The sequence below is a fragment of the Streptomyces sp. CB02923 genome, from assembly GCF_001905005.1.
GTDB lineage: Bacteria > Actinomycetota > Actinomycetes > Streptomycetales > Streptomycetaceae > Streptomyces.
This window is the reverse complement of sequence record NZ_LWKZ01000010.1, coordinates 1-57,671: the sequence shown is the minus strand read 5'-3', so window position 1 is coordinate 57,671 and position 57,671 is coordinate 1. Positions and strand designations below refer to the sequence as shown.

Below are 57,671 nucleotides of genomic sequence, written 5' to 3'. Positions count from 1 at the left end.
CGACCCCGGTTCGTCCGCGCTGCGCGAGACGACGGCCCGGCTCGCCGCGAGCGGCCCGGCGGCCGGCATCCATGTGCTGTGCCTGGCCGAGACGCCCGCCGCCACCCCGGCCTTCCCGCTCGCCGCGACGTACGAGGCCGCCCGCGCGGCGTCGCCCGCGTTCGGCGAGTGCGGCGCGGTCGCCGTGCTGAGCGGCGACGTCGCCACGGCGCTGCGCGTCGTCCAGCCCGGCACCGGCCCGAACGGCACGGTCGCCGCGGTCGACGCGGTCTCCGGTGCCTGGTCCGAGCGGTTCGCGCGCGCTCTCGCGCCGCTGCGGGAGGCGGACACGGGCGACGGTCTCGGCGGGCGCCCGGCGCGCAGCGCGGCCGTGCCGCTGCCGGACACCTCCCGGCTGCTGGACGAGCTGGGCCTGGCGCGCGCCACCCCGGCCTCGCTGATGGCGCGCTGGGCCGCCGCCTCGGACCCCGGCCGGGCGGGCGCCGCCGCCGTGCTGGGCGCGGGCCCGCACGGGCCGCTCTGCGCCGACCTGGCCGCCGACAGCTGCCATCTGCTGGTGACCGGCGGTCCGGGCAGCGGCAAGACGGAGCTGCTGCGCTCGCTGGCCGCCTCGCTCGCCGCCGCCGACCGGCCCGACCTGCTCTCCCTCGTCCTGGTGGACGGCGCGGGCCCGGAGCGCGGCGAGGGCCTGCGGCTGTGCACGGACCTGCCGCACGTGACCACCCATCTGACGGCCTCCGACCCGGTGCGGATGCGGCAGTTCGCGCAGGCGCTCAGCTCCGAGCTGAAGCGGCGCGCCGAGACCCTGGCCGGTACGGACTTCGCCGAGTGGCGGGCCAAGCACCTCCCCGCGCCGCGCACCCCGGCGCCCCGGCGCCCGTCCGAGAACCTGCCCGGCTCCGCCGCCGAGCAGGACTCCTCGTCGACGGGCACCCTGCGGCTGCGGGCGCGCAGCGCTCCCGGGCCCGCCCCCGACGGGCAGGCACCGCAGGCCGCGCCGCTGTCCCGGCTGTTCGTGCTGGTCGACGACTTCGACGCGCTGGTCGCCCCGGCCCTCGGCAGCACGGGCCGCCCCGCTGCCGGTTCGGTGGTGCGCGCGCTGGAGGCGGTGGCGCGGGACGGCGCGGCGCTCGGCGTGCATCTGATAGCGGCCACCGGCCATCCGGACCGTACGGCCGAGACGGCCACGGACCGGGCGGCCGGACTGCGCGTGGAGCTGGGTCCCGCGGCGGACGCGGCCGAGCCGGTGCCGCCGGGACGCGGGCGGCTGCACCGCGCGGCGGACGCCGGTGTCACGCCGTTCCAGGCCGGCCGGGTGACCGGCCGGATACCCCGTACGTCCACGCTCCGCCCCACGGTCGTACCGCTGGAGTGGGAGCGGATGGGCGACCCGCCGGCCCGCCGCCCGCTGCGGGAGCTGGGCAACGGGCCGACCGACCTGGCGCTGCTGGCCAGCGCCCTGCAGCGGGCCGCCCAGTCGTCCGGCGCGCCCGCCGCCCCGCCGCTGCTCTGACCCCGGCGCCACCCGCCGTACGAGCGCCCCCGGCGCGCCCCGCGAAGCGCGGCCGCGAGGTGTACGCGAGGGGTAACGGGCCGGTCACGAAAGGCCAGTTGACGCGGGAGGCGGTATTGCGGGGCCGGTGATCCGGGCGTAGACCTGTCCGCGGTGGGACCGTCGCACGGCGCGGTCCGCCCCACGGCACTCGGTGCACCGCACGGGAGGGGCTTACGGGGATGGGCACTTCACGCACACGGCGCGCCGGCGCGCGCGCCACCGCAACCACCCGCGCCGCCCTGGCACTTGCCGCGGCGGGCGCCCTGACGCTGACCGCCTGCGGCGGCAGCGGCGGCGACGGCGACAAGAGCGAGGGCGGCGGCAAGGGCAGCAGCAGCGGCGGCGTCTCCGTCCAGCTGCCCAAGCTGGACGGCCAGAAGCTCCAGGTCTCGGCGGTGTGGACCGGCCCGGAGCGGGCCAGCTTCCTGAAGGTGCTGGAGGAGTTCGAAAAGCGCACCGGCGCGACCGTCGACTACATCCCCAGCGGCGACGACATGGCCGGGTTCATCGGCTCGAAGGTGGCCGGCGGCGGGCAGCCGGACGTGGCGTTCCCGCCGCAGGTCGGCGTGTTGCGGGAGTTCGCCCGCAAGGGCTGGCTCAAGCCGCTCGGCCCCGAGGCCAAGGCGCAGCTCGCCAAGAACTTCTCCCCGGGCTGGCGGCAGCTGGGCTCGTACGACGGCACCGAGTACGGCGTGTACTACAAGGCCAGCAACAAGTCGCTGGTCTGGTACAACACCAAGGTCTTCAAGGACGCGGGAGTGGCCGAGCCGAAGGACTGGGCGGAGTTTTTCAAGACCGCGCAGACCATCTCGGACTCCGGGGTGCCGCCGGTCTCGGTGGGCGGCGCGGACGGCTGGACGCTGACCGACTGGTTCGAGAACGTCTACCTCTCCCAGGCCGGTCCGACGAAGTACGACCAGCTCGCCCAGCACAAGATCAAGTGGACCGATCCGACCGTCACCCAGGCGCTGACCGTGCTCAGCCGGCTCTTCGGCACGACGGGGATGCTGGCCGGCGGCAACAGCGGCGCACTCCAGACCCAGTTCCCGGCGTCGGTCACCCAGACCTTCAGCGGCGACCAGCCGAAGGCCGCCATGGTCTCCTCCGCCGACTACGCCGCCACCAACATCGCGCAGACCAAGGCCGAGGTCGGCACGGACGCCAAGGTCTTCCCGTTCCCCGCGGTGGGCTCCAGGTCGCCCGTGGTGACCGGCGGCGACGCGGCGGTGGCCCTGAAGGACACCAAGGGCGCGCAGGCCCTGCTCACCTTCCTCGCCTCCACGGACGCCGCGAAGATCTGGGCGCAGGCCGGCGGGTTCATCTCCCCCAACAAGGAGCTGGACCAGGCCGCGTACGCCAACGACACGATGCGCAAGATCGCCGAGGCGCTGATCAAGGCGGGCGACGACTTCCGCTTCGACATGTCCGACCAGGCCCCGGCGAGCTTCGGCGGCAAGCCCGGCCAGGGCGAGTGGAAGGACCTCCAGGACTTCCTCAAGAACCCCAAGGACATCGCGGGCACCCAGAAGAAGCTGGAGCAGGACGCCGCCAAGGCGTACGGCAGCTGACCCGGAGGGTCCGTACGGCGGCGGGCCCGCACGGGTCCGCCGCAGCAGCAGCGCACCCACGGTGCGCACCGCCGCTGACCGCATCGACCGGGGGACACCACCATGAACGCTGCGACCGCGGGCGGGCCGGCCGGCCCGGTCCGCCCGCGTACCGGCGGGCCGCGCCGGGGCAGGAGTGTGGCGGGCACCCGCCTGTGGGTCGCCGTCGTCTTCCTGCTGCCCGCCTTCGTCCTGCTCGGGGCGCTGGTCGTCTACCCCATCGGCTTCTCGGTCTACCGGAGCCTGTTCGACGCGTCCGGCGACGGTTTCGTGGGCCTGGGCAACTACGGCGAGCTGTTCACCGACGAGCGGATCCGCATCGCGCTGAAGAACAACGTCATCTGGGTCGTGGTGGCCCCCACCGTCACCACCGCCCTCGGCCTGATCTTCGCGGTGCTCACCGAGCGGGTCCGCTGGGGCACCGCCTTCAAGCTGGTCGTCTTCATGCCGATGGCGATCTCGATGCTGGCCGCGGGCATCATCTTCCGGCTGGTGTACGACCAGGACCCGGAGCGCGGCGTCGCCAACGCCGTGTGGGTCGGCGTGCACGACACCTTCGCGGAGCCCTCGCCGTACCCGGGTGCCAAGCCCCGGCCGAACGCCGGTCTGACCGCGTCCGGCGGCGCGTACACCACGGACAAGCCGGTGCGCGCGGGCGACCCGGCGCATCTGCCGCTGGTCGCCGTACAGCCCGGCGACCTGGGCGAGGCGCGCCCGGCGACGGCCGCGCGGCCGGAGCCGGGCCGGGTCACCGGCACCGTCTGGCTGGACTTCACCCGCGGTGGCGGCGGCACCCCGGACATCGTCGACCGCTCCGAGAAGGGGCTGCCCGGCCTGACGGTGGAGGCGGTCAAGGACGGCCGGACGGTGGCGAGCACGACGACGGGCCCGGACGGCCGGTTCTCGCTGCCCGCCGCGCAGGCGGACGGCGCGCTGCTGCGGCTTCCCGCGGCGAACTTCGCCGCCGCGTACAACGGCGTGAACTGGCTCGGCCCGGCCCTGGTCACCCCGGCCATCATCGGCGCGTACATCTGGATGTGGGCCGGGTTCGCGATGGTGCTGATCGCGGCGGGCCTGGCGGGGATGCCGCGGGAACTGCTGGAGGCGGCGCGGGTGGACGGCGCCAACGAGTGGCAGGTCTTCCGCCGGGTGACGGTGCCGCTGCTGGCGCCCGTCCTGATCGTCGTGCTGGTCACCCTCATGATCAACGTGCTGAAGATCTTCGACCTGGTCTACATCATCGCGCCGGGCTCCAGCCTCAAGGACGCCAACGTGCTCGCGCTCCAGCTCTTCCAGTCGTCCTTCGGCACGGATGTGGACCAGGGCATCGGCAGCGCCATCGCGGTGTTCCTGCTGCTGCTCGTGCTGCCGGTGATGTACGTCAATCTCCGGCGCCTACGGAAGGAGCGCGGGCGATGACGACCGCCGACGGCATCGTACGGGCCAAGCAGTCGCTGCCCGCGCGGATCGCGGCCCGCACGGGCGGCGGGGTCCTGCGGGTCGTGCTGATCCTGGTCGGGCTGTTCTGGCTGATGCCGACCGTCGGCCTGCTGGTGTCCTCGCTGCGCTCGCCGCAGGACCTCGCGGAGTCCGGCTGGTGGCAGGTCTTCGCCGAGCCCGCCCAGCTCACCTGGTCCAGCTACGGCCATCTGCTGGACAACGCCAAGGTGATGGACTCGCTGCTGACCACCGCACTGATCACGGTGCCGGCGACGCTGCTGGTGGTCGTCGTCGGGGCGCTGGCCGGGTACGCCTTCGCCTGGATGGACTTCCCCGGCCGCGACGCGTGGTTCATGGTCGTCGTCGGCCTGCTGGTCGTTCCCGTGCAGGTCGCGCTCATCCCCGTCGCCAAGCTGTTCGGCGCGGTCGGGCTCTTCGAGACGACGCCCGGCGTGATCCTCTTCCACACCGCCTTCGGCCTGCCCTTCGCGGTGTTCCTGCTGCGCAACTTCTTCGCCGAGATCCCGCGCGAGCTGCTGGAGGCGGCCCGGCTGGACGGCGCGAACGAACTGCGCCTGTTCACCCGGGTGGTGCTGCCGCTGGGCGGCCCCGCCATCGCCTCGCTGGGCATCTTCCAATTCCTGTGGGTGTGGAACGACCTGCTGGTGGCGCTGATCTTCGCGGACAGCGGCAGCCCGCCGATCACGGTCGCGCTCCAGCAGGAGGTGCGGCAGTTCGGCAACAACATCGACGTGCTGGCACCCGGCGCGTTCCTGTCGATGGTCGTTCCGCTGGTCGTCTTCTTCGCCTTCCAGCGGCAGTTCGTCTCCGGGGTGATGGCGGGCGCGGTGAAGTGACCGCCGCGGGTTCCGGGCGGGGTACGGCAACGGCGCGACGGCGTAAGGGAACGCTGTGCCGTACGCCACTTTCCGTTCACGTTGCTGCCCCACGATGACGGGCACGCCGCCGACGGACACGGCCGCCGCGGCGCAGGCCGCCGCGCGCGCCGCACGAGCCCCGCCCGGCCCGCGGCCGGGCCCGATCCCCTCGACCGTCTGGAGACGGACCGCACATGACTGCCCGCACCGCAGACCTCAGTGACGGACACCTCCCGCGCCCCGGGCGGCTGTCCGACGTCAAGGGCTGGTTCTTCACCGCCGACCAGCTGCTCTTCGACTGGTTCCTGGCCCGCCAGGAGGACCGGGCCGAGCCGGGCGACCTGCTCGAACTCGGCGCGTACATGGGCAAGAGCGCCATCTTCATGGGCGCGCGGCTGCGCCCCGGGGACCGCTTCACGGTCTGCGACCTGTTCGACTCGCCCGCCGAGGACGCCTCCAACTCCAAGGAGATGGCGAAGTCCTACGCCACGCTGACGCGCCGCGCCTTCGAGGCGAACTACCTCTCCTTCCACGACGAGCTGCCCGAGATCGTGCAGGGGCTCAGCTCCGTGGTCGGCGACCACGTCGAGCCGGGCAGCTGCCGCTTCGCGCACATCGACGCCTCGCACCTGTACGAGCACGTGCACGGCGACATCGTCGCGGTGCGCGACCTGCTCACGCCCCAGGGCATCGTCGTCCTCGACGACTTCCGCGCCGAGCACTGCCCCGGGGTGGCCGCCGCCACCTGGCAGGCGGTCACCGGCGAGGCGCTGCGCCCGATCTGCATCACGCCGACCAAGTTCTACGGCACGTGGGGCGACCCCGCGCCCGTACAGGCGGCGCTGCTGGCCTGGCTGACCGGCCGGGAAGGGGTGTGGCACGAGGTGCAGGAGGTCAACGGGGCGCCGCTGGTACGGCTGAGCGCCAAGAGCGCCAAGGAGCCCGCGCACCCGGTGTCCCGCCACCGTACGGCGGCCCCGCGCAAGGACACCCCGAAGTCCTCCACGGGCTCCACGGCCCCCGCGGCGCCCTCCGGCGCGCAGGCGCCCGCGCGCACCGCCGCGTCCCGTCCGGCCGCCCGCACGGCCGCCCGCACGCGCCGCAGCCCCGCCCGCCGCCTCGCGGTGAACGTCCTGCCGCCGTTCATCACCAAGGCCGTCGTCGCCGCCCGCCGCCGCTCGGCGGCCCGCTGAGCGGCCGCCGCACCGGCCGTCATCCGACGACGGCGCCGGGGCCCGTGAGAGTGCGCCGGGCGCCGTCCTGCCGGTCCACGGCCCGTTCGGCGGCCCGGGGCGACGGGGCGACCCGGCGTTCGCCGGGCGGCAGCAGAGGCAGCAGGTCGTCCTCGCCGAGGAGGACCCGGCGCACCACCCGCTCCGCGGCCAGCCCGTCGTCGTACTGGCAGAAGCGGTCCCGGAAGGCGGCCCGCAGCGACGCCGCCGCCGGGCCGTCCCAGCGCCCCGAGTGGAAGGCCCCGGCGATGGCCGCCTCGTCCTGCGCGAGGACGCCCGGGGTGTCGCCGGGCCGCCCGGACAGCAGGTCGACGTAGACGCCGCGGGTGAGCCGGAAGGCGTCCCAGTCGGCGGTGTGCACGACAATCGGCCGGTCCAGGTTGGCGTAGTCGAACAGCACGGAGGAGAAGTCGCACAGCAGCGCGTCGGCGGCCAGGCACAGGTCCTCGATGTGCGGATGGCCGGACACGTCCAGCACCGCGCCCGCCTCCTGGAGGGTGGCCGTCCGCGGGTCCGGCACGCCCCGGTGCGGGCGGGCGGTGTACGGGTGGGCGCGCACCAGGAGCTGGAAGCGCGGGCCGAGCGCCGCCGCGAGGCGGGCCACGTCCAGCGGCGGGACGGCGCCGCCCCGGTGGTCGCGGTGGGTGGGCGCGTACAGGACGGCGGTGGCGCCGGTCCGGACGCCGAGCGCGGCCCGCACGGCGCGCACGTCGGCGGCGGTGGCGGTGGCGTACCGGTCGTTGCGGGGGAAGCCGGTGGCCAGCGTCTCGTACGAACTGGGGTGGGCCCGCTCCCAGATCTCGCTGGAGTGCTGGTTGGCGGAGAGGCAGTAGTCCCACTGGTCGGCGTGTTCCAGGACGCGGCCGGGGCCCGGACCTGCCGGGTTGCCCGGGTAGCGGTGCGAGTCCAGGCCCGTCGCCTTGATCGGGGTGCCCTGGTGGGTCTGGAGGCAGATCTGCCCCGGGCGCCCGGCCGCGCCGGGGAAGTCGCCGTCGGTGACCAGGTAGGTGGCGCGGGCCAGCAGTTCCCAGTAGCGGCGGGAGCCGACCGTGACGTGGTCCGCGCCCGCCGGGACGGCGTCCACCGCGTCCGCGTGGACCGCCCAGACGCCGTGCAGCTGGGGTGCGATCTCGCGGGCCTTGCGGTCGACGGCGTACGGGTTGCCGGTCACCGCGCGGTTGCCGCGGGCCCCGTAGAGCACGAGGTCGGCGTCGAGGGGGGCGTGCAGCCGCAGGCCGTAGTAGTTGCGGAAGGCCGTGCGCGCGGCGGCCTCGCCGCGGTCGCGCAGTTCCCTGGCCACCTCGCGCCGCAGTACCTGGGCGCCGTGCAGCGACCGGTAGGCACGGTACGAGCGCAGCGCGGCGGGCAGCGGCGCGCCGTCCGGGCGGTGCCTGCGGATGCAGCGGCTCGCGGCGCGGAAGAACGCGGCGCGGTCGGCGGGCACGATGCGGTCGGGGTCGTCGAGGATCGCCAGCAGCCGTGTGGTCATCCCGGTGTGCAGCACGGTCAGCAGCGGCAGCCCGCCGTCGTCCGGGGCCTGCTCCCCCGGCCCGTGCGCGCCGCCCGGCAGCAGGCCCTCCAGCCGGGCGAACAGCTCCTCGTACCGCTCGACGGCGACGAAGTGGTGCCGCCCGGGAGTGGTGGCGGCGCTGCCCCGCCGCCGCTCGCGCCAGGTGACGCACACCCGGTCCAGCGCCGCGACACGCGCGGCGGTCAGCAGACTCGCGTACGCGTACGGGACGTCCTCGTACGGGCCGTCGGCGAAGGTGAGTCCCCGGCCGGTCCAGTGGTCGCGGCGCACCGCGCGGTTCCAGGCGGCGGGCTCGACGCCGAGCACGCCGGGGCGCCGTGCGGCGTCGAAGACCGTGTCGCCCGCCTCCGCCAGGAAGGCGCCGTCGCCGCTGGGCCGCCGCCGCTCCCAGACGTCCATCCGTTCGTGGTCCCACACCAGGACGTCCGGCTCGCCGCACGCCCGCAGCCGTGCGTCCGCGGCGGCCAGCGCGCCGGGGGCCAGCGTGTCGTCGCCGTCCAGGAAGAGCAGGTAGTCGCCGGCGGCCAGCGCGGCACCGGCGTTGCGGGACGGGCCCGCGCCGCTGGGGCGCCGCAGGTGCAGGGCGGTCAGACGCGGGTCGCGGCGCGCGTACTCGTCGATGATGGCGCCGGTGGCGTCCGCCGAGCAGTCGTCGACGGCGATCAGCTCCACGTCCCGGTGGGACTGTTCCAGTACCGAGTCCAGGCAGGCGCGCAGGAAGCCCTGGACGCCGCGGGCGGGGACGATGACGCTGAACCGGGGCATAACCATCCCGAGGTCGGGGCGCACGGACCGAGCGCACGGAGGAATGAACGCCGAGCGTAATCAGTCAACTACGCACTGTCGATTGCGCCTGTCACCCGTTCGGCCCACCGCCGGTGACCCGCAGGCCAGGGGTGAGTTGAAACCACATGTCACGGAAGGGCGGGAATTAAGGGCTCGTCCTCGCCGGTGCGGGGCGAGTTGGGCCGCCGTCGAGGAGGGGGCCCGCGCCCGGCCGCGGGGCGCGGGACGGCAAGATGGCCCGCAGCAGGGGCGCGCCTGCAACCGTGAGCCGCCTTCCGGACCTCCTTGCTGGAGGGGGCGGAACACGGGAGCCCTCCGGCGCCGACACCACACCGACACGAAATGTAGATGTAGTGACTGTGAATGAAGCCCCAGAGCCGCGGCCGGGGCCTGCCGTCACACCGTCCGCTCAGGTCAGCATCGTCGTGATTGCCTACAACGACGCCGCGCTGGTCGGCGAGGCGGTGCGCTCCGCACTGGCGCAGGGAGACGCGGTCACCGAGGTGATCGCGGTCGACGACGCCTCCACCGACCGCACGGGCCGGGTCCTGGACGACCTCGCGCGCGAGCACCGGCGGCTGCGGGTGATCCACCGCGAGGACAACAGCGGTGGCTGCGGTACGCCCCGCAACGACGGGATACGGGCGGCCACCGGGCGCTTCGTGATGTTCCTGGACAGCGACGACGTGCTGCCCGGCGGCGCCGTCGACGCCCTCCTGGACGCCGCGCTGCGCCACGGCACCCCGGTGACGGCCGGCCTGTGCGTACGCCGCGAGCTGCCGGGACCGCGCGAGGTTCCCTGGCAGCCGGACCTCTACCGCGAGCCCGCCCTGTACGAGCCCGTCGCCGGCCACCCCGAACTGGTCGGCGACACCCTGTGCGTCAACAAGCTGTACGACCGGGCCTTCCTGCTCGACCACGAGGTCTTCTTCCCCGACGGCCGCTTCACCTACGAGGATTTCGTCTTCACCTCCCGGGTGCTGGCCGCCGCGCCGCGCATCGCGGTCGTCCCCGACCAGGTCTACATCTGGCACGTACGGCGCAGCGCCGCCAAGCAGTCCATCTCGCTGGACCGCAAGGACGTCGCCAACTGGGAGTCCCGCATCGAGGCGCACCGCACCAGCGTGCGCATCCTGGCCGACGCCGGGCACAAGGGCCTCGCGCACGCGGCGCGCACCAAGTTCCTCGACCACGACCTGCGGATGTACGTCCGGGAGCTGCACACGCGCGGTGTGGAGCACCGGCGTGAGTGGTGGCGGCTGACCCGCGCGTACCTGGCCGGTTTCGAGGAGAGCGAGCTGCTCGCCGCCAGGGCGCCGGCCCGCTGGCTCGCCCGCGTGCTGCTCGCTTCCGAGGCGCCGGTGGACTCCGAACGGATCACCCAGCTCGCCGCCCGCCCCGGCCGGCTGCTGCCGCCGTACGTGCGGAGCGGCGAGCGGCCCGTGTGGTCGCCCGCCCTGCCCGCGGCCGAGCTGGACGGCCTGGACACGCTGCCCGCCGGGCAGCTGCCGGTGGCCATCGACGCCGAGCCGGTCCTCGGCACCCGCTCCCTGCTGCGGCTGCGCCTGCACGAGCTGTACGGGCGGGTGGGCGCGGCCGGGCCGGTCGGCATCGACGTGGAGCTGTGCCGCCGGGCGGACGGCCGCCGCGGGCCCGTGCACACCGCCGCGCTCACCGCGGACCCGGCCGGGGACGGCTGGACGGCCGAGACGTCGCTCGACCTCGGCGCCCTGGTCACCCTCGGCAAGCGCGGCTCCGGCACCCTCGATCCGTGGGACCTGACCGCCCGGGTGCACTGCGAGGACGGCTCCGTCCTGCACGGTGCGCTGCGGGCCACCGGCCCGGGGCTGCGGCGGCACGCGCTGCCCAGCGCCCGGCACGGCCTGCTGCTGGCGCAGCCGTACGCGACCACCGGGGGCGCGCTGGCGCTGCGCATGGCGTCCGGTCTGCGTACCGCGTGGAAGATCGCGGCCCGCAAGCTCCGCCGCGTGGGTACGCGCGGTCGTTAGTCACATCACAGCGGCCCGGCCGGTGACGGCCGGACCCGGCGCGGCGGAGGTCCCGCGACGGCCCCGGTCAGCGCGCCGGACGCGGTCGCGCGCCCCCCGGGGCACCGACCGCCGGCGTCCGCACCTGCACCACCCGACGAGCAACGACCACTTTAGGATGGCGAGATGTCTTATCTGATCACGGGCGGCGCCGGCTACATCGGCGCCCACGTCGTACGGGCCATGACACAGGCGGGCGAGCGGGTCGTGGTACTCGACGACCTCTCCACGGGCGTGGCCGCCCGGGTCCCCGAGGGCGTCCCGCTGGTGGAGGGCTCCACCCTGGACCGCGCGGTGCTGGACCGCACGATCGCCGAGCACGGCGTCACCGGTGTCGTGCACCTCGCCGCGAAGAAGCAGGTCGGCGAGTCCGTCGAGATGCCGCTGCACTACTACCGCGAGAACGTGCACGGCCTGCAGACGCTGCTGGAGGCCATGGCGGCGGGCGGCGTCGGCCAGTTCGTCTTCTCCTCCTCGGCCGCCGTGTACGGCATGCCGGACGTGGACCTGGTCACCGAGGACACGCCCTGCGTGCCGATCAACCCGTACGGCGAGACCAAGCTGGTCGGCGAGTGGATGGCGCGCGCGGCGGGCAAGGCGCACGGCATCAACACCGCGTGCCTGCGCTACTTCAACGTGGCCGGCACCGCCACCCCCGAGCTGGCCGACACGGGCGTCTTCAACATCGTCCCGATGGTCTTCGAGAAGCTCACCGACGGCGAGTCGCCGCGGATCTTCGGCGACGACTACCCGACCCCGGACGGCACCTGCATCCGCGACTACATCCACGTCGCGGACCTCGCGGACGCCCACCTGGCCGCCGCCCGCAAGCTGGCCGAGCCCGGCCCGGTGCGCGACCTGACCCTGAACATCGGCCGTGGTGAGGGCGTCTCCGTCAAGGAGATGGTCGACCTGATCAACGAGATCACCGGTCACACCGACGCGGTCGCCGAGGTCACCCCGCGCCGCCCCGGCGACCCGGCCCGGGTCGTCGCCGCCGCCGACCGGATCGCCGACGAGCTGGGCTGGAAGGCCCGCCACGACGTGCGCGACATGATCACCTCCGCCTGGCAGGGCTGGCAGCACCACCGCGCCGGCGCCTGATCCGAGCACCCTTCGTACGCCCCCGGTCCCGCCGGGGGCGTACGTCTTTCCGGGACCGCCGGGGCGTACGCCGTTCAGATCCGCCGGGCGTACGCCGTTCCGGTCCGCCGGGGCGTACGCCGTTTCAGGCCGCGTCCCCGGGCGCCGTCGGCCTCAGTGCGTAGCAGGCGTCCGGAATGCCGTGCTCCGGGTCGCGGAAGTACGGGTACGCCGCGTACTCCCGGCCGTCGTCCCCGGTCACCGGCGGCCCCGGCTCCCGCCCGGTGTCCGCCCGTACGATCTCGTCCAGTTCCTCCGCCGTCCCCCTGCGGAGGCAGTGCGCGCGCAGCCGCAGCCGGGGCGGGAGGGCGGCCAGCACCCGGTCGGTGAGGTAGGCGTCGACCAGCGGGCGGGCGGCCTCCGCCATGGCGCGGCGGCCCGCGGCGTCGCGGGCGAGGTACGGCGCGGCGAACTGGGCGAGGACCTCGCCGTGGAAGTGCCGGACCATGAGCGTGTCGCGTTCGGGGCCCGGCGGCACCAGGTCCGCGACCTGGCCGAGCACGGTGGCGATGTAGCCGAGGTGGGCGGGCCAGTCGAGGTCCTGGCGGCTGGCGTTGCTGTCGTCGTCGCGGCCCCGGAGGTAGTAGCAGTCGTAGTCGCCCAGGACGGAGACCGTGCCGGCGCCGAGCAGGGCACGGATGCCGAAGGGCAGGTCCTCGGCCAGCAGGCGCCCTTCGACGAAGCGCAGTCCGCGCTCCTGGACGTAGGCGCGGCGGAAGAGCTTGTAGGCGGCGAGCGTCCAGTAGACGGGCGAGTCGAAGGGGGTGACGCGGGGGCTGGTGGTGCTCAGGTCGACGGGCGCCGGGCGGCCGCCGACGCCGACTATGCGCCCGTAGACGATGTCCGAGCCGTACGTGTCGGCCATCGCGGTGAGCCGTTCCAGGGCCTCGGTGCCGAGGTGGTCGTCGGAGTCGAGGAAGAAGAGGTACCGGCCGCTGGCGCGGTCCATGCCGACGTTGCGCGGCCGGCCGGCGCCGCCCGACGGCGGCTGGTGGACCACCGTCAGATTGCGGTGCTTCGCCGCCTGTTCGTCGAGCCAGGCGCCGCTGCCGTCGTCGGACCCGTCGTCCACGGCGATCAGTTCGACGGCGTCCGGTCCGAGGCTCTGGGCGAAGACGGAGCCCAGGCACTGTTCGAGGTAGCGCCGGGTGTTGTGCACCGGCACGACGACCGAGACGGCCGGGTCACGGGGACCGCGGCCGTCGGCGGCGGGCGGACGGTCTGCTGCCACGGTGTGCCTCTTCCGTCGTCCGGGTACGGACCGGCCCCGCGGCGCGCGGCGGGGCCGGTCCGGGGCCTCAGCGCTCCAGCAGGGCGAAGAGGTGCTCCCAGCGCTCGGTGATCCGGTCGGTCGAGTAGCGCTGGACGTTCTCCCGCGCCGCCGTGCCGAACCGGTCGCGCAGCTCCTTGTCGGAGATCAGCGTGCCGATGTGGCGGGCCAGTTCGGTGGTGTTGCCGACCACGGCCAGCAGGCCGTCCTCACCGTCCCGCACGATCTCGTGGACGCCGGGCGCGCAGTCGAAGGCCGCGCACGGCACGCCGCTGGCCATCGCCTCCATGAGGGAGAGCGGGAAGCCCTCGGCCCGGGAGGACTGGGCGAAGACGGACGCGCCGCGCAGTGCCTCCGCCACGTCGTCGGTACGGCCCATGAAGGCGACGGAGCCGTCCAGTCCGAGTGTGGCGGCCTGCTTCTTGAGGGTCTCCTCGTCGTCCCCGGAGCCGTAGATGCGCAGCGTCCAGTCCGGGTGGTCCGGCGCGACCATGGCCCAGGTGTCCAGGAGCAGGTCGACGCCCTTCTCGTCGGAGAGCCGGCCGATGCTGGCGACGACCTTGGCGGTGCGGTCCGAGGGCACCTCCGGCGTCACCGGCAGCGGGTTGGGCATGAAGTCCGCGTTGTCCATGCCCTGGCGGATCCACAGGTCGGCGTCCTCGCGGGTGAGGGCGAGCAGCCGGTCCACGTCCTTGTAGTGCTTCTTGACCCGCCCGAAGCGCGAGGACTTGCGGCAGGCGTCGAAGGATTCGTGGGTCATGCCGACGACCGGCAGGCCCGCGGTGTCGGCGAGCCCGACCCACTCCATGGCCCACACCTGCGTCACGATGACCACGCCGCCCGGCCGGGCGGCGCCGAACAGCGCGCTGAGCTTGTCCGCCTGTTCCTGCATGCCCGCCTGGCGTGCGGCGCGGCGCCGCTGTTCGGCGATGTTCAGGCGCCCCTTGATGCCGCGGGCGGCCGGTACGGCCTTGGGCGGATGCGCGTCGTAGAGGGTCGTGGTCGCGTACGGCAGGTCGTCGCCGAGGTCGGCGCGCAGCTCCTCGGGGGCCGGTACGACGCCGATGACGTGCACGCGGTGGCCGCTGTCGGTGAAGAGCCGGGCCATCTGGTGGGACCAGGTGGTCACACCGCCCATCTCGTCGACGTTGTTGGAGACGATGAAGATGTCACGCCCGGTCATGGGCTTCCCCCTTCACGGGAGCGCCGCTGTGCGCGGAGCCGCTGATGACGGTGGTGCCGGGCAGCGCGCCGCCGCGCGCCGGGCCGCTGTCCGCGGCGGGTGGCGTGCCGCCGCCGAAGAACCGGTCGACGACCGTGCGGGCCGCGTCGCCCTGGTCGTACTCGCCGAACTCGTCGGTGAAGCGGCGCCGCGCCGCGCGGTGCCCGTCGTCCGCCGCCTTGAGTCCCTCGATCGCGTCGAAGAGTTCCCCGGCCGTGCCCAGGACCGGGCCCGGCGCCTTCTCCTTGAGGTCGAAGTAGGTGCCGCGGGCCTCGTTGGCGTACTCGTCGTAGTCGTACGCGAAGAACAGCATCGGCCGGTCGAGCAGGGCGTAGTCGAACATCACGGAGGAGTAGTCCGTGATCATGCCGTCGGCCAGCTGGAGCACCGGGGTGATGTCGTGGTGCCCGGTGACGTCGATGACCTTGCCGCGGACGGACGGCGGCAGCACCACGTTGTTCAGGTAGTGCGAGCGCATCAGCAGCACGAAGCGGTCACCGAAGCGCTCGGCGAACTCGTCCACGTCGAAGGGCGGTTCGAAGCCGCGGACCGCGCCGTTGGGGTTGGCGCGGAAGGTCGGCGCGTACAGCAGCACGGTCTTGTCCGCGGGGATGCCCAGCTCCTCGGCGAGCGGGCCGCGTTCGCGCACGCCGCTCGCCTCCTCGGCGCGGCGCGTCGCGACCAGCGCGTCGTTGCGCGGGTAGCCGCTGCGCAGCAGCACCTCGTCGCGCAGCCGGAAGGCGTTGGCCAGGGTCCGTACGTCGTGCTCGGAGCGGACCAGGAAGTGGTCGAAGCGGTCCAGGACCTTCTGGTACTCCTCCTTGGCGCCCCGCGTCTTGAGCTTCAGGCTCGGCTCGTCGAAGCCCATGCGCTTGAGGGCGGAGCCGTGCCAGGTCTGGATGTAGGTGGTCTCCGGGCGCTTGGCCAGGCGCAGCGGGAAGCCCTGGTTGTCGATCCAGAACTCGGCCTGGGCGAGGGCGCGCAGGTACGGCCAGCTCCAGCGCTGGACGAGGGTGGCGTCCTTGGGGAAGCCCTCCGGCTTCTTGCCGTCGTAGGCCCATACGGCTTCGAAGTCGACGCCCTGGCGGCGCATCTCCTCGTAGATGGCGCGGGGGCTGTCGCTGTACTGCTTGCCGAGGTGGCTCTCGAAGACGACCAGGCCCTTGTGGACGGGCAGCTTGCTGAACACCTCGTGGTAGACGCGCAGCTTGGTCTCGCCGGAGTTCAGGTCGCTGCGGGCCTTGCGGGCCTTGCGCACGCCGCTCTTGGCGAGGTCGGCGGCGGGGCTGCGCAGCGCCTGGCGCAGCATCTCGTTGGTGCGCCGGGCCGCCTTGCCCTGGGCGTCCAGGACGAAGGTGAGGTGGCCGCGCTTGGAGGTGGCGGGCTCGACGCGGTCGGAGACCAGCCGGGTGAGCCGGGGGCGGACCCGCAGCGCGTGGGCGCTGTCCAGGTCGACGCCGCCGACGGTCAGGCGGGTGCGGGTGGTGACGCCGTCGACGTCCAGGATCAGCCGGACGTCCCAGACGGCGTCGATGACGCCGAGGGGGCGCAGCCGGCGGGCGAGGTCCAGTTCGGCGTCCCAGTGCAGGCCGTCGCCGGCGATGCGCAGCGAGGTCAGCGGGAAGGAGAACGCCTGGAGGCTCTTGCGGCGGGCCTTGAGTTCGAGCCGGCCGCGCAGCGGGGTGCCGGGGGTGACCTTGCCGAGCGGGTTGACGACCGTGCCGGCCAGCCGGACGGTGCCGAGCCCGTCGTCCTCGTAGGTGGTCAGCTGGTTGCGCAGGAACAGCTTGCCGACGGAGCGGGTGTGGTAGCCGGCGTCGGTGACGTCCAGGACCCGGCGGCCCTCGGGGTCGTCGAGGTGCTCGGCGCACCAGTAGACGCGGCCGTCGCGCTCGGCGAGCGGCGAGGAGAGCTTGTCGCGGTTGATGAGGCTGTCCACCGCGGGCATCAGGTTGTGCCAGTCCTCCTGGGCCAGGAGGTAGGCGCAGATCGCCTGGATGGGCTGGACCCGCTCGTACGCCTCGGGGGCGATGCCGGCGAGGTAGCCGTTGGCCATCCGGGCGAACTCGCGGCGGTACTCCTCGTCCAGCAGCGGAAGATCACGCAGATGCAGCACGAGGTCGTGCTTGAGGAACTTGACGTCCTTGTGGAACTTCAGCTCGTCGAGTCCGCCGCGCTCCAGCAGTTCGTCCACCCGGCGGTGGATCTCCATGCGGTGCGCGAAGTTGGCGATCTCGTGGCGCCGGTTGCTGATCGACTTCGTGGCGGCCTTCTCGAAGACGTTCCAGAAGTAGACGTGGTTGGGGATCAGCGTGATCCGCCGGGCCGCCACGTACGCCTGGGCCGAGAAGAGCAGGTCCTCGTAGTGGATGCCGACGGGGAAGACGAGCCCGGCCTCCAGGAGGAACGCACGCCGGTAGCACTTGTTGGTCGACAGCGTGTCGAAGACCAGCAGGTCGGGCAGTTCGGAGACGGACTCGATGGTGCGGGTCCTGGAGTACAGCCAGGGGTACCACTCGGTCTGCTTGCGGTTGCGGGAGTCGACGTTGACCCGTACGCACATGCCGGACACCAGGTCGGCGCCGGTGCGCTCGGCGGCCTCCAGCATGTTGCGGCAGGCGTTGTGCTCCAGGACGTCGTCGCTGTCCAGGAACATCACGTACGAGCCGGTGGCGTGCTGGACGCCGTGGTTGCGGGGCGCCCCGCAGCCACCGCTGTTCTCCGGCAGCTGCAGCGCCCGCACCCGGTCGGGGTGGGCGGCGGCGAGCTGCCGGGCCACGTCGAAGGATCTGTCCGTGCTGCAGTCGTCGACGATCAGAACTTCGACTCCGTGGAGCGTCTGGTCCAGTACGGACCGGACGGCCGTCGGTAGCCGGTCGGCGTCGTTGTAGACGATCACGACTACGGAGACGTCAGGCACGGGCACCCCAATCCTCTTTTCATAGCGCTGCGGGACCCCAAAGCTACCTTGGCCCGCGACCGGCCCGGCACGCCGTCGACCGGTGCACGAGCGCACGTTCGCCGCCGCACCTTGCTCTTGTCAAACCGCATTATTGCGGACATTTGGCTTACCGTAGGACTCTCGCCCCGGGGACGATCACCCGCATCGGGAACCGGGTCGGGACATGCCGTACATGAAAAGCGGATCACCCGAAAGCGGTATCTACTCGTTCAAGACGCAGGTGAGCAGGGAAGCGCGGCGCCTCGTGAATGTGACCTTCGAAATGCTGACCGCGCCGGTGAAGCGACTGGCCACACCACGTTTCGCGCCGCCTTTCGCGGCTTTGCTGGCCATGGGCGCCTATTGCCTCGGTATGACGATGCTGGGCAGCTATCCGTTCGGTACCCGCTCCCGTGCCGTGAATGACCTCGGAAATCAGTTCGTACCGTTCCACGCCCATCTGTGGGACCTGCTGCACGGCAGCACCACCGGCGACCTGGCCTTCAACTGGAACAGCGGCTACGGCGCGCCCTTCCTCGCCGACTTCTTCACCTATCTGATGAATCCGTTCTCCTGGCTGGTCGGCCTGTTCCCCCGCGAGCTGGCCGAACTGCCGGTGTTCCTCGTCACGCTGGGCTGCATCGGCCTGGGCACCGCACTGATGACCGCCTTCCTCGGACGGGTGCACCCCGGCTCGCCCTGGCTGCGCGCGCTCCTCGCGGTGGGCTACGGCACCTGCGCCTGGGTCGTGAGCGACGGCACCGCCGACCCCATGTGGATGTGGGGCCTGGTCTCGCTGCCCCTGACCGGCATCGCCGCCGACTGGTGCCTGCACCGGCGCCACTGGGCGGCCGGCACCCTGCTCGTCGGCGTGTCCTGGGCCGGGAACTTCTACACCGCGGCGATGGCCACCCTCGCCATGGCCCTGGTGCTCGCCCTGCGCCTGCTCCTCGCCACGGACCTCTCCGTACGGCACCGGCTGCGCGCGCTCGCCCGCGCCGCCGCCATGGCACCGGCCGGCATCCTGCTGGCGGCCCCCGTGATCATCGTCACCCTCAAGGCCAGCAAGGCGTCCCGGCCCGCCCCGGAGGCCGTCTACCGCGGCCGGCCGCCGACGCTGGACTTCGTCGCGGAGCTGCTGCCCGGCGGGCGCGGCTCGGTGCCCGCGCCGCACCTGTTCATCGGGATGCTGGGACTGCTGCTGGTGGCGGCGTTCCCGTTCGTCCGCGCCGTCCCGCCGCGCACCCGTATCGCCTGGTACGGGCTGGCCGCCGGTGTCGCGGTCTCCTTCGTGTGGAAGCCGACGCTGCTGGTCTGGCACGGTCTGGCGATCCCCAACGGCAGCCCGTACCGCGCCTCCTTCGTGCTCAGCGCGCTGCTGGTGATCATCGCCTGGCTGGCGCTGGCGCACCGGCCGCGGCCCCGCGAGCTGGCGGCCGGCGCCGCGCTGGTCGCCCTGCTCGCCGCGCTGTGCCACGGCCGCAGCGTGGTCGGCCCGGCCACCTGGATCCTGGTGCCGGTGTGCGGCGCGGTGGCGCTCGGATCGCTGGTGGCACTGGCCCGGCACGGCGCGCACCGAACCGTACGCATCACCGTCGCCACCGCTCTGACCTGCACGGTCTTCCTCGGCTCGGCCTACGCGGCGTTCTCCGTGACGGCCGCTCGGGACAAGCTCGCATGGTGGGGGCCGAAGATCACACTCAATGACCGGGCACTCGCCGCCCACCGGGGCATCAAGGAACGCGAGGACTGGCCGCGCTCCCGCACCGACCCCGGCCCGCACGAGTTCGCCAACAACGACCCGCTGCTGCTGGGCGGCGAGGGCGGCTCGTACTACAGCAGCTACCTGCCGCAACGGACCGCGCGCACGCTGCGCGAGATGGGCGGCGGCTGGTACATCCACGGCCGTCACACCCGCAGCCTCGAAGACCCCGTCAGCCGCGCGGTCATGGGCGTGAGCAGCTTCCAGACCGGGCCGCAGGCCGGCCCGGTCGACGTGGGGCGGTCCGCCGCGGCACCCCTGCTGACCGTACGGCCCGGCCTGTCGGCGGACGCCCTCGACCAGCGGCGGCGCGGGGCCGCCGCGCGGGGCATCGACGTACGCGCCGATCCGCGGGTCGGCGGCGGCTCGGTCTTCGCCCGGCAGGAGCGACTGCTGGGCGCACGGGTGTACGAGGTGCCCGCGCTGCGGCCGGCGGGTGACGGCAGCGGGGGCGCCGGGGGCGGTCCGGCCGCGGGGAGCCATTCGGTGGCGGGGCCTCCGGGGGCCGGGGCCACCGGGGGCGGACCTGCCGCGCCCGGACCTCCGGGCGCGGCCGTGCGTCCGGTGCCGCGCCTGGTCGACGGCGAGTGGCGGCTGCCGGCCACCCGCCGGGGCGGCGCGACCGTCTTCACGGCCCGGTGCGCGCCGGGCTCCGCCGCCTTCTGGTACGCGCCCTGGTACCACGGCAAGGTGCGGGCCCTCGGCCACACCTCCCCGGGGTTCGGCGCCCGGGAGACGACGGCGAACCCGGTCAGGGCCCTGGGCACGGTCCCGGCCGCCGGACGGCTGACGGTGTCCTTCAGCAGCCTGAAGGCCCAGCGCGTCCCCGGCCACCCGCTCGGCTGTCTGGCGCCGAAGAAGCTCGCCGCCGCCGTCGCCCGGCTGCGCGAGCGGGCTGCGGTACGGCTCTCGTCGAGCGGGCACGGGCTGTCCGCCGGGCTGCCCGCGCGCAGCACCGGCACGGCCGTCCTCGCGGTTCCGGCCGTCACCGGCTGGAGCTGCCGGGTGGACGGGGGTGCCGCCCGCGCCCCGCACTCGTTCGGCGGTCTGATCGCCGTACCGCTGGGGGCGGGCGCCGCGCGGCTGGACTGCTCGTACCGGCCCCCCGGGCTGGTGCCGGGTCTGGCGGCGAGCGGCGCCGCGCTGGCGGTGCCGATCGCGGTGGCCGTCACCTGCGGTGTGCGGCGGCGCCGGGGCGGAGGAGACCGCCCGACCCCTTCACTCCCAAATCGTGACATCTCATCTCATTAGTAGAATTACTGCTTGGGACGTGGTGGCTCCTGCCGCGCTCCGCCCCGGCGAAAGGGCCCCCTCATGAAGCTCTCAGTCGTTGTCCCCTGTTACGACGAAGAGGAAGTCATCGGGCGCTTCGACGAGGAGATCCGCGAGGTGCTCGGCGAACTCGCCGTCGAATACGAGCTGTGCTACGTCGACGACGGCAGCTCCGACGGCACGCTGCACCGGATACGCACCCTCGCCCAGCAGCACCGCCCCACCACCCGCTACGTCTCCTTCAGCCGTAACTTCGGCAAGGAGTCCGCGATGCTCGCGGGCCTGAAGGAGGCCACCGGCGACGCCGTCATCCTCATGGACGCCGACCTCCAGCACCCGCCCCGGCTCATCGAGAAGATGCTCGACCTCTACCAGCTCGGCCACGACCAGGTCGTCGCCAAGCGCAGCCGGGACGGCGACAAGCCGCTGCGCAGTGTGTGCAGCCGGCTGTACTACCGCGCGGTCAACAAGTGGGTCGACGTGGAACTGACCGACGGCGTCGGTGACTTCCGGCTGCTGTCGCGCACCGCCGTGGACGCGCTGGTGTCGCTGCCCGAGTACAACCGCTTCTCCAAGGGCCTGTTCTCCTGGATAGGCTTCGACACCGTCACCTTCGACTACCGCAACGCCCGGCGGGAGGGCGGCGCGACCAAGTGGCACTTCGGCTCCCTGGTCAACTACGGCATCGACGGCATGATCTCCTTCAACAGCCGCCCGCTGCGGGTGGCCATCTACACGGGCCTGAGCCTGGCCGCGCTGGCCGGCGGGTACGCCCTGTGGATCGTCGGCGCCGCGGTCGCCGGCGGCATCACCGCGCCCGGCTATGTGACGCTGGTGGCGATCATCGTGGGCCTGGGCGGCCTCCAGATGGTGATGCTCGGCCTGATCGGCGAGTACATCGGCCGCATCTACTACGAGACCAAGCGGCGCCCGCACTTCCTGGTCAAGGAGACCAACGGGACGACACCCACGCACACCCCCACGGCCCGGATCGCCGGCCGGACGCGCCGATGACGCGCCGGCCGGACCGCCGTCGGCCGCGGGGCGGGCCGGGCCGGTTCCCGCGGGGCCGCTTCCGGCCGGCCCGGCTGCTGCGCTTCGCCGCCGTCGGCGGCGTCAACACGCTGACCTTCTACGGGTGCTACCTGGCGCTGCACCCCTGGATGCCGTACTTCGCCGCCTACACGATCGCGTTCCTGTGCAGCATGGTGGGCTCGTTCTTCCTGAACACCCGCTTCACCTACCGCACCCGGCCCACCTGGAAGAAGTTCCTGCTCTTCCCGCTCACCCAGGTCACCAACTACTCGGTGCAGAGCGCGGGCCTGGTCGCCCTGGTGAACTGGTGCGGGCTGAGCACCCGGGCCGCCCCCCTGGTCGCGGCGGTGCTCGCGATCCCGTTCACCTATCTGGTGTCCACGCGCATCCTCGTGCCGCGGCGGACCGGGCCCGTACGGGACGTGGACGCCCCTACCGGCGGGAACCACCGCCGTACGGGTGATCGCGCGAAGGGCCGTACGGGTGACGAGGCTCAGCCGGTGCGCTCCGCCGGGCCGGTCTGACCCCGCCGGGCCGGCTGCGCCGTCCACTCCTGGAAGCGGCCGTCCGCCCCCGCGTCCCGCTGCCGCACCACGTGCAGCCGCCCGTCGTTGCCGAGGACGGCCAGCACCGCGCGCCCGTCGGTGTCCTGCCCGACCGCCGCGGCACCCGAATGCGGCACCTTCCCCGTCAGCCAGCGGCCCGGCGTGTCCTGCTCCGCGTCGCTGAGCGCGTACCGCAGCAGGCCCGCGTTGTCCCGGCCCGCGAGCACCACCGTCCGCGCGGGCTTGCCGACGGCCGCAGCGGCCACCCGCCCGTACCCGCCGACCGGCTCGTACCGCGCCGTCAGCCGCCAGGAACCGGGCTTCGGCCGCCGCTCGGCGAGCAGCACACGGGCCGTGGCGCTCTGCCGGTACGCGAGACACACCCGGCCGTCGCCCAGCGGGGCCAGGCTCAGCGGGCCCGCGGGCTCGGGCAGGCCGGTGCCGCCGGTGGGTTCCGGTATCCGCCCCGGCTCCTTCGACACCCAGTGGTGCACCGCCCGGTCGCTGGGCGCCACCACGTGGACCAGCCCCTCGGAGTCCACGCACGCGTCCAGCCCGTCGACGATGCCGGGCACCCGGCCCGCCGCGCCGCCGGGAGCCTCCGGCGCCTCCAGGAGCCGCCACAGCGACCAGTCGCCGCTCCTGGCGCCGCTGCGGTAGGCGATGCCGCCCCGCCAGTCGCGGGCGAAGACGTGCACCGTGCCGTCCTGGCCGACGGCCGCCGCCGGGAAGCCCGTCTCCAGGGACCGGACCGGGGCGGCGTCCGGAGCGCCCAGCGACTCCCACGCCCCGAAGGCCGGGACGCCGTTGCGGGCGGTGCCGTTCTGCAGGGCGGTCAGCAGCTCGCGGCGGTGCGCGTGGTTGCGTGCGGGCAGGACCGTACGGGAGGCGAAGAGGCGGAGCGCGCCGCCGGGGTGGCTCACGGCGTGGATCTGGCCCTGGAGGAAGCCGCCCCCGAGCCGGTGCGGGCCGCTGAAGGTGCCGTTGCCCGGCGCGGTCTCGGCCCAGCACACGGCGGAGCCGTCCAGGACGGCGAAGGCGGCCAGCCGGCCGTCCTTCAGGGGGCGCAGCCAGCTGTTCGAGCCGGGGGCGCGCAGCCGGGTGCTCCGCGTCCAGTTGCGTGACCAGCCGTCGAACGCCGAGCCGCCGACCTTGCGGTCGCCGCAGCCCGCCCGGTCACCGCAGTCGCGGCCGTCGGCCCAGCCGTAGACGGACAGCAGCTCGCCCTTGCGCCGGGCGGTCGGCACATCGACGCTGTTCGGCAGCACGCCCGCCTCGTAGCCGAGGTAGCTCTCCACGACGGTGGGGCGGCCGTGCCCGCGGTCCCAGTAGCCCGCCAGCGCCGCCTGCGCGAAGTAGGCGGAGCTGATGTGGTCCTGGTGGTCGTGGTAGAGCAGCCCGCCGCCCGGCCCGGAATCGCCGGCGGGCGGCGGCTGGTGCGGGGCGTGCACCGCGTTCGGGTCGAGGGTGCGCACCACGGTGGGCCGCACCCGTTCCAGCAGCGCGATCAGCGACTCGACGACCTGCTCGCGGGTGTACTGGAACGTGCGCTGTACGGGGGTGCCCTCCGAACGCAGCGTGGGCAGCGCGTCGATGGCGCCGAGCCACAGGCCGCGCAGGCTTCGCGCGCGCGGCCCGGAGACGGTCCGCGCCTCCACCAGCTCCATGAAGACGAGCTGGTTCCGCGGCGCGGCGCGCAGCGTCTGGATCTCGACCTGGAAGCCGGGCAGCAGGGAGACCGCCTCCATGTCCCAGGGGCTGAGCGGGTCGCCGGTGGCCATCACCGCGTGCGCGGCCCGCAGCCCGTTGGTACGGGCCCGCGCGAACGCCGGGCGGTCGCGCGGCGGCACCCGGTCCCCGCGCCCGTGCTCGGCGGCGTTGCGGCCGTCGGACTCGCCGCCGGTCAGACACACCGTCACCGAGCGGGCGCCGCTGCGCACCGACTGCTCCAGCGCCGGGTTCATGAAGTACAGGGAGTCGTCGGCGTGCGCGATGACGTGCAGGAACGCCGGGGCCGCACCGGACGCGGCGGCCTCCCGCGCCTGAGCGGACCCGTCGGCCCGGGACAGCGGGGCGCGCGGGCCGAGCCGGGCCCACGCCGCGGCCCCGGCGGTGACCGCGGCCGCTCCGCCCCCGGCGGCCTGGAGCAGACGCCTTCGGGACACGCGGGGCGGGGGCGTCGGCACAGGGCTGGTCCTCCTTGGCGCCCGGCAGCGCCCGGGTCGCAACGGATCGGCTCACACCGGGAGGAGCCGCCTGGACCGTGTCTTTCGGATCACCCTGGGTCCGGCTGATCCACACGACACGCCCCAGCTGGATGCACCACCTCAGTATTCGGTGGTGCGGTACGCGCCGCGCGCCCGATTAGCCCATGCCCTCGGCGGAGCGCCGGGCCGCGGGACGCGGCAGGGGAGCCCCCGCCCCGGCCCTCGGCCGCTCCGCCGTCCGCCTCCGCCAGGCCCCCGTTCTCCGCCTCCGCCGCTGCCTACACCTCCAGCGCCGATGCCACCGCGAGCGCCAGTTCGTCGAGGTAGTCCTTCGGGAGGCCGTCGCGCACGACCATCAGCCGCCAGTAGAGCGGTCCGGTCATCAGGTCCAGCGCCAGGCGCACGTCGACGCCCGGCCGCAGCTCGCCGCGCTCCACCGCGCGGGCCACCACCGCCGACGCGACGCCCTGCTGGCTGTCGAGCAGAGCGGCCCGCAGCGCTTCGGCGATCTCCGGGCTGCGCGCCGCCTCGGCCAGCAGGTCCGGGACGATCTGCGACGCCATCGGGTGCCGCAGCGCCCGTGCCGCGACCTCCAGCAGCATCCGCACGTCGCCGCGCAGCGACCCGGTGTCCGGAGTCGGCAGGCCCTCGGCGGCCACCGCCGAGACCACGTCCAGCACGAGGTGCAGCTTGGAGCGCCACCGCCGGTAGACGGCGGTCTTGCCGACACCCGCCCGCCGGGCGATGCCCTCGATGGACATCCGCGCGAACCCCACCGCCGCCAGCTCCGCGAAGACCGCGGCGCGGATCGCCTCGGTCTTCTCCTCGCGGAGCACGGCGGCCCCGGCGGGCGCCCGCCGCCCGCCCGGCACGCCCGGCGCCCTGGTCATTTCACTGCCGTCCTTTGCCATGCCTTGATCGTAGCGTCGCGACGCAACGGTTGCGTTTCGACGTCGGGCGGTCGTACGCTCAGCACCGTAGCGACGATACGGGACCGTTCTGACGTAACGGGGCCGTCCGTACGGCCGTCCCCACGGACCGTGCACGCGCCGTCCGCACGTGACGGAGCCGTTCTCACGTCGCCGCCCGCCCGGCAGGGCACCCGTCGCCGTCGGCAGCGGCGGCACCCGGCCCCGCCCTCACCCACCCGGAGGCGACCGCCCTCATGACCCAGACCCTCGCCCCGCCGGCCGCCGCCGAGGCGTCACCCGCGGTCGCCGCCGTACCGCCCGACCCCGGCCTGCGCGCCCTGGCGGAGCAGTACGGCCTGACCGTCAGCGGCGCCCGCCCGCCGCTGCCGGAGTACACCCGCCGCCTATGGGCCCGCCGCCACTTCATCGCGTCCTTCGCCACCGCCCGGCTGACCGCCATGTACACCACGGCGCGCCTGGGCCAGCTCTGGCAGGTGATGACGCCGCTGCTCAACGCGGGCGTCTACTACTTGATCTTCGGCGTGCTGCTGCACACCAGCCGCGGCATCCCGAACTTCATCCCGTTCCTGTGCACCGGGATCTTCGTCTTCACCTTCACCCAGTCCACGGTCCTGGCCGGGACCCGCGCCGTCTCCGGCAGCCTCGGCCTGGTCCGCGCCCTGCACTTCCCGCGCGCCGCGCTGCCCGTCGCGTACACCCTCATCCAGCTCCAGCAGCTCATCTGTTCCATGGGTGTGCTGGCGGCCATCGTGCTGATCTGCGGCGTACCGGTGACGTGGCACTGGCTGCTGATGGTGCCCGCCCTGCTGCTCCAGTCGGTCTTCAACACCGGCCTCGCCCTGGTCATGGCCCGCGTCGGCGCGAAGACCACGGACACCGCGCAGCTGATGCCGTTCGTCCTGCGCACCTGGATGTACGTCTCCGGTGTCTTCTACAACCTCTCCGCGTTCACGAGCACCGCGCCCCACCTGGTCTCGGTGGCCCTGAACTGCAATCCCGCCCTGATCTACATCGACCTGATGCGGTACGCCCTGATCGACACGGTGCGCGCGCAGGACCTGCCGCCGCACGTGTGGCCGCTGGCCTTCGGCTGGGCCGTGCTGGCCGGCGTCGCCGGATACGTCTTCTTCTGGAAGGCGGAGGAGGAGTACGGCCGTGGCTGAGACCACCATCGAACACACCACCGTGCCGCCCGGCACCCTCGCCGACGGCCACGCTCCCACGGGTGCCATTGCCGACGGCCGCGCCCCCACCGTCATCGCCGACAACGTCCACATCGTCTACAAGGTGCACGGCGGCAGCACGGGGAAGGGCAGCGCGACCGCCGCCCTCCAGCGGCTCGTCCGCCGAGGGCCCGCAGCCGGGGTGCGGGAGGTGCACGCCGTCAAAGGCGTCACCTTCGTCGCCCACAAGGGTGAGGCGATCGGTCTGATCGGCTCCAACGGCTCGGGGAAGTCCACGCTGCTGCGTGCCGTCGCCGGACTGCTCCCGCCCGCCGCCGGCCGCGTCTACACCCGCGGCCAGCCGTCCCTGCTGGGCGTGAACGCGGCCCTGATGAACGACCTGACCGGTGAGCGCAACGTCGTCCTGGGCGGCCTCGCCATGGGCATGTCCCGCGAGGAGGTCCGCGACCGCTACCCGGGCATCGTCGACTTCTCCGGCATCAACGAGAAGGGCGACTTCATCTCGCTGCCGATGCGCACGTACTCCTCCGGCATGGCGGCCCGGCTGCGCTTCTCCATCGCCGCGGCGAAGAGCCACGACGTCCTGATGATCGACGAGGCCCTGGCCACCGGCGACCGCGCCTTCCAGAAACGCTCCGAGGCCCGCATCCGCGAACTCCGCGCGGAGGCCGGCACGGTCTTCCTGGTCAGCCACAACAACAACGCCATCCGCGACACCTGCGACCGCGTGCTGTGGCTGGAGAAGGGCGAACTGGTGATGGACGGCCCTACGGAGGACGTCGTTTCGGCGTACGAGCGAGGCACCATTCCCAGCCCGACCGGTGGCCCAAGCCCGTCCGGCATTCCCAGCCCGTCCGGGGGCGCCTCCCAGCGGTAGCCGGGGGAGATCGAGGACGAGCGAAGCGACAAAGCGGGCGGTGGGGTCCGGAACCGGACCCCGCCGCCCAGCTCGGCCTCAGCTGTGCGTACGCAGCAGCGTCCGCATGGTCCGCATCGCGACCGACAGGTTCGCCAGGTCGAAGCCCTCCGACCCGTGGATCTCCTCCAGCGTGGTCCGCGCGCGTCCGAGGATCGCCGCGTTCTTCTCCTCCCACGCCTTGAACCGCTCCTCCGGCGTCGCGGAGTCGCTGCCCACCGACAGGACGTCGCCGGTCAGCGCCGCGTGCGCGGCGAACAGGTCCTCGCGGATGGAGGCGCGGGCCATCGACTGCCACCGGTCGTTGCGCGGCAGTTCCAGGATGCGGTCCAGGAGCTGGTTGATGCGCAGCCGGTCGCCCAGGTCGTAGTAGACCTCGGCGACGTCCAGCGGTTCCTTGCCGGTGCGGTCCGCGATGGCGACGATGTCCAGCGCCGGGAAGACCGAGGAGAACCCGGCCACCCGCGTGGCCAGCGCCATCGGCACCCCGGCCTCGGTCAGCCCGTCCAGGCTGCGCTGGTGCCACTCCAGGTCGCTGCCGCACAGCAGCTTGGGCAGTTCGGCCCAGACCCCGCCCACCCGCTCCGCGAAGAAGCCGATGGTCTCGGAGAGTTCCAGCGGCTGCGGGCGGTTGTTGAGGAGCCAGCGGGTGCCGCGCTCCACCAGGCGCCGCGAGTGCAGCCGGATACGGGTCTGCACGTCGGCGGCCACGACGTTGTCGAGGGCCTCGACGTCGTCCCAGACCTTCCCCAGCCCGAAGATCGCCCGCGCCGCGGTGTGCGCCCGTACGACCTCTTCCAGCGCGGCGCCGGTCTCCTCCCGCATCCGGTGCAGGAAGCTGGTGCCGCCGGAGTTGACGGTGTCGTTGACCATCACCGTCGTGACGATCTCGCGGCGCAGCGCGTGCGCGTCGATCTGCTCGGCGAACTTCTCGCGCAGCGCGCTGGGGAAGTACGCGTGCAGCAGGTGCTGGAGGTACGGGTCGTCCGGCAGCCCGGTCTTGATGAGCGCGTCGGAGACCGTGATCTTCGTGTAGGCGAGGAGCACGGCGGTCTCGGGCTGGGTCAGCCCGCGCCCGGCGTTCAGCCGCTCCTTGATCTGCCGGTCGCTGGGCATGAACTCCAGCCCCCGGTCCAGGTGCCCGTCGCGCTCCAGCCGGCGGATGAAGCGCTGCTGGGCGGGGAGCATGCTGGCGGACTGCGCCTGGGCCAGCGAGAGCGCGGTGTTCTGCGCGTAGTTGTTGCGCAGCACCAGCGCGCCGACCTCGTCGGTCATCGCGGCCAGCAGCTTGTTGCGCTGCTTGACCGTCATGTCGCCGTCGGCGACGACCGAGTTGAGCAGGATCTTGATGTTCACCTCGTGGTCGGAGGTGTCCACACCGGCGCTGTTGTCGATCGCGTCGGTGTTGATCTTTCCGCCGTTGGTGGCGAACTCGATCCGGCCGAGCTGGGTCAGGCCCAGGTTGCCGCCCTCGCCGACGACCTTGACCCGCAGGTCCTCGCCGTTGACGCGGATCGCGTCGTTGGACTTGTCGCCCACGTCCGCGTTCGACTCGGCCGACGACTTCACGTACGTACCGATGCCGCCGTTCCACAGCAGGTCCACCGGCGCTTCGAGGATGGCCCGCATCAGGTCGGCCGGGGTCATCTTCTTGACGCCCGCCTCGATGCCGAGGGCGGCCCGCACCTGCGCGTTGATCGGGATGGACTTCGCGGTACGGGGGTGGACCCCGCCGCCCTGCGACAGCAGCCCGGTGTCGTACTCCGCCCACGAGGAGCGCGGCAGCTCGAACAGGCGGCGGCGCTCGGCGTACGAGGTGGCCGCGTCCGGCGTCGGGTCCAGGAAGATGTGCCGGTGGTCGAACGCGGCGACCAGCCGGATGTGCTCGCTGAGCAGCATGCCGTTGCCGAACACGTCACCGGACATGTCGCCGACGCCGACGACGGTGAAGTCCTCGGTCTGGGTGTTGACGCCCAGCTCGCGGAAGTGCCGTTTCACCGACTCCCAGGCGCCGCGGGCGGTGATGCCCATGCCCTTGTGGTCGTACCCGGCGCTGCCGCCGGACGCGAACGCGTCACCGAGCCAGAAGCCGTACGCCTCGGCGACCTCGTTGGCGATGTCGGAGAACGTCGCGGTGCCCTTGTCGGCGGCGACCACGAGGTACGTGTCGTCCTCGTCGTGCCGGACGACGTCCGCGGGGTGCACGACCTCGCCGCCGACGAGGTTGTCGGTGATGTCCAGCAGACCCGAGATGAACGTCTTGTAGCAGGCGATGCCCTCCGCCAGCCACGCGTCGCGGTCCACCGACGGGTCCGGCAGCCGCTTGCCGACGAAGCCGCCCTTGGCGCCCACCGGCACGATGACGGTGTTCTTGACCATCTGCGCCTTGACCAGGCCGAGCACCTCCGTACGGAAGTCCTCGCGCCGGTCCGACCAGCGCAGACCACCGCGCGCGACCTTGCCGAAGCGCAGGTGGACGCCCTCGACGCGCGGCGAGTACACCCAGATCTCGTACGCCGGGCGCGGCGCGGGGAGGTCCGGGATGGCCTGCGGGTCCAGCTTCATCGACAGGTAGGAGTGGGCCTGCCCGCCGTCGCTCTTCTGGTAGTGGTTCGTGCGCAGCGTCGCCTTGATGACGGTGAGGAAGGACCGCAGGATGCGGTCCTCGTCCAGGCTGGCGACCTGGTCCAGCGCGCCGTCCAGCTCCTCCAGCAGCCCGTCGGTCAGCTCGGTGCCGGCCCGCTGCCGCTCCGGCGACATCCGCGCCTCGAAGAGGCTGACCAGCAGCCGGGTGGTGTGGACGTTGTTGGAGAGGGTGTCCTCCATGTACGTCTGGCTGAACGTCGAACCAGCCTGCCGCAGGTACTTGGCGTACGCCCGCAGCACCATCGCCTGGCGCCAGTTCAGGCCCGCCCGCAGCACCAGCTTGTTGAAGTTGTCGCTCTCCGCACGGCCGGTCCACACCGCCGTGAAGGCGTCCTGGAACCGCTCGCGCGCGTCGTCGCCGTTCATCCGCTCGGGGATGCGCAGCCCGAAGTCGTAGATCCAGGCGGTCGTGGCGTCGGAGCAGCGCAGCTCGTGCGGGCGCTCGTCGACGACCTCGACGCCGAGACGGTTCAGCACCGGCAGGACCTTGGACAGGGAGACCGGCTCACCCGTGCGGTAGATCTTGAAGCGGCGCTCGTCGGGGCCCGCACCGACCGGCTCGTACAGGCTGACCTCGAAGTCCTTGCCGCTCTTCGCCGACAGCTTCTCCAGGTGCTGGAGGTCGGCGACCGCGCTGCGCGGCGGGTTGTCGGCCTTGTAGCCCTCGGGGAAGGCGTGGTGGTAGCGGCGCAGCAGCTCGGCGGCGCGCTCCTCGCCGACCTCGGCGGTCAGCGCCTCACCGAAGCCGTCGGCCCAGGAGCGGGCGGCCTCGACCAGGCGCGCCTCGATGCGCTCGGCGTCGGCGTCGGTCAGGTCCGGCAGGGTCGCGCCGGGCTCGACCCGCACGACGAAGTGCAGCCGGGAGAGGATCGACTCGGTGTTCCAGGCGGTGAAGTCGACGCTGGTGCCGCCCAGTTCCTCCTTGAGGATGTCGATCAGCCGCAGCCGTACGCCGGTGGTGTAGCGGTCGCGCGGCAGGTAGATCAGCGCCGAGTAGTAGCGCCCGTACTCGTCCTGGCGCAGGTACAGCCGCAGCCGGCGGCGCTCCTGGAGGTACAGGACGCTGGTGACGATGGACTGCAGCTGGTCCACGCGCGTCTGGAACAGCTCGTCGCGCGGGTAGGTCTCCAGGATCTGGAGCAGGTCGCGGCCGTCGTGGCTGTTCGCGGTGAAGCCCGCGGCGTCCAGCACCTCGGCGACCTTGCGGCGGATGACCGGCACGCGGCGTACGGACTCGGTGTACGCGGCCGAGGAGAACAGGCCGAGGAACCGGCGCTCGCCGACGACGTTGCCCTGGGCGTCGAACTTCTTGACGCCCACGTAGTCGAGGTACGAGGGGCGGTGCACGGTGGAGCGGCTGTTGGCCTTGGTCAGGATCAGCAGCCGGTGCTCGCGGGCCTTGGCGCGGGCGTCCTTGGGGAGCCGGTTGAACGACGGGGACACGGGGTGGCCGTCGTCGCCGTCGCTGTGCGCCGGGTCGGAGCGCAGGATGCCCAGGCCGGTGCCGGCCACGGCGGTCAGCACGTCCTCCTCGGCGCCGGCCTCGCCGGGCACCGCGGTCAGCTCGTACTCGCGGTAGCCGAGGAAGGTGAAGTGGTCGGCGGCCAGCCAGCGCAGCAGCTCGCGGGCCTCGTCGACCTCCTGGTCGCGCAGGTCGTCGGCGGTCGGCTCGGCGGGCAGCTCGTCGGCGATGCGCAGCGCGGCTTCGCGCATCTTGTCCCAGTCCTCGACGGCTTCCCGTACGTCGGACAGCACGCGCAGCAGATCGGCGGTGATCTGCTTGAGGTCGGCGCGGTCGGTCTCCCGGTCGATCTCGACGTGGATCCAGGACTCGACCAGCGCGTCGTGCGGCAGGTCGCGGCCCTTGCCGTTGCCCGCCTTGTCCTTGCCGGTACGGCCGTGCGCGTCGCACGTGTTGTCGAGGACCTCGATGAGCTTGCCGGTCACGTCACGGCGGACGATCACCTGCGGGTGGATCACCACGTGGATGCCGCGGCCCTGGCGGGACAGCTCGTTGGTGACCGAGTCGACGAGGAAGGGCATGTCGTCGGTGACGACCTCGACGACGGAGTGACTGCAGGTCCAGCCGTTCTCCTCGACCGTCGGCGTGTGCACCCGGACGTTCGCGGTGCCCTGCGGCCGGTTCTCGGCCAGACGGTAGTGCGAGAGTGCGGCGCCGAAGACGTCGACCGGGTCCCGGCCGCTCAGGTCCTCCGGCGCGGTGTGCAGGTAGTAGCGCTGGAGGTATCCCAGGAGGGTGTCCGGGTCGAGACCCTGCACCGGTACCTGTCCCCCGGCCGGGCTGCTTTCAGCGACCCGGGCCGCCCGCGCGAGCAGCTCGGTCTTGGCTTCGTCCAGCTTGGTCTGCATGTCCTCTGGCTCCTGTCGCGCGCCGTTGCGTGACGTTGTGGATGAACTCCGTGGAAGCTGCACAGCACGGGCACGACCCATGAGGGTTCCCCCGCCGCAACGCGGGGAAGTGTCCGGTCGGAGAGGCCGCTGTGCCGCGGTGAGCGGCGGCCGGACCGCCCAGCACCGACCCGGTCGGGGTCGGCCTTCGGTCCCGGTCGCAACGGTCAGCGCCCGCCCGGTCACTGTGCTCTCCCGGGCGCACGACGAGGGCCTCGACGCCCCCGCGGGTTATCGCGCTGATCACGATGTAAGGCTATCGCTCCCGGCCGGGGTGCCGTCATGGTCCAGCTGTGTACAAAACCACTAGCCGAAATTTGACGATCCGGACAGCGGCGGAACGGCGGGCCGGCGCCCCTGGAATCCCACGGTATCCCGCGGGGGCTTGGCAAGGACGGCGATCCGGAGGACGTTGAGCGGGACACCGAGGAGCGGACCACGGCGCGCGGATGTGACGAACGGCACGTCCGCGCAGGGTACGCAACCCGAGCGGAGGTGGACGGCATGGCCGCCAAGATTTTGATCGTGACCGGCGACGCGGCGGAGTCCCTGGAGGTCCTCTACCCCTACCAGCGGCTGCGCGAGGAGGGCTACGACGTCCACGTCGCCGCCCCCGCCCGCAAGACCCTGCGCCTGGTCGTGCACGACTTCGAACCGGGATTCGACACCTACACCGAGAAGCCCGGCTACACCTGGCCCGCCGATCTGGCCTTCGCCGAGGTCGACCCCGGACAGTACGCCGCCCTCGTGGTCCCCGGCGGCCGGGCACCGGAGTACCTGCGCAACGACCCCGAGCTGCGCAAGCTGGTGAAGTCCTTCTTCGACGCGGACAAGCCCGTCGCCCAGATCTGCCACGGCCCGCTGCTGACCGCCGCGATCGGCGGCCTCAACGGGCGCCGGGTCACCGCCTACCCCGCCCTCGAAATGGACATGCAGGCCGCCGGCGCCACCTTCCGGGACGCCGAGGTCGTCGTCGACGGCACCCTGGTCTCCTCCCGCGCCTGGCCGGACCACTCCGGGTGGATGCGCGAGTTCATCGCGGTACTCCGGGCGAAGGCGCCGGTGACCTGAGCTTCCGGGGGGCCGCCCGGGGCCGGGCCGGGGCCGGGCTGGGGCCGGGTCCGGCGCCAGAGCCAGGTCCGTTGTCCGGGTCCGGCCTGGATCGGCCTGGATCGGCCTGGTCCGGCCGGGGCTCCGGCTACGCGGCGATCTCCTCCGCCATCTCCACGGCCTCCGCCAGCGTGTCCACCACCGGCACGCCCGCGGCCGCCAGGCTGCTCCGGCTGTGCGAGCCGCCCGTGTAGAGCACCGCGTGGGCGCCCGCGTGCCGTGCCGCGACGGCGTCGTCCACCGCGTCACCGATCACGACCGTACGCCCCGGGTCCACCGGGGCTATTCGCCCCGCGCCGTTTGACCCGCCCGGTCCGCCCGGCCCTTCCGGCCAGAGCGCCCCGGACGGCCCGGCGGCCAGGGCCGCGAGGTGGCGCACCATGTGTTCGCTCTTGCTCCCGCCGGACGGCCCCGTACGGCCGTCCACGCGCAGGAAGCGTGCCTCGATGCCGAAGCCCCGCACCAGCGGCATCAGCTCGTCGTGCCCGTACAGGCTCAGGATCGACTGGCTGCGGCCCGCCAGCTGCCAGCTCTCCAGCAGCCGCTCCGCGCCCTCGGCGAGTCCGCACGCGGGCCGGTGGGCGGCGTAGTGCCGGTGGAACGCCTCGTCCATGACCAGCCACTCCGCGTCCGTCGGCAGCCGTCCCATCAGCCGCTCGTAGAACCGCGGGACCGGTACGCAGTACAGCTCCCGGTAACGCTCCAGGGTGATCGGGGGCAGCCCGAGCTCGGCGAAGGCGGCGTTGGTCGCGCCCATCACCGCGTCGGTGTCGTGAAAAAGCGTGCCGTTCCAGTCCCAGACGATGTGCGTCGCGTGCGTCCCCATGCCAAGACGGTACCCATGACCACTGACAGCGCAGTCACGGAGGGCGCCGACGGCCTGCCGGAGCGGTTCGCAGGCCGTCCGCAGGCCGTCCACAGGCAGCCCGCTGACGGTCTGCGGACGGCCCGCTGACGGTCCGCGGGCCGCCGTCAGACGATCAGGTTCGGGATCTCCTGCACGCCGAACCACATCAGCTCGTGGTCCTCCGCGCCGTCGACGGTGAAGCGCGCGTCGTCGTCGCCGTGGTCCGCGGCGCCCAGCGCGTCGGCGGCCGCCGAGACATCCTGGACCGCGTCGTCGGAGTCGACGTGCACCGCCGCGGCCTTCGCCATCGGCACCGGCCCGGCGATCCGGACCTCGCCCAGCGCCGCCTGGTCCAGGCCCCGGCCGGGGTCGGCGACGGCCGTGCCGTCCGGTACGTCCACGGCCACCACGACGCGGCGCCGCGGGGCCTGCGGGTCGGCCGCGAGCCGGCGCAGCGAGCCCTGCGCGGCCCGGTTCAGCGCCGCGTACTCCAGTTCCTCGATGTCGTCGGAGACGTACCACTCACGCAGCGCGGGCGTGACGGCGTAGGCGTCCAGCGGCCCGGGGCCCAACTCCCCGGCCTCGTGCGCCGCCGCGAGTCCGGGCAGGGTCAAGGGGACATACACACGCATGGCTGCCGCTTCCGCTCACATCGCCGGGTCTGGAAAATCTGTCCGGCCAGCATACGGGCGCGGGATACGGCGTGGGATACGGGCAGGAGTCCCCCTTCGGGCTCCCGCTCCGCCGCCCCGGCGCCGCCCTCTGCCGGACCTGCATCACCGCGCGCCCGCACACCGGGCCGCGCTCCCCCTGATGGGTGAACTTCCGGCCGTCCGCGCGGCCCGGCCGGGGGCCCTTGCTGCCGCCGTTTCCCCGCCGGTAGAAGAACCCCACCGAAGCTACTCACCGGTATCCACCGGACCGGCCGAACGGGGGCCCACCATGCTCACCACCCAGACCGACGCCCTCCCACCCGCCCGCACCCGCTCCCCCGGCGGCCCGCCCGCCGCGGGGCCGGGCCGCCCCCGTACCGGTCCGCCGGGCCGCCGTGACACCCGGCGACCGGCCGGCCCCCGTACAACCCCCGCGCCCACCGCCCGGCGCCGCACCTCCCGCCCCCTGCCGCACACTTGGTTCGCCGAGCAGCTGCTGCTCACCCTCAGCGGCCGACGCCCCGTGCACGCCCTCCTGGGGCACGCGCTGCCCGCCGCGTACGACCGCCTCGTCGAGCTGGCCCCGCAGGCACCCCTGAGGCCCGCGGGCACCGGAGCGGGCCGCCGCGCACCGGCCCCGTCGGTGCGCCACTGCGGCCTCTGCCGGCCGCGCCCGGACGTCATCGAGGCGTTCGCCCGCATCGCCTCCGGCGAACGGCTGCGCGCCCTCGCCTTCCGGCTGGAGCTGGGCCAGGACGCGCGGTGGCGCTGCGCCGCCCTCGACATCGGCCCGTCCACACGGGTGTGGTGACCTGCCGTACGCCCTGCCCACGGCCCCGGCGCCCCCGTACGAAAAGAGCCGGGGCGCCGCAGCTTCCCGCTGCGGCGCCCCGGCCTCACACGCGCCGTCGAGCGCCGTGTGTCACTTCTCGCCGTACGCCATTTCTCGCGTACGTCACTTCTCGCCGTACGTCACTTCTTGCGGCGGCGCCCGCCGCTCTTCTGCGCCTTGCGGCGCTCCGCGCGCGTCAGGCCGTCCGACTCCGAACGGGCCGGGGCCGCGTCGTCGCTGGCGAAGTCGCCCTCGACGACACCGCCCTCGCCGTCCACCGTCGGAGCGGAGAAGTGCAGCCGGTCCGGGCGCTGCGGCGCCTCCAGGCCCTTCGCGTGGATCTCCGGCCGCCCGGCCCCGGCGGGCACGGCGTCCTGGGCGTCCTTGTCCAGCGAGGTCTTCTCCTCGGCGTCCGCCACCGGGACCTCCTCGACCTGCTGCTCGACCTGGACCTCCAGGTTGAACAGGTAGCCGACGGACTCCTCCTTGATGCCCTCCATCATGGCGGTGAACATGTCGAAGCCCTCGCGCTGGTACTCGACCAGCGGGTCCTTCTGGGCCATCGCCCGCAGGCCGATGCCCTCCTGGAGGTAGTCCATCTCGTAGAGGTGCTCGCGCCACTTGCGGTCCAGGACGGACAGCACCACGCGGCGCTCCAGCTCGCGCATGATGTCGGAGCCGAGCTGCTCCTCACGGGCCGCGTACTGCTGGTGGATGTCCTCCTTGACGGCCTCCGCGATGAAGTCGGAGGTGATGCCGGCGCGGTCACCGGCCTCCTCCTCCAGCTCCTCGACCGTCACCTTGACCGGGTAGAGCTGCTTGAACGCGCCCCACAGGCGGTCCAGGTCCCACTCCTCGGCGAAGCCCTCGACCGTCTCCGCCTGGATGTAGGCGTCGATGGTGTCTTCCATGAAGTGCTTGATCTGGTCCTGGAGGTCCTCGCCCTCCAGGACGCGGCGGCGCTCGCCGTAGATGACCTCGCGCTGGCGGTTGAGGACCTCGTCGTACTTCAGGACGTTCTTACGGGTCTCGAAGTTCTGCTGCTCGACCTGCGACTGCGCGGACGCGATGGCGCGCGTCACCATCTTGTTCTCGATCGGCACGTCGTCGGGGACGTTGGCCATCGCCATGACCCGCTCGACCATCTGGGCCTTGAACAGGCGCATCAGGTCGTCGCCGAGGGAGAGGTAGAAGCGGGACTCGCCGGGGTCGCCCTGCCGGCCGGAGCGGCCGCGCAGCTGGTTGTCGATACGGCGCGACTCGTGCCGCTCGGTGCCGAGGACGTACAGCCCGCCGAGGTCCTTGACCTCCTCGAACTCCGCCTGGACCGCGGCCTCGGCCTTCTCCAGGGCGGCGGGCAGCGCGGCCGCCCACTCCTCGACGTGCTCGACCGGGTCCAGACCCTGGTTGCGCAGGTCGGTCTCGGCGAGGTCGTCCGGGTTGCCGCCCAGCTTGATGTCCGTACCGCGGCCGGCCATGTTCGTGGCGACCGTGACGGAGCCCTTGCGGCCGGCCTCGGAGATGATCGACGCCTCACGGTCGTGCTGCTTGGCGTTGAGCACCTCGTGGCGGACGCCGCGCTTGTCCAGCTGCTGGGAGAGGTACTCGGACTTCTCCACGGAGGTCGTGCCGACCAGGATCGGCTGGCCCTTCTCGTGCTTCTCGACGATGTCCTCGACGACCGCGGCGAACTTGGCGACCTCGGTGCGGTAGATCAGGTCGGCCTGGTCCTTGCGGACCATCGGGCGGTTCGTCGGGATCGGGACGACGCCCAGCTTGTAGATCTGGTGGAACTCGGCGGCCTCGGTCATGGCCGTACCGGTCATGCCGGAGAGCTTGCCGTAGAGGCGGAAGAAGTTCTGGAGGGTGATCGTGGCGAGCGTCTGGTTCTCGTCCTTGATCTCCACTCCTTCCTTCGCCTCGATCGCCTGGTGCATGCCCTCGTTGTAGCGGCGGCCGGCGAGGATACGGCCGGTGTGCTCGTCGACGATCATGACCTCGCCGTCGATGACGACGTAGTCCTTGTCGAGCTTGAACAGCTCCTTGGCCTTGATCGCGTTGTTCAGGTAACCGACCAGCGGCGTGTTCACCGACTCGTACAGGTTGTCGATGCCCAGCCAGTCCTCGACCTTGCCGACACCGGACTCGTGGATGCCGACCGTGCGCTTCTTCTCGTCGACGTCGTAGTCGCCGGTCTCCTCGATGCCGCGCTGCGGGTTGGCGGGCTCGCCCTTCTTCAGGCGCTTGACCAACTTCGCGAAGTCGCCGTACCACTTCGTGGCCGAGTCCGCCGGGCCCGAGATGATCAGCGGTGTACGGGCCTCGTCGACCAGGATCGAGTCGACCTCGTCGACGATCGCGAAGTTGTGGCCGCGCTGGACCAGCTCGTCCTTCGACCAGGCCATGTTGTCGCGCAGATAGTCGAAACCGAACTCGTTGTTCGTTCCGTACGTGATGTCGCAGTTGTACTGTTCGCGACGCTCGGCGGGCGTCATGTTGGCGAGGATGCAACCGATCGAAAGGCCCAGGAACTTGTGGACCCGGCCCATCATCTCGGAGTCGCGCTCGGCCAGGTAGTCGTTGACCGTGATCAGGTGGACGCCCTTGCCGGACAGCGCGTTCAGATACGCCGGGAGGGTACCGACCAGGGTCTTGCCCTCACCGGTCTTCATCTCGGCGACGTACCCCATGTGGAGGGCCGCGCCGCCCATCAGCTGGACGTCGTAGGGGCGCTGGCCGAGCACACGCTTGGCGGCCTCACGGACGGTCGCGAACGCCTCGGGCATCAGGTCGTCCAGCGTTTCGCCGTCCGCGAACCGCTCCTTGTACTCATCGGTGAGCGCCCGCAGCTCGGCGTCGGAGAGGGCCGCGAAGTCCTCCTCGATGGAGTTGACCTGGCCCGCGATGCGGTGCAGTTTGCGCAGGATCTTTCCTTCGCCTGCACGCATGAGCTTGTTGAAGACGGACACTTGGGCTGGTCTCCTTGCCGGTCGGGCCTGGCGCTGGGGGTACCCCCCGCCGCAGGCAGGGGGAGGGTGCGCGGGCGCGGCATTTTTCCAAGGGACAGGCCCCGCCGCAACGGCCATCGTAAAGGAGGACCCCATCCGGCCGGGAGGTCCACCGCCGCGAAGCACACCGCTCCCCGGTGCACACCTTTCCCTACGAGAACGCGCGAGACCACGAGAAGGTGCCGGAACGGGGCGGGAAGCGGCTCCGAGGGGGCGGGGGTACGGGGGGCACGCGGACGGGCCCTCCCCCCCCCGGGGGCGGACGAGGGCGCTCCGTACCCGGGCCGGGAAAACTCCCGGCCGAGTCCGGGAAAACTGCTCGCCCCGGCCCTCCCCCCTCCGCACACTCCCTCTATGGAACCCGTCACGCTGACCACCGAGCGTCTCCTCCTGCGCCCCTTCGAACCAGCCGACGCCCCGGCGGTGCACGCCGCCTGCCAGGACCCCGCCATACCGCTCTGGACATCCGTACCGGCCCCGTTCGAAATGACACAGGCGCACGATTACATCGCCCGGAGCCGACGGGAATGGCACACGGACTCCCAGTACCGCTTCGCGGTGACCACCAAGACCGACGGCACGCTGACCGGCGCGGTGAGCCTGTTCGGCATGGCACTCCAGGCCAAGGAGCGGCAGGCCGAGATCGGCTACTGGGCGGCGAAGGAACAGCGCGGCAAGGGCTGGACCTCCGAGGCCGTACGCGAGGTCGCCCGCTGGGCCTTCACCGGCCTCGGGGTCGAGCGGCTGGAGTGGCTCGCGGAAGTCGGCAACGCCGGATCGCGCGGGGTGGCCCTCAAGGCCGGCTTCCGGATGGAGGGCACGCTGCGCGCCAAGATCGCGCACCGCGGCGTCCGGCGGGACGCCTGGGTCGGCTCGCTGCTCCCCGCCGACCTGGGCCTGGCCTCCGAGACCCCTCATCTCCCGTTCGCCGGCTGACGAGTTCGCGGCGGGGCGGCGCGCCGGTCCGGGCGGAGCGGCCCGCCGGGGCTGTCACCGGCGTTGTCAGTGGTCACTCCTACGCTGTGCCTCATGACAGCTGCGAAGCGTGCGAAGCCCGTGAAGCCGAAGGCCGTGATGCCGAAGCCCGTGACCGTCCTGTCCGCCGACGACGCCCGGCGCGCGGCGCTGCGGGCCCAGGGCTTCCTCGGCGCGCCGGACCGCCGCGCGGGCGTGCGGGGCGTCCTGCGGCGGCTGGGCGCGGTGCAGCTCGACACGATCTCGGTGCTGGCCCGCTCCCACGAGCTGATCCCGTACGCCCGGCTCGGTGCCGTCGGCCGCCCCGCCGTCGAGTCCGCCTACTGGTCGGGCGGGCACAGCTTCGAGTACTGGTCGCACGCCGCCTGCATCCTGCCCGTCGAGGAGTGGCCGCACTTCGCCTTCCGGCGCCGGGCGATGCGCGCGAAGGGGCATCGCTGGCATCTGATGGAGGACCGCGAGGGCTCCTGCGCCGCCGTGCTCGACCGGCTGAAGGCCGACGGCCCGCTGACCACCTCCGACCTGGGCGGCGGCCGCAAGGGCGGCGAGTGGTGGGACTGGTCCGAGACGAAGATCGCGGTGGAGTGGCTGCTGGACACCGGCGAGGTGGTGTGCACGGAGCGCCGCGGCTGGAAGCGGGTGTACGACCTCGCCGAGCGCGCCGTCCCGGACCACCTGCTGCACGACGACCTGAGCGACGAGGAGTGCATACGGCGCCTGGTCGCCCAGGCCGGTGCCGCGCTGGGCGTGGCCACCCGCGCGGACCTCGCCGACTACCACCGCCTCAAGAACGACCAGGTGGACGCCGTCGTCGAAGCGTCGGGCCTGGTCCCGGTCGAGGTCGAGGGCTGGGGCAGGCCCGCCTGGGCGGACCCCGCCGCCCTCGCCGAAGCGCCACGCGGCCGGCACCGTACGACCCTGCTCTCGCCCTTCGACTCCCTCGTCTGGGACCGCCCGCGTACGGCCCGCATCTTCGACTTCACGCACCGCCTGGAGGCGTACGTCCCGCGCCCCAAGCGGATACACGGCTATTTCGCGATGCCCCTGCTGACCGGCGGCCGGCTCGCCGGACGGGTGGACCCGGCCCGCGAGGGCGGCACGCTCGTCGCCCGCCAGGTGTCGATGCGCGACGCCAAGGCCGTACGGCCGATGGCCCAGGCGCTGGCGGAGGCCGCGCAGTGGGTCGGCTGCGACTCCGTACGCATCGAACGCTGCGATGACGCGGCGCTGAGGGCGGAGCTGGTTGCGGAGGTGAGGGCGGGGACGAGGGTGGGGTGAGGGCCGCTCGGCGGGCGGTCAGCCGGACCGTTCACCGGAATGACTCGGGGGGCCGTTCGAGCGGCCGGTCACCGCGCTGTTCGCCGGGCCGTGCGCCGGATCGCTCCGCGGGCCGGTCAGCGGGCCGGTCAGCGGGCCGTCCGCCGGATCGCTCCGCGTGCCGGTCACCGAGCCGTTCGCCGGATCGCTCGGCGGCCGGTCAGCGGATCTCCAGGATCTTCTCCCGCATCGCGTACACCACGGCCTCCATCCGGGAGTGCAGCTGCAGCTTCTCCAGGATGTTCCGGACATGGTTCTTGACGGTGTTCTCGGAGATGAACAGTTCCTTGGCGATGTCGCGGTTGTTCATACCGGTCGCGACCAGCTTGAGGACCTCCAGCTCGCGGTCGGTGAGCCGGGGCGCCGGCACCAGCCGGCGCTCGTCCGTACGCTGGATCATCGACTTGAACTCGGTCAGCAGCTTGGACGCCATGGAGGGGCTGATCTGCGACTGGCCGTCCGCCACCGCCCGGATCGCCGTCGCCACCTCGTCCGTGGAGATCTCCTTGAGGAGGTAACCGGTGGCCCCGGCCTTGATCGCGTCGTAGAGGTCCGCCTCTTCGTCGCTGATCGTCAACATGATGATCTTCGCGCTGGGAGCCACCTCCTTGATGGAGGTGCACGCCTCGATACCGCCGCGCCGGGGCATCCGTACGTCCATCAGCACGATGTCGGGCAGCAGGTCGGCCGCCTTGTCCACCGCCTCCGCGCCGTCCCCGGCCTCGCCGACGACCTGGATGTCCTCTTCGTGGGCGAGCACGATCTCCAAGCCCCTGCGGAAGAGCGCGTGGTCGTCGACGACCAGGACCCGGATCGGCTCCTTGCGTGACATGCCCGCGTCCGTGCCGGAACCGTCTCCGACGCCGTCTCCGTCGTCGTCCGCTCCGCCGTGCACGGGCCCGAAGCTGTCCCCCATCGTTCCTCCCCGTCAACTACCCGGCCGGTGAAGACCAGAGTTTCGATATAAGGCTGGTTGACTACAGCCCGCTGCGGCCAGCCCGAACAACGCCATACAACCGTCTCCCCGGCATGTCGCCATTTCGCGCTCACAAGCTCCCTGGCTGGCACAAACACTATACGGCCTCAACTCCTGCCCCCCGCAGGCGCAATGGTGCCCCCGGCATGCGCCGGGGGCACCACTTCAGCGGTCGTCAGCCGCCGAGCGCCCCACCGGCGCCACCGGGCTCCTCTCCCCCGAACGAGTCGGGGTTCAGGTGGATGACGCCGTAGTCGTAGGCGTGCCGCCGGTAGACGACACTCGGCTGCTTGGTCTCGGCGTCGACGAAGAGGTAGAAGTCGTGTCCGACCAACTCCATCTCGTAGAGCGCCTGGTTGAGGGTCATCGGCGCCGCGGAGTGGGTCTTCTCGCGGACGATCAGGGGCCCTTCACCCTGGACCTCCAGCGAACCCATCTTCGTCGTCGGCACCTGTTCCTGCGGCGCGCCGTCCACGGTGAGCTGACCGGTCTCGTCCAGCTTCGCCGCGTCCGGGACGTTCACCGCGACGTCACTCGCCGGGATGCGCCCGTTGCCGCGCCGCGAGTGGCGCTTGTCGTGCTGCTTGCGCAGCCGCGCTTCCAGCTTGGCCGTGGCCAGGTCGAGCGCGGCGTAGGGGTCGGCGGCGGCCGCCTCGGCCCGTACCACCGGGCCCCGGGAGCGGAGGGTGATCTCCACCCGGTCGGAACGGTCGGCCTGCCGGGGGTTGGGCTCCTTGGACACCTCGACGTCCAGGCTGATCACCTTGCCGTCGAGCTTCTGGACCTTCTCCAGCTTCAGCTTCTCGGCCACGTGCTTGCGGAACCGCTCGGGCACCTCGGTCTTGCGGCCCTTGACGACGATGTCCACGCAGAACTCCGTTCCCGGATCGCTCCGCTCGACGCGCGGAGCGATTCCTTCTTGCACCAGGCTCCGGTGAGTGCCGAAGCCTCGGACTTGGCGACTTTCACCTCCTCCTCCCCCGTCGGCAGGGTCCCCACTCCCATCATTTCAGGGTCCCTGCAAAGACCCATAAACGCACCTATCCCGGCATTCGAGGCAAAGCGTCAGCCAAGTCCTCACAACCGAACATAGCTCTCTCGGACGGGTGACGGCACCCCCTGGCTGGCACTAGCTCCGTTTGGGTGCTTTTTCGCCCTTGCTACCTGCAACGACGAATTTTCGCGGTCAGTTCCAGTTGATTTCGAAAGCACTCCGCGCCGCCGCCACCACACCCGCGCCCACCACCTTCCCCCCGGCGGCCCGCACCGCCCGCGCCGCCTCCGCCAGCGAAGCCCCGGTGGTCATCAGATCGTCCACCAGCACCACCGGGGCCGCCGTCAGCAGCCTTACGGCCCCGGGAACGACTGTCAGGGCCCCGGAGACGTTGGCCGCGCGCCGGCGGGCACTGAGGCCCGCCTGATCAGCCACCGTACGCCGCTGCCGCAGCACAGGGAGTACCCGAACGGGCACCCCCTCCCGCCGAAGGTCCCGCGCCGCCGCCAGAGCGATCCGCCGTACCGGATCATGCCCCCGCCCAGCCACCGCCCGCCGAGCCGAGGGGACGGGGACGAGGAGGAGAGGGGTGGTGGGGGTGGTGAGGGTGGGAGTCCGGAAGTCGGCAGGTGTAGTGGCCCTGAAGGGGGTACTCGGATCGGAAGAGGGAGAGGAGTTGGCGGAGACGATGAGGCCGACGGAGGCGGTGAGGCCGGTGGGGGTAACGGTAAGGCCGGTGGGGGTAGCGGTAAGGCCGGTGGGGGTAGCGGTAAGGCCGGTGGTAGCGGTGAAGTTTCCGGCCCCTTCGGAGCCGACAAGACCAGGCGCGCCGTCACCGGCGGGACGCGTGCACTCCACTCGGTACCGCACAGCACCGGGACAGCTGAACACGTCTCCGGAACACGAGCCATCACCCCCAAGATCCGTACGCCCACCCGCCCGCTCCCCCTGCCCGGACGAGCACACGCACCCGGCCGCAGGCCCCACGAAACCACCGAGGCGAGACACACCGCCGACCTGCCGCAAGCAGCCGACCTCGGCGGATACCGCCCCGGCAGAGCGCGCCCCGCCCTGAAGCGCTCGCGGAGGGCCCACCCCAGGACTCACGCCAGGGCCGCCGCGAGAACCGCCGTAAGAACACAGCGGACCACCCCGCGCCCACAACCCACGCACCGCTCCCGCCAGCGCCTGCCCCAGCGGCCCGGCCAGCCGCAGCGCACCCCGCTCCTTGTGCGCGAGGAGCACCGCCCGCACCTCATCGGCGTACGGAGCTGCGGCAAAGGCGGGCGGCAAACCGGGCGGGACAGGGCGCGGCCGCACTCTCCGGGGGCCCCGGGGGCCTCCCCCGCCCCCGCCCCCACCCCCACTCCCCCTCGCCCCCCGGATCAACGCTTTGTGGCAGTCCTCGCACAGTTCCGTACGTGGACGGCCGCATCCGGCGCAGTCCACCGGTAGTACCAGACCGGTGATTTCCCGCCATACGCCCCGCATGGATCTACTGTCCCGCGGGGCCGGGCGGGGCACCACCCCCTGTGGATAACCCGGGTGACGGGTTGAAAAAGCCTCCGCGCCCCACCCCGACCGCACACCGCCGGGGTACGCCGGAACCAGCTACAGCCCTGCCCCGGCCCCTCAGCAACGGCGACCACAGCAGCAAAACCGGGCGGCACCCGCAGCCGCAACGGCAACAGCAACCGCAGCGCCCGCACTACCCCGGATAGACCGGCGCCTTCCCGTCCTTGGCCACCGTCTTCCAGTTCGCGTCCTGTGGCAGCCGCACTATGCCCTCGGCCCCGTCCGCGATCAGCGGCCTGGTCTCGTCCTCCGAAGCCGTCACCGCCTTGACCCCGTTGACTCCGGGCAGCGTCTGCGCGCTCGACGCCGAGCCGTCCGTCTCCATGTACTGCATCTGCTGCACCCCGCCGGACTGCCGGCCGACGACCACGAGCCGGCTGCCGCCCGCCCAGGACGCCGCCACCACGTCCTCCAGCTGGGGCGCGATCGGACGCAGTTCCTCCACCGACAGCACCGGATGCTGTGCCGTGCCGCCGCGTTCGACCCGGCCGAGCTGCAGCGTCGTACGTCCCTTGTCCTCGACCAGCACCGCGATCCGGATGCCGTCGGACGCCACCTTGATCGACTTGATCCGCCGGTCGCCGAGGCCGGGCACCGTCACCACGTCCGGCGTGCCCTTGCCCCCGCGCAGGCGCAGCAGCCGCGAGCCCTTGTCGCTGCGGTCCGCTATCCACAGGTCGCCCAGGCCGTCCCAACTGGGGGCGGAGAATCCGTTCTTCGCCGTGCTGTGCAGCAGTTCCGGCCCGCGTTCGGTGCCGTACTCCAGCGGTGCCACGTACAGCGACCGCCCGTCGGCCGAGACGCCCGCCGCGGTGTCCTCGCCGCGCGAGATCGCGATCGAGCTCAGCGGGGTCTTGCCGGATCCGAACGGTCCCGGGACCGGCCGCGGCTCGGTGGTCGTGTCCGGCATGCTGACCACCTTCTGGTCAGCGTCGATGAAGTACTCCTGGGCGGGCTGCCCGATGTGCTTGCGTGGCGCGAAGTCGCTGTTGGCCCGGTCCTGGGACAGCACGCACAACCGGTTGCCGCCCTCGTCCTGCAACTCCACCTCGCTGATCTTCGACGCCCGGGTGATGTCCTGGACGGTGAAGAACAGCTGGGCCGCCATCCGCCGGCACTGCCCCGGTCCGGCGGCGGCCGCCCGCTTGCTCAGCTTCACCCGCAGCGCGTTGGAGTCGTCGAGGGACAGGCCGCTGCTCTTGAGCACGGTGCCCGTCGGGAACGCGGAGCCGGTGACCTGGTTCAGCCAGTTCGTGGGCCCCTCCAGCAGCGCGGTCACGCTCGCGGTGACCGGGTCTATCCGCTGCCGCAGGTAGACGGGGTCGGCGACGAGCACGTTCCCGCCCGACTTGGCCGACTGTGCCTCCGACTTGTAGTCCGCGAAGTAGTACTTGTTGACGGACCGGTAGATGCGCTGGAAGTCGGACTGTCCGAGCACCAGCCCGTTGGGCAGCCGGTCGATGCGCCACTGCCCGTCCTCCTTGGTCAGGTGGACGGTCTGCTGGTACGCCTTCTCCTCCGGCGTGTAGGCGTGGTTGCGGTCGACGGTGGCGACCTGGCTGCCGGACAGCGTGACCGTGTAGCCGTTCGGGTCCTCGCGGTTGGCCTGGCCCACCGGGTCGGCCTTCGGGCGCTGCTGGAGCACCTTCGTCGCCGAGAACGGCCGCCACGTCTTCCTCGCCGAACTGGCCAGATACTGCACGGCCGTACTGAAGTCCACCTCGTCGCTCGTCGTCGCGTCGAGGAAGCCGCTGACGATCTCCGTGGGCTGCGCCCCGTCCTGCGGCGGCACACCGTAGACCCGCACCTGCGAGTCGGCTTCGGCCCGCGGCGACTGGTCGACCGACTGCATGTCCCCGCTGTCCGGCATCGACGCGCACCCGGCCAGCAGCAACGCGCCGCATCCGAGCACCGCACCCGTACGGACGGCCCTGCCCCGCGCCTTCGGACGCACCCGCGCACCACCACCGGCGCGCGCCTCGGCGCTCACCACTCCGGCGCACCTCTCCTCGCGCCCCGCGGTACGCGTTTCAGCGCCGGACCCCGTGCCCGCGACGGCAGCTTCCGCCCTCGCACCCGTCTCAGCGCCCACGAACCTCGTCCTCCCGCTCCGCGCCCTCGCTGTCCCCGTCCTTCCGGTTCGGTCCGCGCCCGTCCCCGTCACCCGGCGCGCCGTCGTGCCCGCGCGCCGCCCCGCCGACTACGCCGTTCCCGCGTGCACCGTTCCCGCTTACGCCGCTTCCGCTTACGCCGTTTCCGTTTACGGCATTCCCGCTTACGGCGTTTCCGCGCGTGCCTCCGCCGGTCTCACCGTTCCGGCCCGCGCCGTCGCCCGCCGCTCCAGAGCCACCCGCACCGCTGCCCGTACGGCCATCCGTCCGCGCCACCTCCGTACGCCCCTCCTGCGACCGCTGCCCGGGAGTACGAGCCGGAGCGGAGGTACCGGCCGGAGCGGAGGTACGGGCCGGGGCGTACGGCTCAAGCGGCCACGGTTCCGCCAGCCGCTGCTGCGCCGGGATGGCGGCTGCCTTCCGCACCGCCGCCGCGCCACGCGGCAGCGCCGAGCCGGCCGCCTCCCGGTTGCGCCGGGAGTCTTCCGGTTCGAGCGGTATCGGCGAGCCGCGCAGGGCCTCCCCGGCCGTACGCGGCAGTGTCAGCCGGAACTGCGACCCGCCGCCCGGCTCGCCCCACGCCTGCAGCCAGCCACCGTGCAGCCGCGCGTCCTCGACCGCGATCGACAGGCCCAGGCCCGTACCGCCGGTCGTACGGGCCCGTGCCGGATCCGCGCGCCAGAAGCGGTTGAACACGCGGGCCGCCTCGCCGGGCTTCAGACCGACGCCGTAGTCGCGTACGGCGACGGCGACCGCGCCGCCGTTCCTGCCGCCGGCCGCGGCCAGCCGCACGACGACGTCCCGGCCCTCACCGTGCTCCACCGCGTTGACGACGAGGTTGCGCAGCACCCGCTCCACCCGGCGGGCGTCCGCCTCCGCGATCACCGGCTGCTCGGCGCCGCGTACGACGATCCGGCTGCCCTTGCGCTCGGCGAGCGGCTCGGCGCCCTCGATGACCCGGTGCACCACGTTCCGCAGGTCGACGGGCTCGGCCTCCAGGGCGGCCGCGCCCGCGTCGAAGCGGCTGATCTCCAGCAGCTCGGCGAGCAGCGACTCGAAGCGGTCGAGCTGCCCGCGCAGCAGTTCCGCGGAGCGCGCCGTCACCGGATCGAAGTCCTCGCGCGCGTCGTGGATGACGTCGGCGGCCATCCGTACGGTCGTCAGCGGGGTGCGCAGCTCGTGCGACACGTCGGAGACGAACCGCCGCTGCATCCGGGACAGCTCCTCCAGCTGCTGGATCTTGACCTGAAGGTTCTGCGCCATCTTGTTGAAGGACTCGCCAAGGCGGGCGATGTCGTCCTCGCCGGTGACCTTCATCCGTTCCTGGAGGAGCCCGGCGGCCAGCCGTTCGGAGATGCCCGCCGCCATGCGTACGGGCGTGACGACCTGCCGCACCACGAGCCAGGCGATGGCGCCGAGCAGCACGACCACGAACACCCCGGCCGTCGCCAGGGTTCCCTTCACCAGGCTCAGCGACTTCTCCTCCTGGCTGAACGGGAAGAGGTAGTAGAGCTGGTACGGGTTGCTGTTGACGTCGTTGAGCCGCTTGCCGATGATGATCGCCGGCTCGCCCTCTTCCGACCCGACGCGTTTGATCTGCGTGGACTGGCGGAAAGTACCGGTCTTGGTGTCCAGCATCCGGCGCATCTCCGCGGGCACGCTGCGCTCGGGGTCGACGTCCCCGGAGGCGCGCGGACCGCGGGTGTCCGGGTTGCTGTCCCCGAACGGCTCTTCGACGGCCGATCCGGAGCTGAGCGCCACCACGGAGAAGACGCCTTGGCCGCCACTGGCGAGCTGTTCGACCAGGCTGGTCAGCCAGGTCGCCGAGTCCTGTGCGCCACGGCTGCCGGAGCGTACGGGGTCGTCGCTGCGGCTGTCGGTGGTGCCGTCGGCCAGCTTCTGGGCCACCGCGAACCCGCCGGCCGCCTGGCTCTGCGCCGCCTGCCGCTTGGCCTCCAGCAGCCCGTTGCGGACCTGTCCGATGACCACGACGCCGAGCAACAGCACCACGCCCAGCGACATCAGCAGGGTCGTGGCGACCACGCGGAGCTGGATGTTCCGGCGCCACAGGCGCAGCGCGGGCAGCAGCGGACGGCGTATCCAGCGGCCGAAGAGCCGCAGCATCGGGTGGACGGGGCCGGCTGTGGCCCCGTCGGGCAGCAGACGAGCGGGCATCCCCCGGAACCGGTCTCCCGGCCGCTCGGCCCGTCCGGGGCGGGCAGCGGACCGCGCCGTTTCGCCACCGAGCCGCTCGGTGCCCCGCGCGCCGCCGTCACGGCCGTCCGCGCGCGTGGCCTTCCCGACCTGACCGACACCTTCGGACACAGCGTCCCGTACACGGTCCCGTGAGCCACCCTGCGCACGGTCCTGTGCGCCGCCCTGCGCACGGTCCTGTGCGCCGCCCTGCGCACGGTCCTGTGCGCCGCCCTGCGCGCGGTCTTGCGTGCCGCGCTGCATGCGGTCTTGCGTGCCGTCCTGTCCGGTCAGCCGCCTGTCGGACGGCCGTCCGTCCGGCCGCTCGGCAGACCGCTTCGCCGACCGGCCGCCAAACATCCGCCCGAAAAGAGACATTTCACCCGCCGGGCGGACGGTCCGTCCCCGCTCGTCCTCCGGGGCCGAACCGTCCCGGGACATATCAGCTGGGTCCGGCCTTATAGCCGACACCGCGCACGGTCACCACGATCTCCGGGCGCTCCGGGTCCTTCTCGACCTTGGAGCGCAGCCGCTGTACGTGAACGTTGACCAGCCGGGTGTCGGCGGCGTGCCGGTAGCCCCAGACCTGCTCGAGCAGCACCTCACGCGTGAACACCTGCCACGGCTTGCGCGCCAGCGCCACCAGCAGGTCGAACTCCAGCGGCGTCAGCGCTATCGACTGACCGCTGCGCTTGACCGAATGCCCGGCCACGTCGATGACCAGGTCACCGATGGCCAGCTGCTCGGGCGCCGGCTCCTCGGAGCGGCGCAGCCGCGCCCGGATACGGGCCACCAGTTCCTTGGGCTTGAACGGCTTGACGATGTAGTCGTCCGCCCCCGACTCCAGGCCGACCACCACGTCGACCGTGTCACTCTTCGCGGTCAGCATGACGATCGGCACACCGGACTCGGCACGGATGAGCCGGCACACCTCTATGCCGTCCCTCCCGGGCAGCATGAGATCGAGCAGCACGAGGTCCGGCTTGGTCTCCCGGAAGGCGGCGAGCGCCTTGTCCCCGTCCGAGACGAACGACGGTTCAAAGCCTTCGCCGCGCAGCACGATGCCAAGCATCTCTGCCAGTGCGGTGTCGTCGTCGACGACCAGGACGCGTCCCTTCATTCGGCCATCATCCCATTACCTGATCGTGACTTACCCAATCGTGATGTGGAACACAGCTCCGCGAGGCCGTCCGGAGTGACCGGTGAGACCACTCCGGCCTCGGTGACGATGGCCGTCACCAGCTCGGCCGGCGTCACGTCGAAGGCGGGGTTGTAGGCCAGCGCGCCCAGCGGAGCCACCGGCACCCCGGTGCCGGCCTCCGTCCCGGCGCCGGGTACGAACGGCACCGCGATTTCCGTCACCTCGTGTCCGGGCCGCTGCTCCACCTCGATGAGCGCGCCGTCCGCCGTGTCCAGGTCCACCGTGCTGGTCGGCGCCACCACCACGAACGGCACGTGGTGATACCGGGCCAGTACGGCCAGCGGGTAGCTGCCCACCTTGTTGGCGACCGAACCGTCCGCCGTGATCCGGTCCGCGCCTATCAGCACTGCGTCCACCTCCCCCGCCGCGAAGAGCGACCCGGCCGCCCCGTCCGCGAGCACCGTGTACGTCATGCCCGTACGCGCCGCCTCGTACGCGGTCAGCCGCGCGCCCTGCAGCAGCGGCCGCGTCTCGTCGACCCACAGCCGCCGCAGCTCACCGGCCCGGTGCGCCGCCAGCGCCACCGCCAGGGCGGTGCCCTCGCCGCCGGACACCAGTGCGCCGGTGTTGCAGTGGGTGAGTATGCGGTGCCCCCCGCCGGGCGCCAGCTCGCCCAGCAGCGCCAGTCCGTGCTCGGCCATCCGGTAGCTGGCTTCGGCGTCCTCCTCGTGGACGGCCCGTGCCTCGGCCAGCGCCGCGGCGGCGGCCCGCTCACGGTCCGCCCCACTCCCGACCGCGTCGCGGTACGCGCCTGCGGCCCTCCGGACGCCGTACTCGAGGTTGACCGCCGTCGGGCGGGCGTACGCCAGGGTGTCGGCCGCGTCGGCCACGTCGAATCCCCGTGCGGCGGCCAGGGCGACTCCGTACGCCCCGGCGATGCCCAGCAGCGGAGCGCCGCGTACAGCCAGCGTCCGGATCGCCTGCACCAGCGCCGGAACATCCGTACACACCAGTTCGACTTCTTCGGACGGCAGCCGCGTCTGATCGAGGAGAACCAGTACGGGCCCCTCGGGAAGCTCCTCCCAACGCAGTGACGGAACCACGGGAGCGTCGGCGCCCGCCTCGGACTTCTCGTAGCGATCGGCCATCCGCCCAGTCTGCCGCCGACAACGGGCGGAGCAGAAGGGCTCTCTCGTGCAAGGGCGCTCCTCCGGACAAGGGTCCGGGGACGCGGACCCGTGTGCCATGACACGATGACAGGCACTGCGGACGCCGGAACCCGGCCATTCGAACGGGCCGGAAGCATGAAGGAGCGACGATGAACAACTCTCCGGGCTGGGCCTCGCCCGGATCCTCCCCTTCCGACGAGCCGGACCGCGCACCGCAGGACCGGCCCGACGCCGCGGGACCCACCGGCTCGAACGCTCCTGCCGGTTCCGCCGGCGCGGCAGGCCCGGCGGACTCCGCGGACCCGGCCGACGCCGCTCCCTCCGGCGACTCCACGGTCCCTCCGCAGTGGTCCAAGGAGCAGCCTCCCGCCGGACAGTGGTCCGCGCCCGCCGGCGGCTCCGGCCGCGGCGGACCTGGCGGACCCGGCCCGCAGGGCGGCCCCGGCGGCCAAGGCGCCTGGGGCGGACAGCAGCCCGGCCGGGGAGGCCGGCAGGGATGGGGCGGACAGCCGGGCTGGAGCGCCCCCTGGGCACCGCCGCCCGCGGCCAAGCCGGGTGTGATCCCGCTCCGCCCGCTCGGCGTCGGCGAGATCCTCGACGGCGCGGTGTCCACCATGCGCGCCCACTGGCGCACCGTCCTCGGGATCTCCCTCGTCGTGGCGGTCATCGCCCAGACCGCGAACACGATCGTCACCGGACTCTGGTTCCGCAGCGCCGACGACCTGTCCGCGTTGGAGAACAACCCCGACGCCACCCTGAGCGAAGCGATGGACGCCGTCGGCAGCACTCTCGCGAGCAGTGCCATCACCTCGCTGATCGGGCTGCTGAGCACGATCATCGTCACCGCGCTGCTGACCATCGTCGTCAGCCGGGCCGTCCTGGGGCGCTCGGTGACCGCCGGCGAAGCCTGGCGGGACGCCCGGGGCCGGCTGCCGCGACTGGTCGGCCTGCTGCTCCTGCTGCCCCTCATCGTCACGGTCGTCATCGGCGTGGGCCTGGTGCCCGGCATCGTCGTCGCGGCCGTCGGCCCGGCCGCCCCCGGCGCACTGCTCGCTCTGCTCGGCGGAGTGGGCGCGGCCGTCGTCGGCGTCTGGCTGTGGGTCCGCTTCAGCCTCGCCGCCCCGGCACTGATGCTGGAGAAGCAGGGCGTCATCGCCTCCATGCGGCGCTCCGCCAAGCTGGTGCGCGGTGCGTGGTGGCGGGTCCTGGGCGTCCAGCTCCTCACGTACGTACTGATCGCCGTCGTGCAGATGATCGTCCAGGTGCCGGCCACCATCGTCGCCGTCCTGCTCGGCGGCGAGAACTTCACGGCCTGGGCCAACGGTGACGGCGGCACCAGCTGGACGTTCCTGATCGTGCTGGCCGTCGGCACCGTGATCACCTCCGCGGTCACCTACCCCATCAGCGCGGGCGTCACGGCGCTCCTCTACATGGACCAGCGGATCCGCCGCGAGGCGCTCGACCTCGAACTCGCCCGCGCCGCCGGCCTGCCCGGATACGGCGCGGACACGGCCGGACCGCAGGGGCCCGGCCCGCAGGCTCCCGGACCGCAGACCCCTGGCCCGCAGGCTCCCGGGCCGCACAGCCCCGGGCCCGACGGCACCGGCCAGGGCCCGGCCGACAGCACGCCGGGAAGCTGATGCGGTGACGGGGGCGGGGAGGACTGCCGTGCTCGCGCGTCTGATGCCGGGCTCCGGCGATGACGGACCGGTGAACTTCCCGCGTGGGCCCGCCCGTGAGGCGGCCGAACGCGAACTCGCCGATCCGCGGTACCACCAGAACGACCCGAACCTGCTCCAGCGCGCCCTGGACTGGTTCTGGGACCGCATCGGTGATCTCTTCGGTGCCGCTGCCGGAGCCACACCGGGCGGCTGGGCCGGGCTCCTCGCCATCGTCCTCGTCGTCCTGCTCCTCGCCGTCGCCCTCCGGCTCCGGCTGGGCGCCCTGCGCCGCACCCCCACCACCGGGGGCGGCACGCTCTTCGAGGACCGGCCCCGTACGGCCGCGGAACACCGTGCCGCCGCCGAGCGGCACGCGGCCGACAGCCGCTGGACCGAGGCCGTCCAGGAACGGATGCGGGCCATCGTCCTCGCCCTGGAGGAACGCGCGCTGCTCACCCCGGGCCCGGGCCGTACCGCCGACGAGGCCGCGTCGGAGGCGGGCCGGGCCCTGCCCGCCCACTCCCAGCGCCTGTCCTCCGCCGCCCGTACATTCGACGACGTCACGTACGGAGGCCGCCCAGGCAACGCGCAGGAGTACGCCGCTCTGAGCAGCCTCGACGCCGACCTGCGGCACAGCAAGCCCCAGCTGGCCGCCGCCCCCCACGGGAGCGGCACATGAGCGCCACCACGACCGGCACCACTTCGCTCGCGCCGGCCACCCGCCGCCTGTGGACCCGCTCGCGGGGGCTGCTCGCCGCGCTCCTCGTCCTCGTCCTGGGCGGCGTCGGTCTCGCGCTCCTGCGGTCCGGGGACCAGCACGGGCGCCTCGACCCCCGGTCGGTCGACCGCTACGGCAGCGGCGCGGTCGCCGCGCTCCTCGCCGACCGCGGCGTCGACACCCGCGTCGTGTCCACCACGGAGGAGGCCGCCGCTGCGGCCGGCCCGGACACCACCGTGCTGGTCGCCGGCCCCGAACTGCTGACCCGCCGCCAGCTGGACACCCTCCACCGGGCAACCAGCCGCTCGGCGGGACGCACCGTCCTGCTCTCCCCCGGCCAGGCCGCCCTGGACCGCTTCGCGCCCGGGACCGAGGCCGGGACACCCACCGAAGTGGAGCCGCTGTCCCCGGCCTGTGCGCTGCCCGCCGCCCGGTCCGCAGGCGACGCCGAACTCGGCGGCCTGCGCTACTCGACGTCCGTCCGCACCGCCGACCGCTGCTACCCCAGCGACGGCAAGGCCACCCTGCTGCGCCTGCCTTCCACGGCCGGCGGCGACACCGTCCTCCTCGGCGCTCCGGGCATCCTCTACAACCACCGCCTCGCCGAACACGGCAACGCCTCGCTCGCCCTGCAACTGCTCGGTTCGCACAAGCATCTGGTCTGGTACCTCCCTTCCGTCAGCGACCCCTCGTCCGCGCAGGACGGCCGGCGCAGCTTCTTCGACCTCATTCCCTCCGGCTGGCACTGGGCGCTGCTCCAACTCCTCATCGCCGCCGCACTCGCGGGCCTCTGGCGGGCCCGCCGGCTCGGACCGCTCGTCCCCGAACGGCTCCCGGTGACCGTCCCCGCCGCCGAGACGACCGAGGGGCACGCCCGCCTCTACCAGCAGGCAGGCGCCCGCGACCGGGCCGCCGACGTCCTGCGAGCCGCGACCCGCGCCCGGCTCGCACCCCTCACCGGCGTGCCTCCCACGCACGCCCACACCCCCGGCATCCTGCTCCCCTCGGTCGCCGCGCGGCTGCCGGCGGGCACGGAGACCGGCACCGCCCTGCAATCCCTGTTGTTCGGGCCCGCGCCCGCCGACGACAAGGGCCTGGTCGCCCTGGCCGACCAGCTCGACAACCTGGAACGTTCGATCCTGTCCCCAGAGAGGCACGCCCCCCGTGAGCACCCCGACAGCTGACAGCGCCCGAGCCTCACTGGAGGCCGTACGCACCGAAATCGCCAAGGCCGTCGTAGGCCAGGACCCGGCCGTCACCGGCCTGGTCGTCGCGCTGCTCTGCCGCGGGCACGTCCTGCTCGAAGGCGTACCCGGCGTCGCCAAGACCCTGCTCGTCCGCGCGCTCTCGGCGACCCTGGAACTCGACACCAAGCGCGTTCAGTTCACCCCCGATCTGATGCCGAGCGACGTCACCGGATCCCTCGTCTACGACTCCCGCAGCTCGGAGTTCTCCTTCCAGCCCGGCCCGGTCTTCACCAACCTGCTGCTCGCCGACGAGATCAACCGCACCCCGCCCAAGACCCAGGCGTCCCTGCTCGAAGCCATGGAGGAGCGTCAGGTCACCGTCGACGGAACGCCTCGCCCTCTCCCCGAGCCCTTCCTCGTCGCCGCCACGCAGAACCCCGTCGAGTACGAGGGCACCTATCCGCTGCCCGAGGCCCAACTCGACCGATTCCTGCTGAAGCTGACGGTCCCGCTGCCCGGCCGCCAGGACGAGGTCGACATCCTGACCCGGCACGCCCAGGGCTTCAGCCCGCGCGACCTCGACGCGGCCGGCCTGCGTCCCGCCGCAGGCCCCGCCGATCTCGAAGCGGCCCGGATCGCGGTGGCCAAGACCGCCGTATCCCCCGAGGTCACCGGTTACATCGTCGATATCTGCCGTGCCACGCGCGAATCCCCCTCGCTCTCCCTCGGCGTCTCACCCCGAGGCGCCACCGCCCTGCTCTCCACCTCCCGGGCCTGGGCCTGGCTCACCGGCCGCGACTACGTCATCCCCGACGACGTCAAAGCCCTGGCCCTGCCCACGCTCCGGCACCGCGTCCAGCTCCGCCCGGAGGCCGAGATGGAAGGAGTCACCGCCGACTCCGTCATCAACTCCGTCCTCGCCCACCTTCCCGTCCCCCGCTGAGACCTGAGACCGAGCCGTGGCCCTGACCGGACGCACCGCCCTCATCTCCGCCCTCGGAGCCCTCTTCGTCGGCCTCCTCCTGCCCGGCTGGGCCGGCATCCTCACCGTCCAACTCGGCCTGCTGCTAGCAATTTTGTGCGACCTGGCCCTCGCAGCGCCAGTGCGGAAGCTCCAGTTCACCCGAACCGGTGACACATCCGTTCGACTCGGCCAGGAAGCCCATACGCACCTGGCCGTCACCAACCCGGACCGCCGCCCGCTGCGCGCACAGCTCCGCGACGCCTGGCCCCCCAGCTCGTTCTCCCCCGGCACCGAAGTCCCGGCATCCCGGCACCGCGTCCACATCCCCGGTTCCGAGCGCCGCCGCATCACGACGACGCTCCACCCCACCCGGCGCGGCGACCACCACGCCGTCCGCGTCACGGTCCGCTCCTACGGCCCCCTCGGCCTCGCGGCCCGCCAGGGCAGCCACCACATCCCGTGGGCCCTCCGCGCCCTGCCCCCCTTCACCAGCCGCAAGCACCTGCCCGGAAAACTGGCCCGGCTGCGCGAACTCGACGGCCGCACCAGCATCCTCACCCGCGGCGAAGGCACCGAATTCGACAGCCTCCGCGACTACACCCCCGGCGACGACACCCGCTCCATCGACTGGCGCGCCACCGCCCGCCGTCAGACCGTGGCCGTACGCACCTGGCGCCCGGAACGCGACCGGCGCATCCTCCTGGCCCTGGAAACCGGCCGCACATCGGCCGGCCGGGTCGGTGACACACCACGCCTGGACGCCTCCATGGACGCCGCTCTGCTGCTCGCCGCGCTGGCTTCCCGCGCCGGTGACCGCGTCGACCTGCTCGCCTTCGACCGCCGGGTGCGGGCCTCCGTTCAGGGGCGCGCGGCGGGCGACCTCCTGCCCGCTCTGACCGATGCCCTCGCGCCCCTCGAACCCGAACTCGTCGAGGCGGACGCCCACGGCCTGGCCGCCGCCATCCGCCGCGGCGCGCCGCGCCGTTCCCTGATCGTCCTCTTCACCGGCCTGGACACGGCCCCGGTCGAGGAGGGGCTGCTGCCCGTCCTCCCCGGCCTCACCCAGCGCAACGAGGTCATCGTCGCCGCGGTGGCGGACCCCCGTATCGAGGACATGGCCGCCGCCCGCCACACGCCTCAGGCCGTGTACGCAGCGGCCGCGGCCGAGCAGACACGTGCGGCCCGCCTCCGTACCGCGGACCGCCTGCGCCGCCACGGCGTCACGGTCATCGACTCCACGCCGGCTCGCCTCGCCCCCGACCTGGCCGACGCATACCTCTCCCTCAAGGCCTCCGGCCGGCTGTAAGAAGCCGTGGCTGCCGGACTGGGCGGGAGGCGGCCACGTCCGCACAGCCGTCTGGGTTCGTGACAGGGCAGCCCTGCCGTGACCGGGTAATAGTCCGAGTGGGTGGCCATAACAGTGCGCCTGGCAGCACGAGGCACGGCATCGTAATAGCCACCCCCGTCGCCCTCGTAACGCCATGAGCCGTAGAAGAGACAGCCACAGCGTTACAGCGCGAGGCAGGATGCCTCATGAACGCAGAATGCCCCGCACCATGTGGTGCGGGGCATTGCTGTAGCTGCGGAGGTGAGCAGATACGCACATCTGCACAGCGGTCACCGAACGCAAAAAAGCTCCGGTCCCTGAACCACAAGGATTCAGGGACCGGAGCTGAAAA

37 protein-coding genes and 1 pseudogene (1 of these 38 running past the window's edge) are annotated in these 57,671 nt (G+C 72.7%); 21 read left to right on the top strand and 17 right to left on the bottom strand.

Annotated features, from left to right (window positions below):
• The 5 genes from A6A06_RS11405 to A6A06_RS11385 form a co-directional block, all read left to right on the top strand.
• Positions 1–1,513 carry the end of an FtsK/SpoIIIE domain-containing protein gene (locus A6A06_RS11405; protein ID WP_073761106.1) on the top strand. 1,853 nt of this gene lie to the left of the window's left edge, so 1,513 of the gene's 3,366 nt are visible here — the last part of the coding sequence; its start codon lies beyond the left edge, outside the window; its stop codon occupies positions 1,511–1,513.
• A 221-nt stretch (positions 1,514–1,734) separates the two neighbouring features.
• Positions 1,735–3,123: an ABC transporter substrate-binding protein gene (locus A6A06_RS11400; RefSeq protein WP_073761105.1), complete on the top strand. Its 1,389-nt coding sequence runs from the start codon at positions 1,735–1,737 to the stop codon at positions 3,121–3,123.
• A gap of 102 nt (positions 3,124–3,225) precedes the next feature.
• Entirely contained in the window at positions 3,226–4,581 is a 1,356-nt protein-coding gene (locus A6A06_RS11395; RefSeq protein ID WP_073761104.1) for a carbohydrate ABC transporter permease, read from the top strand.
• Positions 4,578–5,459, top strand: a complete 882-nt coding sequence (locus A6A06_RS11390; protein WP_073761103.1) for a carbohydrate ABC transporter permease — start codon at positions 4,578–4,580, stop codon at positions 5,457–5,459. The genes A6A06_RS11395 and A6A06_RS11390 overlap by 4 nt, the downstream gene beginning before the upstream one ends.
• Before the next feature lie 215 nt (positions 5,460–5,674).
• Complete coding sequence (locus tag A6A06_RS11385; RefSeq protein ID WP_073761102.1) at positions 5,675–6,673, top strand: class I SAM-dependent methyltransferase; 999 nt, start codon at positions 5,675–5,677, stop codon at positions 6,671–6,673.
• Between the two features lie 19 nt (positions 6,674–6,692).
• Here the strand turns inward: A6A06_RS11385 and A6A06_RS11380 are convergent, their stop codons facing one another.
• Positions 6,693–9,008: a bifunctional glycosyltransferase/CDP-glycerol:glycerophosphate glycerophosphotransferase gene (locus tag A6A06_RS11380; protein WP_079193951.1), complete on the bottom strand. Its 2,316-nt coding sequence runs from the start codon at positions 9,006–9,008 to the stop codon at positions 6,693–6,695.
• A 380-nt stretch (positions 9,009–9,388) separates the two neighbouring features.
• On the opposite strand from A6A06_RS11380, the gene A6A06_RS11375 reads away from it, so the two are divergent.
• Positions 9,389–11,038 carry a glycosyltransferase family 2 protein gene (locus A6A06_RS11375; protein WP_073761100.1) on the top strand — a complete coding sequence of 550 codons (1,650 nt, stop codon included), beginning with the start codon at positions 9,389–9,391 and terminating at the stop codon, positions 11,036–11,038.
• 165 nt (positions 11,039–11,203) lie between these two features.
• Positions 11,204–12,181: a UDP-glucose 4-epimerase GalE gene (gene galE, locus A6A06_RS11370; RefSeq protein ID WP_073761099.1), complete on the top strand. Its 978-nt coding sequence runs from the start codon at positions 11,204–11,206 to the stop codon at positions 12,179–12,181.
• Between the two features lie 124 nt (positions 12,182–12,305).
• Here the strand turns inward: galE and A6A06_RS11365 are convergent, their stop codons facing one another.
• The 3 genes from A6A06_RS11365 to A6A06_RS11355 all read right to left on the bottom strand — a co-directional run bounded on the left by A6A06_RS11365 (position 12,306) and on the right by A6A06_RS11355 (position 17,632).
• On the bottom strand, positions 12,306–13,451 hold the full coding sequence (locus tag A6A06_RS11365; RefSeq protein WP_079193949.1) for a glycosyltransferase family 2 protein: 1,146 nt from the start codon (positions 13,449–13,451) through the stop codon (positions 12,306–12,308).
• A 67-nt stretch (positions 13,452–13,518) separates the two neighbouring features.
• Entirely contained in the window at positions 13,519–14,673 is a 1,155-nt protein-coding gene (locus tag A6A06_RS11360; RefSeq protein ID WP_073761098.1) for a glycosyltransferase, read from the bottom strand.
• Positions 14,660–17,632, bottom strand: a complete 2,973-nt coding sequence (locus A6A06_RS11355) for a bifunctional glycosyltransferase/CDP-glycerol:glycerophosphate glycerophosphotransferase (protein ID WP_073761116.1) — start codon at positions 17,630–17,632, stop codon at positions 14,660–14,662. Before A6A06_RS11355 ends, A6A06_RS11360 begins: the two co-directional genes overlap by 14 nt.
• 214 nt (positions 17,633–17,846) lie before the next feature.
• Here A6A06_RS11355 and A6A06_RS11350 point away from each other — a divergent pair, with 214 nt between their 5' ends.
• The 3 genes from A6A06_RS11350 (at position 17,847) to A6A06_RS11340 (ending at position 22,246) form a co-directional block, all read left to right on the top strand.
• Positions 17,847–20,666: a YfhO family protein gene (locus A6A06_RS11350; RefSeq protein WP_242440687.1), complete on the top strand. Its 2,820-nt coding sequence runs from the start codon at positions 17,847–17,849 to the stop codon at positions 20,664–20,666.
• Between the two features lie 63 nt (positions 20,667–20,729).
• Positions 20,730–21,701: a glycosyltransferase family 2 protein gene (locus tag A6A06_RS11345; RefSeq protein WP_073761097.1), complete on the top strand. Its 972-nt coding sequence runs from the start codon at positions 20,730–20,732 to the stop codon at positions 21,699–21,701.
• Positions 21,698–22,246 carry a GtrA family protein gene (locus A6A06_RS11340; protein ID WP_079193948.1) on the top strand — a complete coding sequence of 183 codons (549 nt, stop codon included), beginning with the start codon at positions 21,698–21,700 and terminating at the stop codon, positions 22,244–22,246. Before A6A06_RS11345 ends, A6A06_RS11340 begins: the two co-directional genes overlap by 4 nt.
• Here the strand turns inward: A6A06_RS11340 and A6A06_RS11335 are convergent.
• Together A6A06_RS11335 and A6A06_RS11330 are read right to left on the bottom strand one after the other, a co-directional pair.
• A complete protein-coding gene (locus A6A06_RS11335; protein ID WP_242440686.1) occupies positions 22,216–24,453 on the bottom strand; it encodes a PIG-L family deacetylase in 2,238 nt (745 codons plus the stop codon). The genes A6A06_RS11340 and A6A06_RS11335 overlap by 31 nt on opposite strands.
• Positions 24,454–24,752: 299 nt before the next feature.
• The gene (locus tag A6A06_RS11330) at positions 24,753–25,385 is read right to left on the bottom strand and encodes a TetR/AcrR family transcriptional regulator (protein WP_079193947.1); all 633 of its coding nucleotides are present in this window, start codon (positions 25,383–25,385) and stop codon (positions 24,753–24,755) included.
• 254 nt (positions 25,386–25,639) lie between these two features.
• Here A6A06_RS11330 and A6A06_RS11325 point away from each other — a divergent pair, with 254 nt between their 5' ends.
• Both A6A06_RS11325 and A6A06_RS11320 read left to right on the top strand, forming a co-directional pair.
• Complete coding sequence (locus A6A06_RS11325; protein ID WP_073761095.1) at positions 25,640–26,569, top strand: ABC transporter permease; 930 nt, start codon at positions 25,640–25,642, stop codon at positions 26,567–26,569.
• 22 nt (positions 26,570–26,591) lie between these two features.
• Entirely contained in the window at positions 26,592–27,467 is an 876-nt protein-coding gene (locus tag A6A06_RS11320) for an ABC transporter ATP-binding protein (protein ID WP_443333732.1), read from the top strand.
• 78 nt (positions 27,468–27,545) lie between these two features.
• Here the strand turns inward: A6A06_RS11320 and A6A06_RS11315 are convergent, their stop codons facing one another.
• Positions 27,546–32,522, bottom strand: a complete 4,977-nt coding sequence (locus tag A6A06_RS11315) for an NAD-glutamate dehydrogenase (protein WP_073761094.1) — start codon at positions 32,520–32,522, stop codon at positions 27,546–27,548.
• A gap of 543 nt (positions 32,523–33,065) precedes the next feature.
• Between A6A06_RS11315 and A6A06_RS11310 the strand changes: the two genes are divergently transcribed.
• Positions 33,066–33,632: a DJ-1/PfpI family protein gene (locus A6A06_RS11310; RefSeq protein WP_073761093.1), complete on the top strand. Its 567-nt coding sequence runs from the start codon at positions 33,066–33,068 to the stop codon at positions 33,630–33,632.
• Between the two features lie 127 nt (positions 33,633–33,759).
• Here the strand turns inward: A6A06_RS11310 and A6A06_RS11305 are convergent, their stop codons facing one another.
• Together A6A06_RS11305 and A6A06_RS11300 are read right to left on the bottom strand one after the other, a co-directional pair.
• The gene (locus A6A06_RS11305) at positions 33,760–34,497 is read right to left on the bottom strand and encodes an HAD family hydrolase (protein ID WP_073761092.1); all 738 of its coding nucleotides are present in this window, start codon (positions 34,495–34,497) and stop codon (positions 33,760–33,762) included.
• 146 nt (positions 34,498–34,643) lie between these two features.
• On the bottom strand, positions 34,644–35,150 hold the full coding sequence (locus tag A6A06_RS11300) for a DUF6912 family protein (RefSeq protein ID WP_073761091.1): 507 nt from the start codon (positions 35,148–35,150) through the stop codon (positions 34,644–34,646).
• Positions 35,151–35,460: 310 nt separating this feature from the next.
• Between A6A06_RS11300 and A6A06_RS11295 the strand changes: the two genes are divergently transcribed.
• On the top strand, positions 35,461–35,982 hold the full coding sequence (locus A6A06_RS11295) for an Rv3235 family protein (RefSeq protein ID WP_073761090.1): 522 nt from the start codon (positions 35,461–35,463) through the stop codon (positions 35,980–35,982).
• Between the two features lie 161 nt (positions 35,983–36,143).
• Here A6A06_RS11295 and secA read toward each other — a convergent pair whose 3' ends face one another.
• On the bottom strand, positions 36,144–38,972 hold the full coding sequence (gene secA / locus A6A06_RS11290; protein WP_073761089.1) for a preprotein translocase subunit SecA: 2,829 nt from the start codon (positions 38,970–38,972) through the stop codon (positions 36,144–36,146).
• Positions 38,973–39,365: 393 nt separating this feature from the next.
• On the opposite strand from secA, the gene A6A06_RS11285 reads away from it, so the two are divergent.
• Together A6A06_RS11285 and A6A06_RS11280 are read left to right on the top strand one after the other, a co-directional pair.
• A complete protein-coding gene (locus tag A6A06_RS11285; RefSeq protein WP_073761088.1) occupies positions 39,366–39,947 on the top strand; it encodes a GNAT family N-acetyltransferase in 582 nt (193 codons plus the stop codon).
• Positions 39,948–40,040: 93 nt separating this feature from the next.
• Positions 40,041–41,264, top strand: a complete 1,224-nt coding sequence (locus tag A6A06_RS11280) for a winged helix-turn-helix domain-containing protein (RefSeq protein ID WP_443333731.1) — start codon at positions 40,041–40,043, stop codon at positions 41,262–41,264.
• A 199-nt stretch (positions 41,265–41,463) separates the two neighbouring features.
• Here the strand turns inward: A6A06_RS11280 and A6A06_RS11275 are convergent, their stop codons facing one another.
• The 7 genes and pseudogenes from A6A06_RS11275 to mtnA all read right to left on the bottom strand — a co-directional run bounded on the left by A6A06_RS11275 (position 41,464) and on the right by mtnA (position 51,441).
• A complete protein-coding gene (locus A6A06_RS11275; RefSeq protein ID WP_073761087.1) occupies positions 41,464–42,219 on the bottom strand; it encodes a response regulator in 756 nt (251 codons plus the stop codon).
• A 235-nt stretch (positions 42,220–42,454) separates the two neighbouring features.
• Positions 42,455–43,147 (bottom strand): ribosome hibernation-promoting factor, HPF/YfiA family, encoded by a 693-nt coding sequence (gene hpf / locus A6A06_RS11270; protein ID WP_073761086.1) that lies wholly within the window; start codon positions 43,145–43,147, stop codon positions 42,455–42,457.
• 318 nt (positions 43,148–43,465) lie between these two features.
• Positions 43,466–43,861 (bottom strand): annotated as a pseudogene (locus tag A6A06_RS11260) (ComF family protein); the annotation flags it as partial.
• Positions 43,862–44,981: 1,120 nt separating this feature from the next.
• Positions 44,982–46,838: an LpqB family beta-propeller domain-containing protein gene (locus tag A6A06_RS11250; protein WP_079193952.1), complete on the bottom strand. Its 1,857-nt coding sequence runs from the start codon at positions 46,836–46,838 to the stop codon at positions 44,982–44,984.
• A gap of 91 nt (positions 46,839–46,929) precedes the next feature.
• The gene (gene mtrB, locus A6A06_RS11245) at positions 46,930–49,134 is read right to left on the bottom strand and encodes an MtrAB system histidine kinase MtrB (protein ID WP_073761110.1); all 2,205 of its coding nucleotides are present in this window, start codon (positions 49,132–49,134) and stop codon (positions 46,930–46,932) included.
• A 460-nt stretch (positions 49,135–49,594) separates the two neighbouring features.
• Positions 49,595–50,272 (bottom strand): two-component system response regulator MtrA, encoded by a 678-nt coding sequence (gene mtrA / locus A6A06_RS11240; protein ID WP_030017937.1) that lies wholly within the window; start codon positions 50,270–50,272, stop codon positions 49,595–49,597.
• Positions 50,269–51,441 (bottom strand): S-methyl-5-thioribose-1-phosphate isomerase, encoded by a 1,173-nt coding sequence (mtnA, locus tag A6A06_RS11235; RefSeq protein WP_073761084.1) that lies wholly within the window; start codon positions 51,439–51,441, stop codon positions 50,269–50,271. Before mtnA ends, mtrA begins: the two co-directional genes overlap by 4 nt.
• A 170-nt stretch (positions 51,442–51,611) precedes the next feature.
• Between mtnA and A6A06_RS11230 the strand changes: the two genes are divergently transcribed.
• From A6A06_RS11230 to A6A06_RS11210, 5 genes are read left to right on the top strand one after another with little or no spacing between them, the layout of a single operon-like run.
• Positions 51,612–53,102 (top strand): DUF7544 domain-containing protein, encoded by a 1,491-nt coding sequence (locus A6A06_RS11230; protein ID WP_073761083.1) that lies wholly within the window; start codon positions 51,612–51,614, stop codon positions 53,100–53,102.
• Between the two features lie 43 nt (positions 53,103–53,145).
• Positions 53,146–53,802 carry a DUF4129 domain-containing protein gene (locus A6A06_RS11225; RefSeq protein WP_073761109.1) on the top strand — a complete coding sequence of 219 codons (657 nt, stop codon included), beginning with the start codon at positions 53,146–53,148 and terminating at the stop codon, positions 53,800–53,802.
• Positions 53,799–55,025: a DUF4350 domain-containing protein gene (locus A6A06_RS11220; RefSeq protein WP_073761082.1), complete on the top strand. Its 1,227-nt coding sequence runs from the start codon at positions 53,799–53,801 to the stop codon at positions 55,023–55,025. The genes A6A06_RS11225 and A6A06_RS11220 overlap by 4 nt, the downstream gene beginning before the upstream one ends.
• The gene (locus A6A06_RS11215) at positions 55,006–55,971 is read left to right on the top strand and encodes an AAA family ATPase (protein ID WP_073761081.1); all 966 of its coding nucleotides are present in this window, start codon (positions 55,006–55,008) and stop codon (positions 55,969–55,971) included. Before A6A06_RS11220 ends, A6A06_RS11215 begins: the two co-directional genes overlap by 20 nt.
• A gap of 16 nt (positions 55,972–55,987) precedes the next feature.
• The gene (locus A6A06_RS11210; RefSeq protein WP_073761080.1) at positions 55,988–57,298 is read left to right on the top strand and encodes a DUF58 domain-containing protein; all 1,311 of its coding nucleotides are present in this window, start codon (positions 55,988–55,990) and stop codon (positions 57,296–57,298) included.
• Positions 57,299–57,671 lie beyond the last annotated feature (373 nt).

Bases quoted from the DNA above. Each gene is read 5' to 3' on its own strand.
- A6A06_RS11400 (WP_073761105.1), top strand. From the start codon at position 1,735: ATGGGCACTTCACGCACACGGCGCGCCGGCGCGCGCGCCACCGCAACC.
- A6A06_RS11395 (WP_073761104.1), top strand. From the start codon at position 3,226: ATGAACGCTGCGACCGCGGGCGGGCCGGCCGGCCCGGTCCGCCCGCGT.
- A6A06_RS11390 (WP_073761103.1), top strand. From the start codon at position 4,578: ATGACGACCGCCGACGGCATCGTACGGGCCAAGCAGTCGCTGCCCGCG.
- A6A06_RS11385 (WP_073761102.1), top strand. From the start codon at position 5,675: ATGACTGCCCGCACCGCAGACCTCAGTGACGGACACCTCCCGCGCCCC.
- A6A06_RS11380 (WP_079193951.1), bottom strand. From the start codon at position 9,008: ATGCCCCGGTTCAGCGTCATCGTCCCCGCCCGCGGCGTCCAGGGCTTC.
- galE (WP_073761099.1), top strand. From the start codon at position 11,204: ATGTCTTATCTGATCACGGGCGGCGCCGGCTACATCGGCGCCCACGTC.
- A6A06_RS11360 (WP_073761098.1), bottom strand. From the start codon at position 14,673: ATGACCGGGCGTGACATCTTCATCGTCTCCAACAACGTCGACGAGATG.
- A6A06_RS11350 (WP_242440687.1), top strand. From the start codon at position 17,847: ATGAAAAGCGGATCACCCGAAAGCGGTATCTACTCGTTCAAGACGCAG.
- A6A06_RS11345 (WP_073761097.1), top strand. From the start codon at position 20,730: ATGAAGCTCTCAGTCGTTGTCCCCTGTTACGACGAAGAGGAAGTCATC.
- A6A06_RS11340 (WP_079193948.1), top strand. From the start codon at position 21,698: ATGACGCGCCGGCCGGACCGCCGTCGGCCGCGGGGCGGGCCGGGCCGG.
- A6A06_RS11330 (WP_079193947.1), bottom strand. From the start codon at position 25,385: ATGGCAAAGGACGGCAGTGAAATGACCAGGGCGCCGGGCGTGCCGGGC.
- A6A06_RS11325 (WP_073761095.1), top strand. From the start codon at position 25,640: ATGACCCAGACCCTCGCCCCGCCGGCCGCCGCCGAGGCGTCACCCGCG.
- A6A06_RS11315 (WP_073761094.1), bottom strand. From the start codon at position 32,522: ATGCAGACCAAGCTGGACGAAGCCAAGACCGAGCTGCTCGCGCGGGCG.
- A6A06_RS11310 (WP_073761093.1), top strand. From the start codon at position 33,066: ATGGCCGCCAAGATTTTGATCGTGACCGGCGACGCGGCGGAGTCCCTG.
- A6A06_RS11305 (WP_073761092.1), bottom strand. From the start codon at position 34,497: ATGGGGACGCACGCGACGCACATCGTCTGGGACTGGAACGGCACGCTT.
- A6A06_RS11300 (WP_073761091.1), bottom strand. From the start codon at position 35,150: ATGCGTGTGTATGTCCCCTTGACCCTGCCCGGACTCGCGGCGGCGCAC.
- A6A06_RS11295 (WP_073761090.1), top strand. From the start codon at position 35,461: ATGCTCACCACCCAGACCGACGCCCTCCCACCCGCCCGCACCCGCTCC.
- A6A06_RS11285 (WP_073761088.1), top strand. From the start codon at position 39,366: ATGGAACCCGTCACGCTGACCACCGAGCGTCTCCTCCTGCGCCCCTTC.
- A6A06_RS11280 (WP_443333731.1), top strand. From the start codon at position 40,041: ATGACAGCTGCGAAGCGTGCGAAGCCCGTGAAGCCGAAGGCCGTGATG.
- A6A06_RS11275 (WP_073761087.1), bottom strand. From the start codon at position 42,219: ATGGGGGACAGCTTCGGGCCCGTGCACGGCGGAGCGGACGACGACGGA.
- mtrB (WP_073761110.1), bottom strand. From the start codon at position 49,134: ATGCCCGCTCGTCTGCTGCCCGACGGGGCCACAGCCGGCCCCGTCCAC.
- mtrA (WP_030017937.1), bottom strand. From the start codon at position 50,272: ATGAAGGGACGCGTCCTGGTCGTCGACGACGACACCGCACTGGCAGAG.
- mtnA (WP_073761084.1), bottom strand. From the start codon at position 51,441: ATGGCCGATCGCTACGAGAAGTCCGAGGCGGGCGCCGACGCTCCCGTG.
- A6A06_RS11230 (WP_073761083.1), top strand. From the start codon at position 51,612: ATGAACAACTCTCCGGGCTGGGCCTCGCCCGGATCCTCCCCTTCCGAC.
- A6A06_RS11225 (WP_073761109.1), top strand. From the start codon at position 53,146: ATGCCGGGCTCCGGCGATGACGGACCGGTGAACTTCCCGCGTGGGCCC.
- A6A06_RS11220 (WP_073761082.1), top strand. From the start codon at position 53,799: ATGAGCGCCACCACGACCGGCACCACTTCGCTCGCGCCGGCCACCCGC.